Annotated in this window: 49 protein-coding genes (1 of these 49 cut by a window edge); 30 read left to right on the top strand and 19 right to left on the bottom strand. The window is 65.0% G+C overall.

All coding sequences use genetic code 11. The features are described from left to right. Window positions 1-992: the 3' portion of an NnrS family protein gene (locus M2320_RS14270; RefSeq protein WP_264597854.1), read on the top strand. 190 nt of this gene lie to the left of the window's left edge; 992 of the gene's 1182 nt are visible here — the last part of the coding sequence; the start codon falls outside the window, past its left edge; the stop codon is at window positions 990-992. A 61-nt stretch (window positions 993-1053) separates the two neighbouring features. Here the strand turns inward: M2320_RS14270 and M2320_RS14265 are convergent, their stop codons facing one another. Further along, window positions 1054-1299 (bottom strand): hypothetical protein, encoded by a 246-nt coding sequence (locus M2320_RS14265; RefSeq protein WP_155444902.1) that lies wholly within the window; start codon window positions 1297-1299, stop codon window positions 1054-1056. Window positions 1300-1879: 580 nt separating this feature from the next. Here M2320_RS14265 and M2320_RS14260 point away from each other — a divergent pair. The 10 genes from M2320_RS14260 to M2320_RS14215 are packed head-to-tail and all read left to right on the top strand — an operon-like array spanning window position 1880 to window position 14354. Then, window positions 1880-6916: a 2-oxoacid:acceptor oxidoreductase family protein gene (locus tag M2320_RS14260; protein ID WP_264597853.1), complete on the top strand. Its 5037-nt coding sequence runs from the start codon at window positions 1880-1882 to the stop codon at window positions 6914-6916. A gap of 7 nt (window positions 6917-6923) precedes the next feature. Further along, window positions 6924-8273, top strand: coding sequence for an electron transport complex subunit RsxC (gene rsxC / locus M2320_RS14255; RefSeq protein WP_264597852.1), 1350 nt, complete (start codon window positions 6924-6926; stop codon window positions 8271-8273). Beyond that, window positions 8270-9310 carry an RnfABCDGE type electron transport complex subunit D gene (locus M2320_RS14250; protein WP_184427571.1) on the top strand — a complete coding sequence of 347 codons (1041 nt, stop codon included), beginning with the start codon at window positions 8270-8272 and terminating at the stop codon, window positions 9308-9310. Before rsxC ends, M2320_RS14250 begins: the two co-directional genes overlap by 4 nt. Next, on the top strand, window positions 9307-10017 hold the full coding sequence (locus tag M2320_RS14245) for an FMN-binding protein (protein ID WP_210304459.1): 711 nt from the start codon (window positions 9307-9309) through the stop codon (window positions 10015-10017). Before M2320_RS14250 ends, M2320_RS14245 begins: the two co-directional genes overlap by 4 nt. Further along, a complete protein-coding gene (rsxE, locus tag M2320_RS14240; protein WP_184427572.1) occupies window positions 10014-10706 on the top strand; it encodes an electron transport complex subunit RsxE in 693 nt (230 codons plus the stop codon). The genes M2320_RS14245 and rsxE overlap by 4 nt, the downstream gene beginning before the upstream one ends. Continuing rightward, window positions 10696-11277 carry an electron transport complex protein RnfA gene (locus tag M2320_RS14235; protein WP_184427573.1) on the top strand — a complete coding sequence of 194 codons (582 nt, stop codon included), beginning with the start codon at window positions 10696-10698 and terminating at the stop codon, window positions 11275-11277. Before rsxE ends, M2320_RS14235 begins: the two co-directional genes overlap by 11 nt. A gap of 1 nt (window position 11278) precedes the next feature. Beyond that, window positions 11279-11548: a hypothetical protein gene (locus M2320_RS14230; protein ID WP_264597851.1), complete on the top strand. Its 270-nt coding sequence runs from the start codon at window positions 11279-11281 to the stop codon at window positions 11546-11548. A gap of 15 nt (window positions 11549-11563) precedes the next feature. Further along, complete coding sequence (locus tag M2320_RS14225; RefSeq protein ID WP_264597850.1) at window positions 11564-12415, top strand: FAD-binding oxidoreductase; 852 nt, start codon at window positions 11564-11566, stop codon at window positions 12413-12415. Between the two features lie 21 nt (window positions 12416-12436). Further along, entirely contained in the window at window positions 12437-13447 is a 1011-nt protein-coding gene (locus M2320_RS14220; protein ID WP_264597849.1) for an FAD:protein FMN transferase, read from the top strand. A gap of 13 nt (window positions 13448-13460) precedes the next feature. Next, complete coding sequence (locus tag M2320_RS14215) at window positions 13461-14354, top strand: (Fe-S)-binding protein (RefSeq protein ID WP_210304460.1); 894 nt, start codon at window positions 13461-13463, stop codon at window positions 14352-14354. A gap of 102 nt (window positions 14355-14456) precedes the next feature. On the opposite strand, the gene M2320_RS14210 is transcribed toward M2320_RS14215, so the two are convergent. The 6 genes from M2320_RS14210 to M2320_RS14185 form a co-directional block, all read right to left on the bottom strand. Beyond that, the gene (locus tag M2320_RS14210; protein WP_264597848.1) at window positions 14457-16403 is read right to left on the bottom strand and encodes a nitric oxide reductase activation protein NorD; all 1947 of its coding nucleotides are present in this window, start codon (window positions 16401-16403) and stop codon (window positions 14457-14459) included. Window positions 16404-16603: 200 nt separating this feature from the next. Next, entirely contained in the window at window positions 16604-17407 is an 804-nt protein-coding gene (locus tag M2320_RS14205) for a CbbQ/NirQ/NorQ/GpvN family protein (RefSeq protein ID WP_264597847.1), read from the bottom strand. 208 nt (window positions 17408-17615) lie between these two features. Continuing rightward, on the bottom strand, window positions 17616-18971 hold the full coding sequence (locus M2320_RS14200; protein WP_264597846.1) for a cbb3-type cytochrome c oxidase subunit I: 1356 nt from the start codon (window positions 18969-18971) through the stop codon (window positions 17616-17618). 15 nt (window positions 18972-18986) lie between these two features. Further along, window positions 18987-19442, bottom strand: a complete 456-nt coding sequence (locus M2320_RS14195) for a c-type cytochrome (protein ID WP_184427579.1) — start codon at window positions 19440-19442, stop codon at window positions 18987-18989. 19 nt (window positions 19443-19461) lie between these two features. Then, on the bottom strand, window positions 19462-19707 hold the full coding sequence (locus M2320_RS14190; RefSeq protein ID WP_264597845.1) for a hypothetical protein: 246 nt from the start codon (window positions 19705-19707) through the stop codon (window positions 19462-19464). Between the two features lie 63 nt (window positions 19708-19770). Further along, complete coding sequence (locus tag M2320_RS14185; protein WP_264597844.1) at window positions 19771-20352, bottom strand: cytochrome c oxidase subunit 3; 582 nt, start codon at window positions 20350-20352, stop codon at window positions 19771-19773. Window positions 20353-20471: 119 nt separating this feature from the next. Here M2320_RS14185 and M2320_RS14180 point away from each other — a divergent pair, with 119 nt between their 5' ends. From M2320_RS14180 to rpsI, 7 genes are all read left to right on the top strand, one after another. After that, window positions 20472-20978 carry a SixA phosphatase family protein gene (locus tag M2320_RS14180; protein ID WP_264597843.1) on the top strand — a complete coding sequence of 169 codons (507 nt, stop codon included), beginning with the start codon at window positions 20472-20474 and terminating at the stop codon, window positions 20976-20978. Window positions 20979-21065: 87 nt separating this feature from the next. Continuing rightward, the gene (locus M2320_RS14175; RefSeq protein WP_264597842.1) at window positions 21066-21446 is read left to right on the top strand and encodes a hypothetical protein; all 381 of its coding nucleotides are present in this window, start codon (window positions 21066-21068) and stop codon (window positions 21444-21446) included. A gap of 33 nt (window positions 21447-21479) precedes the next feature. After that, window positions 21480-22286, top strand: coding sequence for an RMD1 family protein (locus M2320_RS14170; RefSeq protein WP_264597841.1), 807 nt, complete (start codon window positions 21480-21482; stop codon window positions 22284-22286). Between the two features lie 126 nt (window positions 22287-22412). Beyond that, a complete protein-coding gene (locus M2320_RS14165; RefSeq protein ID WP_264597840.1) occupies window positions 22413-24224 on the top strand; it encodes an ABC transporter ATP-binding protein in 1812 nt (603 codons plus the stop codon). A 145-nt stretch (window positions 24225-24369) separates the two neighbouring features. After that, window positions 24370-24813, top strand: a complete 444-nt coding sequence (locus M2320_RS14160) for a PaaI family thioesterase (RefSeq protein WP_264597839.1) — start codon at window positions 24370-24372, stop codon at window positions 24811-24813. Window positions 24814-24973: 160 nt separating this feature from the next. Beyond that, entirely contained in the window at window positions 24974-25444 is a 471-nt protein-coding gene (gene rplM / locus M2320_RS14155; protein ID WP_264597838.1) for a 50S ribosomal protein L13, read from the top strand. A gap of 2 nt (window positions 25445-25446) precedes the next feature. Beyond that, complete coding sequence (gene rpsI / locus M2320_RS14150) at window positions 25447-25926, top strand: 30S ribosomal protein S9 (RefSeq protein ID WP_184427586.1); 480 nt, start codon at window positions 25447-25449, stop codon at window positions 25924-25926. 200 nt (window positions 25927-26126) lie between these two features. Here rpsI and rsmA read toward each other — a convergent pair whose 3' ends face one another. The 7 genes from rsmA to M2320_RS14115 all read right to left on the bottom strand — a co-directional run bounded on the left by rsmA (window position 26127) and on the right by M2320_RS14115 (window position 35453). Beyond that, window positions 26127-26990 (bottom strand): 16S rRNA (adenine(1518)-N(6)/adenine(1519)-N(6))-dimethyltransferase RsmA, encoded by an 864-nt coding sequence (gene rsmA / locus M2320_RS14145; protein ID WP_264597837.1) that lies wholly within the window; start codon window positions 26988-26990, stop codon window positions 26127-26129. Then, the gene (gene pdxA, locus M2320_RS14140; protein ID WP_264597836.1) at window positions 26987-27997 is read right to left on the bottom strand and encodes a 4-hydroxythreonine-4-phosphate dehydrogenase PdxA; all 1011 of its coding nucleotides are present in this window, start codon (window positions 27995-27997) and stop codon (window positions 26987-26989) included. The genes rsmA and pdxA overlap by 4 nt, the downstream gene beginning before the upstream one ends. Then, complete coding sequence (locus tag M2320_RS14135) at window positions 27994-28884, bottom strand: peptidylprolyl isomerase (protein WP_264597835.1); 891 nt, start codon at window positions 28882-28884, stop codon at window positions 27994-27996. Before M2320_RS14135 ends, pdxA begins: the two co-directional genes overlap by 4 nt. Window positions 28885-28945: 61 nt before the next feature. Then, complete coding sequence (locus M2320_RS14130; RefSeq protein WP_264597834.1) at window positions 28946-31645, bottom strand: LPS-assembly protein LptD; 2700 nt, start codon at window positions 31643-31645, stop codon at window positions 28946-28948. Beyond that, window positions 31645-32727 carry an LPS export ABC transporter permease LptG gene (gene lptG, locus M2320_RS14125; protein WP_264597833.1) on the bottom strand — a complete coding sequence of 361 codons (1083 nt, stop codon included), beginning with the start codon at window positions 32725-32727 and terminating at the stop codon, window positions 31645-31647. The genes M2320_RS14130 and lptG overlap by 1 nt, the downstream gene beginning before the upstream one ends. Then, entirely contained in the window at window positions 32724-33851 is a 1128-nt protein-coding gene (lptF, locus tag M2320_RS14120; RefSeq protein WP_264597832.1) for an LPS export ABC transporter permease LptF, read from the bottom strand. The genes lptG and lptF overlap by 4 nt, the downstream gene beginning before the upstream one ends. Before the next feature lie 183 nt (window positions 33852-34034). Next, window positions 34035-35453 (bottom strand): cryptochrome/photolyase family protein, encoded by a 1419-nt coding sequence (locus M2320_RS14115; RefSeq protein WP_264597831.1) that lies wholly within the window; start codon window positions 35451-35453, stop codon window positions 34035-34037. A gap of 187 nt (window positions 35454-35640) precedes the next feature. Between M2320_RS14115 and tmk the strand changes: the two genes are divergently transcribed. Continuing rightward, window positions 35641-36306, top strand: a complete 666-nt coding sequence (tmk, locus tag M2320_RS14110; protein ID WP_264597830.1) for a dTMP kinase — start codon at window positions 35641-35643, stop codon at window positions 36304-36306. Next, window positions 36303-37361: a DNA polymerase III subunit delta' gene (locus tag M2320_RS14105; protein ID WP_264597829.1), complete on the top strand. Its 1059-nt coding sequence runs from the start codon at window positions 36303-36305 to the stop codon at window positions 37359-37361. The genes tmk and M2320_RS14105 overlap by 4 nt, the downstream gene beginning before the upstream one ends. 84 nt (window positions 37362-37445) lie before the next feature. Here M2320_RS14105 and M2320_RS14100 read toward each other — a convergent pair whose 3' ends face one another. After that, window positions 37446-38765, bottom strand: coding sequence for a hypothetical protein (locus tag M2320_RS14100; protein WP_264597828.1), 1320 nt, complete (start codon window positions 38763-38765; stop codon window positions 37446-37448). A gap of 184 nt (window positions 38766-38949) precedes the next feature. Here M2320_RS14100 and M2320_RS14095 point away from each other — a divergent pair, with 184 nt between their 5' ends. Continuing rightward, entirely contained in the window at window positions 38950-40485 is a 1536-nt protein-coding gene (locus M2320_RS14095; protein ID WP_184427598.1) for an acyl-CoA carboxylase subunit beta, read from the top strand. A gap of 181 nt (window positions 40486-40666) precedes the next feature. Next, window positions 40667-42610 (top strand): putative bifunctional diguanylate cyclase/phosphodiesterase, encoded by a 1944-nt coding sequence (locus tag M2320_RS14090; RefSeq protein ID WP_264597827.1) that lies wholly within the window; start codon window positions 40667-40669, stop codon window positions 42608-42610. Window positions 42611-42616: 6 nt separating this feature from the next. Here the strand turns inward: M2320_RS14090 and M2320_RS14085 are convergent, their stop codons facing one another. After that, window positions 42617-43426 carry a cell envelope integrity EipB family protein gene (locus M2320_RS14085; protein ID WP_264597826.1) on the bottom strand — a complete coding sequence of 270 codons (810 nt, stop codon included), beginning with the start codon at window positions 43424-43426 and terminating at the stop codon, window positions 42617-42619. Between the two features lie 121 nt (window positions 43427-43547). Between M2320_RS14085 and M2320_RS14080 the strand changes: the two genes are divergently transcribed. The 5 genes from M2320_RS14080 (at window position 43548) to ybaK (ending at window position 51202) form a co-directional block, all read left to right on the top strand. Next, window positions 43548-44033, top strand: coding sequence for a RidA family protein (locus M2320_RS14080; RefSeq protein WP_184427601.1), 486 nt, complete (start codon window positions 43548-43550; stop codon window positions 44031-44033). Between the two features lie 42 nt (window positions 44034-44075). Next, complete coding sequence (locus M2320_RS14075) at window positions 44076-44828, top strand: glycerophosphodiester phosphodiesterase family protein (RefSeq protein WP_264597825.1); 753 nt, start codon at window positions 44076-44078, stop codon at window positions 44826-44828. A 708-nt stretch (window positions 44829-45536) separates the two neighbouring features. Next, the gene (locus M2320_RS14070; RefSeq protein ID WP_264597824.1) at window positions 45537-47981 is read left to right on the top strand and encodes a hypothetical protein; all 2445 of its coding nucleotides are present in this window, start codon (window positions 45537-45539) and stop codon (window positions 47979-47981) included. A gap of 735 nt (window positions 47982-48716) precedes the next feature. Then, complete coding sequence (locus M2320_RS14065) at window positions 48717-50729, top strand: putative bifunctional diguanylate cyclase/phosphodiesterase (protein ID WP_264597823.1); 2013 nt, start codon at window positions 48717-48719, stop codon at window positions 50727-50729. Next, window positions 50729-51202: a Cys-tRNA(Pro) deacylase gene (ybaK, locus tag M2320_RS14060; protein WP_264597822.1), complete on the top strand. Its 474-nt coding sequence runs from the start codon at window positions 50729-50731 to the stop codon at window positions 51200-51202. Before M2320_RS14065 ends, ybaK begins: the two co-directional genes overlap by 1 nt. A 53-nt stretch (window positions 51203-51255) precedes the next feature. On the opposite strand, the gene rpmG is transcribed toward ybaK, so the two are convergent. From rpmG to M2320_RS14045, 3 genes are all read right to left on the bottom strand, one after another. Beyond that, a complete protein-coding gene (gene rpmG / locus M2320_RS14055; RefSeq protein WP_104506871.1) occupies window positions 51256-51423 on the bottom strand; it encodes a 50S ribosomal protein L33 in 168 nt (55 codons plus the stop codon). Window positions 51424-51553: 130 nt separating this feature from the next. Continuing rightward, window positions 51554-52708, bottom strand: coding sequence for an MFS transporter (locus M2320_RS14050; RefSeq protein ID WP_184427607.1), 1155 nt, complete (start codon window positions 52706-52708; stop codon window positions 51554-51556). A 27-nt stretch (window positions 52709-52735) separates the two neighbouring features. After that, on the bottom strand, window positions 52736-53497 hold the full coding sequence (locus tag M2320_RS14045; protein WP_264597821.1) for an NUDIX hydrolase: 762 nt from the start codon (window positions 53495-53497) through the stop codon (window positions 52736-52738). A 113-nt stretch (window positions 53498-53610) separates the two neighbouring features. Here M2320_RS14045 and M2320_RS14040 point away from each other — a divergent pair, with 113 nt between their 5' ends. From M2320_RS14040 to M2320_RS14030, 3 genes are all read left to right on the top strand, one after another. Then, window positions 53611-54411, top strand: coding sequence for a segregation and condensation protein A (locus M2320_RS14040; protein WP_264597820.1), 801 nt, complete (start codon window positions 53611-53613; stop codon window positions 54409-54411). 80 nt (window positions 54412-54491) lie between these two features. Then, window positions 54492-55214: an SMC-Scp complex subunit ScpB gene (gene scpB, locus M2320_RS14035; RefSeq protein WP_319801440.1), complete on the top strand. Its 723-nt coding sequence runs from the start codon at window positions 54492-54494 to the stop codon at window positions 55212-55214. Between the two features lie 256 nt (window positions 55215-55470). Continuing rightward, entirely contained in the window at window positions 55471-57195 is a 1725-nt protein-coding gene (locus M2320_RS14030) for a methyl-accepting chemotaxis protein (RefSeq protein ID WP_264597819.1), read from the top strand. Window positions 57196-57319: the final 124 nt, after the last annotated feature.

Here is a 57319-nt window from a genome sequence, read left to right as displayed (position 1 = left end):
TTTTTGGCTATGGCGCCGCCGTCGTCACCGGGTTTTTGCTCACCGCCGTGCCCAACTGGACCGGGCGGCTGCCGATCCAGGGCCGGCCGCTCGCTTTGTTGGCGCTGTTGTGGTGTGCTGGGCGGGCCGCGCTGCTGCTGTCGGGGGCGATTGGGTGGCTGGCCGCCGCTTTGGTCGACTGCGCGTTTTTGTTGACCGTCTGCGCCGTGATCGGGCGCGAGATCGTCGCCAGCGGCAACACCAAGAATCTGAAGGTGCTGGTGTTTGTCGGGCTGCTGGCGGCGGCGAATGTCGCTTTCCATGTCGAGGCGCATTTTTTGGGGAGCGCCAACTATGGCCGCCGGTTCGGCGTCGCCGCGCTGATCGCCCTGGTGATGCTGATCGGCGGGCGCGTGATCCCGAGTTTTACCCACACTTTTGTTGGGCGGTTGGGGGCGGGGCGGCTGCCCAAAACCTTTTCGCGCTTTGATGCGGTGTGTCTGGGCGTTTCGGTGCCGGCGCTTGCTGGGTGGGTGGTTGCGCCTGATCATCGGCTGGTCGGGGTGGCGATGATCGTCGCCGGCCTGCTGAATTTCGGGCGTCTGGCGCGCTGGGCGGGCGAGCGCACGGGGGCGGAGGCGCTGGTCGCCATCCTGCACGTCGCCTTTGTGTTTGTGCCCGTGGGGTTTGTGCTGAACGGGCTGGCCGCTTGGACCAGCGCGATTCCGCTCAGCGCGGGGCTGCACGCCTGGGGCGTGGGGGCGATCGGCGGCATGACGCTGGCGATCATGACGCGCGCCAGTCTGGGGCATACGGGGCGGCCGCTGCATGCGGGGCGGGCGACCCAGGCGATCTACGGGGCGGTGCTGCTGGCGGTTTTGGCGCGGATCGCGGCGGCGTTGGCGCCGGAACACGCCTTCGTCCTGCTGCATGTCGCGGCTTTTGCGTGGCTCGCGGCGTTTGGCGGCTTTGTCGCGGCTTACGCCAGCGCGCTGGTGCGGCCGCGCTTATAAAATTTTGCCCGGAGATCCCTTGGATGTCCGGGCTTGCGTTCGCGAGAGGCGCGGCCTGCGGTCAGTGGTTGTCCCAGTCCCGCAGCATGCAATATTTCGCATAGTCGAGGGAGCCGACGAGGTCGCGATGGCCGCCGGACCAGGCGAGCACGGTGGTCCCGTCCGCCTCGACGCCCACCAGCGCAGCCTGGCGCAGACGTCCGGCCTTGGCGTTCTCGAGCCAGCGGGTCAGCGTGTCGATCACGTCCTCGACGGGCTCCGGCCCAGGAAAGCTTTCGCCGTTCAGCCTGACGACATTGGTGGACATTCGGCGCTCCTGACTGCGTGTAACAATATCGTGAACGTTCGAAGCTTACACCATGTGGTCGCCAAGTGAAACGCTCATTTTGCTGTTTTTGCGTACTGATACGGAGAGCACAGCATAAACAATGAGTAATATGGCTGAGGTCAAGCGCAAGGATCGATCGGGTTTGTTTGCTCAGCCAAATCCGCGCTTTAGCTTCGCCTTTCCCAGGATGGTCCGCAAACGGCCGCGCTTGTGCTTTCTGACTTCCGATGCGTAATGTTGCTGAAGCGCGGCGGACTTGCTTCGGCTCATGCAACGGGCCTTGAGGCGGCAAGCGCGCGCTTGCCGCCCTCGTTCGCGACCCGAGTGCGGCAGCCCCATCGATAAAGCTAAAGTTAACCGGAAAATTGATCGTCGTCATGGCGCCGGGGCGTCAATTCGGCGAACTTGACTCAAAGCTTGGCTCTTCACTACCGGTACGTCCTGACGGCCCGGGCTGCGCCTATTCCGTAGTGCGCCCTTATGTCGCAGATGAATTCGGTCAAACTGTGAATAGTAAAAAATCAACCGCGTGGCGTGCGCGCGTCGAGGACTTGAGATGATGCTGAAGAAGATTATGGACTCTCTGACCGGCGCCAGCCCCGCTCCCGAGGTGAAGGCGGTGAAATACCCGGGTGTCCGTGACGCCGTGGATGGAAACACCGCGATCATCCATGTCGAGCGCGAAGCCTCCGACGCCGCCGGCGCCTATCCGATCACGCCCTCCACGCAAATGGGCGAATATTGGGCCGAGGAAGCCGCGAGCGGCCATCTCAACGTCAGCGACCGTCCCCTGATCTTCGTCGAGCCGGAGAGCGAGCACGCCGCCGCCGCGGTGACCGCCGGTATGGCAATGACCGGCCTGCGCGCCACCAATTTCTCGTCGGGGCAGGGCATCGCCTTCATGCACGAGAGCCTCTACGCCACCGTGGGCAAGCGTCTGCCCTACGTGCTGAACATGGGTTGCCGCGCCATCACCAAGGCGAGCCTCAATGTCCATGCCGGCCATGACGATTACCATTGCGTCGACGACACCGGCTTCATCCAGGTGATGGCCAAGAGCGCTACGGAAGCCGCCGATCTCAACTTGATCGCGCGCAAGCTGGCGGAACTGTCGCTGACCCCGGCCATCGTCGGTCAGGACGGCTTTTTGACCACCCATCTGATCGAATCGGTGACCCTGCCTGAGCGCGAACTCGTCGCCGAATATCTCGGTAAGCCCGACGATTTCATCGACACGCCGACTCAGGCGCAGGCCATGCTCTATGGCCCGAAGCGCCGTCGCGTGCCCGCCATCTGGGACGTGGACGTGCCCATGGCCTCGGGCTCGGTGCAGAATCAGGACGCCTATATGCAGGCGGTCGCCGCGCAGCGTCCTTATTTCTTCGACGAGGTGCAGCCGCTCGCCGACCGCTGCATGGCGGAGTTCGAGGAGCTGACCGGCCGCAAATATGGGCGGGTGAGCGGCTACAAGACCGACGACGCCGACTACATTATCTTCGGCATGGGCAGCATGGTGGTGCAGGCCGAGGCCGTCGCCGACTATCTGCGAGAAACCCGCAAGCTCAAGGTCGGCGTGGTCAACCTCACCATGTTCCGTCCGTTCCCCGGCGATCTCGTGTCAAAAATCCTGCGCGGCAAGAAGGGCGTCGCCGTGCTGGAGCGCACCGACCAGCCGCTGGCCGAAGACTTGCCGTTGATGCGCGAAGTCCGCGCCGCGCTGCACAAGGCGCTGGAAAACGGCTTTGACGCCAACAGCTCCATCGCGCCCTCGCATCCCGGTTATCCCGCGCTGGCCGCGCATGAAATGCCGCGCCTCTATTCGGGCTGCTATGGCCTGGGGTCGCGCGACCTCCAGCCGGAGGGCCTGATCGGCGCAGTCGAAAACATGCTGCCGACCGGCTCCAAACGCTCCTTCTATTATCTGTCGGTGGATGTGGCGCGCGAGCCCGGCCATCCCAAGGACGAGCTGCACCAGCAGACCTTCCAGAGCGCCTATCCGAGCGCGACGAAAATGGTGGTGCGCGGTAGCGAGAACCCCAATCTGATGCCGAAGGGCGCGATCACCGTCCGCATGCATTCGATCGGCGGCTGGGGCGCGATCACCACCGGCAAGAACCTCGCCATGACCCTGTTCGAACTGCTCGGATGGGAGATCAAGGCCAATCCCAAATATGGTTCGGAAAAGAAGGGCCAGCCGACCACTTATTATCTGTCGGCGGCGCCGGAGCCGATCCGGGTCAATTCCGAATATGTCTATGTCGACGTCGTGCTGTCGCCCGATCCGGCGGTGTTCGGTCATTCCAACCCGCTGTCCGGCCTGAAGAAGGGCGGCGTGTTCATCATCCAGAGCAATCTGGGCGAGGACACTTGGGCCTCGTTCCCGCGTTGGGCGCAGCAGCAGATCGTCGACAACGAGCTGCGCGTCTTCTATCTCGACGCCTTCAAGATCGCCCGCGAAGAGGCCGGCAGCGCCGAATTGCAGCTGCGCATGCAGGGCAACGCCTTCCAGGGCGCGTTCTTCCACGCGTCGAGCGTGCAGGAGAACGCGGGCCTCAGCGAAGAGACGCTGTTCGCCGCGATTGAAAGGCAGCTTGAGGCCAAGTTCGGCTCCAAGGGCGCGCGCGTGGTGGCCAACAACCTCACCGTGGTGAAGCGCGGCTATACCGAAATCCACGAGATCACCCACAAGCCCGTGGGCGCGGTCCCCGCCATTGCGGCCAAGGGCGGCAATCTGCCGATCATGCTGAAGAGCTGCCCCGCAGGCGACAGCAGCTTGGCTCCGGTCGCCGACATGCACCGTTTCTGGGAGCAGACCGGCCATTTCTACGCCACCGGCAAGGGCAGCGACAATCTGCTCGACCCCTTCATCGGCGCGTCGCTGATTCCGGCGTCCTCGGGCATTTTCCGCGACATGACCGGCATTCGCTTCGAGCATCCGGTCTGGGACGCCTCCAAATGTTCGGCCTGCGCCAAGTGCTATACGGTCTGTCCGGACAGCGCGATTCCCGGCCTGGTCAACAGCGTCAGCGAAGTGTTCGCCACCGCGCTTGACCGCGTCGAGCGCTCGGGCACGCCGACCAAATATCTGCGCCGCTCGGCGCGCGCCGCCGAGCGCAAGCTGCGCGGCCTGATCGGCCCGAATGGCAATGTCGCGGTGCGTCCGCTGATCGACAAGGCGCTCGACCAGGTGTTGGACGAGGCTCCGCTGGAGGAGCGCGCCGCGATCGAGGCTGAATTCGAACTGCTCAAGGTCGAACTCGGCTCGTTCGATTTCGCCGCGCCGACGCTCTATTGGCGCCAGCGCGAGAAGAAGGCGCCGGGGACCGGCGGCCTGTTCTCGATCACCATCAATCCGCTGACCTGTAAGGCCTGCGGCCTCTGCGTCGACGTCTGCGGCGACGGCGCGTTGAAGATGGAGACCCAGACCGAGGAGTCCGTCGAAAGCCTGCGTCGCGACTGGAATTTCTGGCTCGACTTGCCCTCGACCGGCGCGGAATTCAGCCGCATCGAAAACCTCGACGAAAAGGTCGGCGCGCTCGAAACCCTGCTGCTCGACAAGGCCAACTACAACGCCATGACCTGCGGCGATGGCGCCTGCCTGGGCTGCGGCGAAAAGACGGCGATCCACCTGTTCACCTCCACTGTCGAAGCGCTGATGCAGCCCCGCGTGAAGGCGTTCATCGGCAAGCTGGACAAGCTGATCACCGATCTCGAACAGCATATGCGGCTGGAATTGGCGCAGGCTGTGGATTTGTCGGACACCGGCGCCGTGGTGCGCGCGGTGGACTCGGCCGCGCCGCATGACCTCACCCTGTCGACGCTCGCCGACAAGCTGAATGACGGCAAGCCGTCGCGTCCGCTCGACCCGGCCTGGGTCAAGCGCGCCGCGAAACTGCTGGAAGCCTTGAAGGATTTGCGCTGGCGCTATGTCGAGGGGCCGACCCAGCGCGGCCGCGCCTCGATGGGCATGGTCAATTCCACCGGCTGCACCTCGGTGTGGGGCTCGACCTATCCCTACCACCCCTATCCCTTCCCCTGGACCTCGCACCTGTTCCAGGACTCGCCGTCGGTCGCCATGGGCCTGTTCGAGGGCCACATGGCCAAGATGGCCGAAGGGTTCAAGGCCGTTCGTCAGGCGGAACTGGAGCTCAAAGGCCAGTATGTCGAAGAGCGCGACCGCGACTTCTTCAACCGCTTCAATTACGAGCAGTTCACCGACGAGGAATGGCATTTGTGCCCGCCGGTCGTCAGCCTGGGCGGCGACGGCGCCATGTATGACATCGGCTTCCAAAACCTGTCGCGCATGATGATGGCCGGCAAGCCGATCAAGGTCCTGGTCGTCGACACGCAGGTCTATTCCAACACCGGCGGTCAAGCCTGTACGTCGGGCTTCATCGGCCAGGTGTCGGATATGGCGCCCTATGGCGCGGCCCAGCATGGCAAGAGCGAAATCCGCAAGGAGATCAGCTTGATCGCCATGGCGCACCGCTCCTCCTTCGTGCTGCAGAGCACGATCGCCCATGTCACCCATCTGCTCGAAGGCTATATCGACGGTTTGAACTCGCGCCGTCCGGCCCTGTTCAACATCTATGCCGTGTGCCCGCCCGAACATGGCGTGGGCGACGATCGCAGCATCGCGCAGAGCAAGCTGGCGGTGGAAAGCCGCGCCTATCCGCTGTTCCGCTACGATCCCGACGCGGGCGAGACCTTCTCCTCCGCCGTCAGCCTCAAGGGCAACCCGTCCGTCGATTCCGACTGGCCGTCCTATGTGCTGAAATATATCGACGAGTCCGGCGCCAAGGGCAAAATGCACACCCATGTGACCTTCGCCGATTTCGCGGCGACGGAAGCGCGCTTCGCCAAGCATTTCCGCAAGGCGCCGCCGGAAACCTGGAACGATTCCATGGTTCCGCTGGCCGAGCTGATCTCGCTGCCCGCCGACGAGCGCGAAGGTCTGTTCCCCTATATCTGGGCGACCGACCCCAAGGGCCGTCTGATGCGCCTGATCGTCGCGCAGGAGCTGGTCAAGGCGAGCGAAGAGCGGTTGCAGTTCTGGCGCCAGCTCAAGGATGTCGTGGGCAAGCCGCCGTTCGACGAGGCCGCTGTGGCCGATCGCGTCCGCAACGACCTGACCAAGCGCCTCAACGCCAGCATCAGCGCCGCTTTGGGCGTCAGCCTCGGCGCCTCGGCTCCGGCTCCCGCGGCGCCGGCTCCTGCGGTTCCTGCGCCCGCGGCGGTCCCCGCTTTGGCGGCGCCGGCTCCGGCCCCTGCGCCCGCTCCGGCTCCGGCGGCGGCTCCGGTCGCGGAGGCCCCCGCCGCCGCGCCTGCCGCCAAGGGCCTGCCGGACTACGAGCCCGTCTATGTCGATACGCCCGAATGCACCGCCTGCGGCGAATGCATGGATCAGGCGCCCGGCGTGTTCGCCTATAACGACGCGAAGCTCGCGGTCGTGACCAACCCGAAGGGGGCGAAATACGCCGATATCGTCAAGAGCGCCGAGCGTTGCGCCGCGGGCTGCGTGCATCCCGGCACGCCCTGGGACGCCGGCGAGAAAAATCTCGAAAAACTGATCGCCCGCGCGAAAAAGTTCAATTGAGGCCTCGATGAAACTTTTCACCTTCCTTCGCGGCGAGGCCTTCGCCCGAGGCATCCATCCGCCCGAGCACAAGGGCACGGCGGCCATGCCGATCACGCGCGTGCCTTTCGCGCCGCGCCTGATCGTGCCGCTGTCGCAGAACGTCGGGCGCCCCGCCAAGCCGATCGTCAAGGTCGGCCAGGAGGTGGTGCGCGGCCAACCGCTGGCGCAAGCCGACGGGTTCGTCTCGGTGCCGCATCATGCGCCGGTCAGCGGCGTGGTCGAGGCGATCCGTCTCAACCCGACTTCTGGCGGGCTGTGGACGGAATCGGTGATCATCCGCGCGCTCCCCGGCTCGCCGCAGAGCGTCGAGTGGGAGGAGCCGGTGGACCTCGATCAGGTCGATGACGCCGGACTGATCGCGGCGGTGCAGCGCACCGGCATTGTCGGTCTGGGCGGCGGCGTGTTCCCCACCCACGCCAAGCTGCGGGTGCCGAAAGAGTTTCCGGTGGATATGCTCGTCGTCAACGGCTGCGAATGCGAGCCGTATCTGACCAGCGACCATCGCATCATGGTCGAGCGCGCCAAGGACATTATGAAGGGCATCGCCATGTCGCGGCGCCTGTTGAAAAATCCGCGCGCCATTATCGGGGTCGAGGACAACAAGCCCGACGCTGTCGAGGCTTTGCGCGCCGCGCTGCCGCCCGGCGGCGAAGTCACGGTGGAATCCGTGCCGACCAAATATCCGCAGGGCGCCGGCGAAATGCTGATCAAGACCCTGCTGAACCGCGAGGTGCCGCCGGACGCGCGCTCCTATTCGGTCGGCGCCTATGTGCAGAATGTCGCGACGCTCGCCTATATGGGCGCGCTCGCTCCGCGCGGACGCGGTTTTATTGAGCGCGTCATCACCGTGGCGGGCAATGCGGTCACGCGCCCCGGCAATTATCTGGTGCCTATGGGAACGCCGCTGCGCTTCCTGCTCGACTATGTCGGCGCGCCGGAAGCGGGCGTCGAGGTGATTTTCGGCGGCCCGATGATGGGCCAGGCGGTCGCCTGCCTCGACGCGCCGATCACCAAGGGCGTCTCGGGCATTCTGGTGTTCCGCGCCCGCGACCTCGAGGCTCCGCCATCGAAAAAGAGTTTCCCGTGCATCAAGTGCGGCAAGTGCGTTGAAAGTTGCCCGATGGGATTGAATCCGTCCACGCTCGGCATGCTCGCGGCCAAGCGTCAGTATGACACCATGGCCGACAATTACAGGCTCGGCGCCTGTTTCGAGTGCGGCACCTGCTCCTATGTCTGCCCCGCCAACATTCCGCTGGTGCAGCAGTTCCGCGTCGCCAAACAGGTGTTGCGCGGCAAGCCGGAGAAGGCGGCATGAGCGTCGAAATCCGGTCCGCGCCCCACATCAAGGCTGACTCTGGGGTGGTCAAGATCATGCGCAATGTCGTGTGGTCGTTGCTGCCGATCTGCGCCTTTTACATCTGGCAATACGGCATTTCCGCGCTGGCTTCGCTGGTCGTGGTCACCGCGGCCTGTCTGGCGGCGGAAGAATTCTTCCTGCGGCTCGGCCGGCAGTCCGGCGATCTCGGCGACTGGTCGGCGACCATCACCGGCATCTTGCTGGCGCTCACCCTTCCCGCCGGCTTTCCGCTGTGGATGGGCGCCGTCGCCGGCTTCGTCGCCATTGGCCTGGGCAAGGCGATCTTTGGCGGTATCGGCCACAATCTGTTCAACCCGGCTTTGGTCGGGCGCGCCTTCGCCCAGGCGGCGTTCCCCACGGCCATCGCCACCTACACCCCGTCCTTCATGCCGGGCCGGTTCTTCGAGTTCATCCCGTCGAGCCTCGCGCTGCCGTTCATGACCCCGGCGGATACGACCGCCTGGGCGGCCTCGCATCTCGACGGCGTCAGCAGCGCCACGCCGCTGGCCCGCTGGAAATTCGAAGGCGTGCTCGCCAGCAATTGGGACCTGTTGACCTCGCTGTCGGGCCATCTGGCGGTCGGCCCGTCGCCGCTGCTGATCCTGGCCTGCGGCGCCTATCTGGCGTGGCGCGGCTATCTCGACTGGCGCATTCCCGCCGCTGTTTTGGGCAGCGCCGCGCTGCTCGCGGCCGCGCTCTATCCGCTCAACCCGCAGCATTTCCCCGAGCCCGGCTTCGTGCTGTTCTCCGGCGGCCTGATGCTCGGCGCGGTCTATATGGCCACCGACATGGTGACCTCGCCGGTCACGCCACGGGGCATGTGGCTCTATGGCGCGCTGATCGGCGCGCTGACCGTGATCATCCGCTATTCCGGCGGCCTGCCTGAAGGCGTGATGTACGCGATCCTGATCGGCAATGCGGCGACGCCAATGATCGAGCGCGTCACCCAGCCGCCGGCCTTCGGCACAGCCCCCACCAAGGAGACGAAAGCGTGAGCGCGCCGGACACCACTTCGCAGCCGCAACCGACGGATGCGCTGGCGCATGCGACGCCGACCTTCACCCTGTTGCGCGCGCTGAGCGTCGTTTCGGCGGTTTGCGGCCTGATCATCGTCGCCAGCTATCTGCTGACGCTCGACCGCGCCAAGGACAACCGCCGTCTCGCCTCCGAGCGCGCGGTGGTCAAGGTGCTGCCGAACGCCAAGACGGTCAAACCCTTCCTGGCGCTCGCCAATGGCGACATCGTCCCCGCCGGCGAGGGCGATCCGCCGACCGGCGCGATCCGCTTCTATGCGGCCTATGACGAGAAGGGCCGGCTCGACGGCATTGCGGCGGAAGGCGCGGCCAAGGGCTATGCCGACATCGTCCGCGTGATGTTCGGCTACCGCAAGGAATGCCAGTGCATCGTCGGCATCGGCGTGGTCTCCATGCGCGAAACCCCCGGCATCGGCGACAAGATCCTCACCGACAAGGATTTTCTTGCCAATTTCAAGGCGCTCGACGTGCAGCTGAACGAGGACCTCACCTCGCTCGCCAATGAGGTCAAGGTGGTCAAGCACGGCACCAAGAGCCAACCCTGGCAGATCGACGCGATCTCCGGCACCACCATCACGTCCCGCGCCGTGGGCAAGGGCATTAATGAGGCGGCGCAAGTGCTGCTGCCGCGCCTCGTTCCCAAAATCGACCGATTGGAGAAGCCATGAGCGAGTCCTTTTCGTCCCTGATGGCGCCGCCCAGCACCTGGGAGGAGTTCACCGAAGGTCTGTGGAAGCGCAATCCGGTGTTCGTCATGGTGCTCGGCATGTGCCCGACGCTGGCCGTCACCGTCTCCGCGATCAATTCGCTGTCGATGGGCATAGCGACCACCTTCGTGCTGGCGGCGTCCTGCTTCCTGGTCTCGGTCATGCGCAAGATGATCCCGAAGGAGGTGCGCATCGCCACCTATATCGTGATCATCGCCACCTTCGTCACTGTCACCGATTACGCCATCCAGGCGATCAGCCTCGATCTCTATGAGGCGCTGGGCGCCTATATCCAGCTGATCGTGGCGAACTGCCTGGTGCTCGGCCGCGCCGAGGCCCATGCGGCGCGCACTCCGCCCGTCGCGGCGACGATGAACGCCATCGGCATGGGGCTGGGCTTCACCCTCAGCCTGGTGATGATCGGCGGCGTGCGCGAAATCCTGGGCGCGGGCGCCTTCTTCGGCATTCCGCTGTTCGGCGAGCATTTCCAGCCCTGGGTGGTCATGGTGCTGCCGCCGGGCGGGTTCTTCGTCATGGCCGGCTGGCTGCTGCTGTTCTCCATCCTGCGCCGCCGCGCGCAGATGAAGGCTGACGCTCAATCCGCCGAGGCCGACGCCTTGAAAACTTCGGGAGCCTGTCATGGCGCGTGAGTCCCTCGCCCAGATCCTTCTGACAACCATCCTGTCGGGCAATTTCGTCCTGGCGATGTTTCTGGGCATGTGTCCGTTTCTCGGCGTCACCCACAGCGTCGCCGTGGCGTTCCCGCTGGGTCTCGCCACCACATTCGTCATCATCATCGCCTCGCTCAGCGCCTATCTGCTGAACTGGGTGCTGGGGTTGGCGCATTTGGAGTTCCTGCGGCTGATCTGCTACATCGTGGTGATCGCCTCGGCGGTGCAGCTCGTTGAAATGTATGTCAAAAAGCACTACCCGCCGCTGTTTAGGGCGCTTGGCATCTATCTGCCGCTGATCACCACCAATTGCGCCGTGCTTGGCGTCGCCCTGTTCCAGACGGCGCGCGACTATGACTTCATGCAATCGCTCACCTTCGCCATCGGCGGCGGCGTCGGCTTCACTCTGGCCCTGACGTTGCTCGCCAGCGTGCGCGAGCGCGTCGAACTCGCCGACGTGCCCGAGGCGGTTCAGGGCACCGTGCTGGTGCTGATGCTGGCGGGCGTGCTGTCGCTGGCCTTCATGGGCTTTGCGGGACTGGGGGGCTGACATGCTGATCCAGGTGACCGCCGCCGCGACTCTGCTGCTGGCGCTGCTGCTGGGCTGGATCCAGGTGCAGCGCATGGCGCGCCACGTCGCGGAGCTGCATCCCGAGGCGGGCCCGCTGCGCTTGGTCGGCGGCGGCTGCGGCGGCGTCGGCCATGCGCCCTCGCCGCTGGCCGAAAAGCCGGTGGCGAAAAAGCCCGAGGGCTGCGAAGGGTGTTCGAACACCTCCTGCAAGCCCGGCGCCGCCGTCGAAATCAAACCTCTTGCGAACTGAATTCAGGAGCCGTCCATGACCCTCTCCACCTCGGCCGAGGACTCCCGGCTCTGGCGCGCGACGCTGGTGTCCAACGACCGCATCACCGCGCCGGAATCGCGCGAAGACGTGCGCCGCCTGCGCTTCGCCATCGACGACTCTTTTAATGGTCGCGTCGGCCAATGCCTGCGGGTGCGCGCGCCCGGCCAGTTCGGCCAGCGCTATCACGAGCGCCTCTATTCCATCGCCGATCTGGAGCCGGCGCTGGGCGGACGCATCGGCCTCAATCTGTTGGTGCGCCGCTGCCATGTGATCGACGAATTCAATGGTGAGCGCTACGACGGCGTGGCCTCCAACCATTTGTGCAACCTGCCGCTCGGCGGGGAGATCGAGTTCACGGGACCGATCGGCCATCCCTTCCCGATTCCGGAAGACCGCGAGGCGCCGTTGCTGATGATCGGCATGGGCACCGGCGTCGCCCCGTTCCGCGGCCTCGTGCGCCGCATCTACGACGAGTTGGGCGGCTGGAAGGGCCCGGTGATGCTGTTCCACGGCGCGCGCAGCGGCCTGGAAATGCTCTACCAGAACAAGGAAAACGACGATTTCGGGCTGTATTACGATCAGCCGACCTTCAAGGCCTTCGCCTCCGTGAGCCCGCGTCCCGCCTTCGACGCGCCGCCGGCGCTGGATCTTGCTCTCGTCGCTCATGCCGGCGAGGTCTGGTCCATGGTCCAGGACGCGCGCACAAACGTGTTCCTTGCCGGGCCCGAAGCCTTGTTGCCGCTGGTGGACAAGGCGATGGCGCAGGTCGTAGGGTCCGCCGAGGCTTGGGAGGCGCGCTGCGCGCAGCTCAAGGCGCAGGGCCGCTGGCACGAAGTTTTGTATTGAGCCGGAATCCGGAGTTTTCGAATGTTGAACCGCCGCAAGATGATCTGGTCGTCGCTGGGCCTCGGCTCGGTGGCCGCGCTCGCCGGATTTGGCGCCGTGGCCTCCGTCGCCCATGCCCGCGAACTCAAGCCTTTTAGCCTCTCGGGCCGTGCGCTCGGCACAAAGGTGTCGCTGCTGGTGCTGGACACCGACGAGGCGCGCGCGAAAGCCGCGCTGGCGGACGCCCTCGCGGAAGTGCAGGGCGTCGACAAGGTGATGAGCCTGTATCGCGACGACAGCCAGGTGGTTGCGCTCAACCGCGCCGGCGCGCTTTCGGCGCCCGACCCCCGCTTTGTCGAAGTTCTTCGCTATTCGCAGGATTTGGCCGACCGCACCGGCGGCGGCTTCGACGTCACCGTGCAGCCGCTGTGGGATGCGTTCACCCAGGCCAAGGCGCAAGGCGGGCTTCCGTCCGCCGAGACGGTTCGCGACGCCAACGCCCTGGTGGGCTGGCGCGACCTCGACGTGTCCGACGAGGCCGTGCGGCTGCGTCGCCCCGGCATGGCGCTCACGCTGAACGGCGTGGCGCAGGGCTATGCCGCCGACCGCGCGCTGCTGGCGGTGCGCCGCCACGGGATCGAGCATGCGCTGATCGATGCGGGCGAGTTCGACACGCTCGGCCGCAAGCAGAACGACAAGCCATGGGTGCTCGGCGTGCAGGACCCGCGCGATGCCGAAAAGCTGACGGCGCGGCTCGGCATGGACGGGCGCGCGCTGGCGACCTCGGGCGACTACGAGACCTGGTTCACGCCCGATTTCGTCAACCACCACATTTTCGATCCGAAGACCGGCCATTCGCCGTTGGAGCTGGCGAGCACGTCGGTGCTGGCGCCGACCGCCTTGCAGGCCGACGGCCTGTCCACCGCCTTCATGGTGCTGGGCGCGGAGCGCTCGCTGGCGTTGGCAGCGACCCTGCCGGGCGTGGATGCGCTTCTCATCGGAAAGAACGGCCAGCGTTGGCAGACGCCGGGCCTGCCGGCGCTGAGCGCCTGAGGAGGATGGTTTCGTGGAGCAGTTAGGGCAGTTGGGCGTCGTCGGCATGGCCGGCGTCTTCATGGCCGGGCTCGGCGGTTTGCTGGCGCTGATGCTGGCCTTGGCGAACCGAAAGCTGTTCGTCTACGAGGACCCGCGCATCGAGGAAGTCGACGGGCTGCTGCCCAAGAGCAATTGCGGCGCCTGCGGTCTCGCCGGCTGCCGCGATTTCGCGGAAAAGCTGGTTTTGGGCGAAGTGGTCGCGGCGCGCTGCACCGTGAGCAGCCCGGCGCAGATCGGCGCCATTGCCCACTATCTCGGCGTCGAAGCCGGCGCGGTGGACAAGCGTGTGGCGCGGCTCGCCTGCGCTGGAGGGCGTCACGTCGCCTTTTTGCGCGCGAAATATGTCGGCCTGTCCACCTGCCGCGCGGCGGCGGTGGTCAGCGGCGGCGGCAAGGAATGCGGCTGGGGCTGTCTGGGCCTCGGCGATTGCGCCACGGTCTGTTTGCAGGGCGCGATCACGCTCGACGACCACGGCTTGCCGGTGGTGGACCAGGAAAAGTGCACCGCCTGCAACGATTGCGTCACCGCTTGCCCCAAGGGTTTGTTCGCTCTGGCCCTGGTCAAGGACAAGCTTTGGGTGGCGTGCAAGAGCCGCGCTGAGGGCGACCTCGCCGAGGCCGCTTGCGAAGTGGCCTGCACCGCCTGCGGCAAGTGCGTCGCCGACGCGCCTCCCGGCCTGCTCACCGTGCGCGACAATCTCGTCGAGATCGACATCGCCCGCATCGGCGAAGGCAAGCGCGAGTTCATCGACCGCTGCGCCACCGGCGCCATTGTCTGGTACGACGACAAGGGTATTCCGCAGCGCGGCGCGGCGGCGAAAAAGATTCTCCGCCATGACGACCTGCCGCTGAAGGCCGGGGTTTAGTCGGTCAACTGACAGACGTCATGCCCGGCCTTGTGCCGGGCATCCACGCCAGCCCGCCGGGGGCCATCCTCGGCAGTTCGCATAGTGGCGCCGCGTGTTGGTTCACCCCACGAGATGCCGGTAGATGGCGGGCAGGGCAACGCTGAGTTTTTCCGGCTGCGACACCAGGGAAAATCCCGCGGGGCCGAACAGGTGGGGGAGGCTGGCGCGCATCTGGCTTTCGATGGCCACGCAGAACACGCTTTGCCCGCTCCGCCTCGCCTCCTGCACCGCATGGCGGGTGTCCTCGACGCCGTAGCGGCCCTCATAATGGTCGAGGTCGTTGGGCTTGCCGTCGCTGATCACCAGCAGCAGTTTGCGGGCGTTCGGGCGCTGCGACAGCTTTTTTGACGCGTGGCGTATCGCGGCGCCGATGCGGGTGTAGAAACCGGGTTTCAGCCCCGCGATGCGGGCGTCGACGCGGGGGCCGAACGGTTCGTCGAAATCCTTGCAGATGTCAAAAAACACCTTTTCGCGCTTGAGCGAGGAGAAGGCGTAGAGGGCGAGGTCGTCGCCGCAGGCGTCGAGGCCGCGCGCCAAAGCGACGAGCGCCTCGCGCGCCACCGCGATCACTGCGCGGCCATGCACGGCGCTCTCGGTGGAGCGCGAGGCGTCGAACAGCACGGCGACGGCGAGATCGCGCTCGTCGTTGCGCGCGTCGCGATAGAGCCGGTCGCTGGATACGCCGCCGGCGCGGCGGTCGCTCACGGCGCGAACGACTTCGTCGAGGTCGAGTTCGTTGCCCTCGATCTGCCGGCCCAGCACGCGGCGCCTGGGCCGCAGCGTCTCGAACTGCTTTTTCGCGGCGTTGATGCGCTTTTTCGCGCCGGCGTCGAGCATCAGGCCTTGCGACGCCTCCTCGGCGATGTTTTCAAGGATGCGCGCCTGATCGGGCGCCAAAATCCCCTTTTTCCAATCCCATTCGGGATAGACGAATTTTCCGGAGAATTTTTCCCGGTCTCCGTCCTCGGGCGCGAGGTCGAGATCGAACTTGAGGCGGGTTTTCGGCTTCTTGCCATGTTGCGAGACGTCAATCCGCTCGGCGTCCTGCGCCGCCTTCTTGGCGTTGTCTTCGTCCTCATCCTCGACATGGCGATTGAGGTTCATGAAGTCGCCGAACGACAGCAGCGATTCGAAGCGATAGAGCAGCAGCGAATCTTTTCGCTCGGTTTGGTCGGCCTTCTGGCGCTTGGCTTTTTTTGTTTCCTCCGAGCCTTCCGAGGCGCCGCCGCCGGGCTCGTTCGTTTCCTCGCTTCGGCCTCCGCCGCTCGCGGGTTTTTCGGCGCGCTCGCCCCACATCAGCACCGGGCGACAGGGGCGATATTTCGGTGGGGCGGCGAGCGAGGCGAAGGCGTCGTAATCGCCGGCGAGCGCCCGCTGCAAGGGCGTGTCGATGTGCAGCGGCTGTTGCGCCAGCCGCGCGCGAATCCATTGTTCCAGTTCGGTTTCCAGAGGTGGCGCCATTAATTGCACACGCGCCGAAAGCGTGGCGGCGTAAAGCTCGTCGCGTGTCTTGCGCAGACCGGGGAAGGTGGCGACCGCCTTTTCGCTGTCGCGATGGGCGCAGCGCAGGCGCACGATATCGCGTTGCAGCGGATCATCAAAAAGGTCGCGCGGCGGGGTCGAGACCACCGCCAGCGCAGCCAGCCAGAGATAGAGTTTTCGGTTGAGGTCCGCCTGCGGGAATACGTCGAGTTCGGCCGGCAGGAACAGGGTGGCGCCGTCGAACCGCGCCGATTTTACCCGCTCGGTCTCGCGCGCCAGCCGCCTGAGCCAGGAGCGCCGATGCTCAGACGTCTCGTCGCCGCCCGCCTTGATCTCCACGCCCGCTTCGCCGCCGAGGCCGCGAAACAGCACGCCGAGCGAGCCCTTCACCGAAGCGAGGGCGATCGCGGCCTCGGGGTAGCGCGGCTCGGTGTCGAGCTTTTCGACGGTTCGGTCCCAAAAAGTTCCGACCGCCTCTTCCGGCTCCCAGAATTTCGATTCCTTCAGTGCGCGGAAGAACGACATGGCTTCATCCCCAAAGCGCCTTGGTAGGCTGCTGAAAAATGGGTGTGTTGATCCCCTCGTGCTTCGAGACGGCGAGCGTTGCTCGCCTCCTGAAGCGATGAGGGGATCAATGGATCAACAGAGTCGCCCTCACCCTGAGGAGCCCGCCTTGGCGGGCGTCTCGAAGGGCGGGGGCGGTCCACGGCTTCTTCAGCAGTCCGTTATCCCAAAGTCACCTGAACCAGATCGCGCAAGCCGGCGCGGACGTCGATGTCGTCGGTGAGCGGTTCGATCAGCGCGGCCTCGATGGCTTCCTCGCGCTTCATGCCGTCGGCCATTAGGCTAGCGCAGGCGACCAGCAGGCGGGTGGACGCGCCTTCTTCAAGATCCTGGCCTTTTAGCGCACGCAAACGGCCAGCCAATCGCACCAGTTGCGCGCACTGGCCCGACGCCAGCCCCGTCTCACGGGCGACGATCTCAGTCTCGGCTTCGGCGTTGGGATAGTCGAAGGAAATGGCGACGAAACGTTGGCGGGTGGACGGTTTCAGCGTCTTCAGCACCGACTGATAGCCGGGGTTGTAGGAGATCACGAGCATGAAATCGTCGGGCGCGTGAAGGGTTTCGCCGGTGCGGTCGAGCGGCAGGATGCGGCGGTCGTCGGTGAGCGGATGCAGGACGACGGTGACGTCCTTGCGCGCCTCCACGACTTCGTCGAGGTAGCAAATTCCACCTCGACGCACCGCCCGGGTCAGCGGGCCATCGCACCACACTGTCTCGTCGTTCTTGATGAGATAGCGGCCGGTGAGGTCGGCGGCGGCGAGATCGTCGTGGCAGGCGATGGTGTCCAGCGTCAGGTTCAGTTTCGCCGCCATATGGGCGACGAAGCGGGTCTTGCCGCAACCAGTCGGGCCCTTGAGAAGTACGGGGAGGCGGCGGCGGAAGGCGGCTTCAAAGATTTCGCATTCGCGGCCCTGCGGCTGGTAAAACGGGATTTCGCGATGTGCGGCGACAGCGGCGAGATGCATGGATTTGCTCCGTTTGGGGAAGAGAAGGGCGCCGGTGGTTGGCGCCCTTCTCCCCTTGCGGGAGAAGGTGGCCCCGAAGGGGCCGGATGAGGGGTTCGTTCTTGGCGACGGGCGCTCCCTCATCCGTCTCGCGCCCTTGGGCGCGAGCCACCTTCTCCCGCAAGGGGAGAAGGGGCTCCCCCTGCTGGCGCAGGGAGAGGCGATTTCGTTATTCCGCAGCCGCAGGGATCGCGCCGGTCACGACCGTCTTCGTGCGCGGCATCAGCAGCAGCGAGGAAATGAACAGCAGGGCGCCCAAAACCGTCACCACGCCGCCGCCGAAGCGCAGCAGGTAGAACAGGCCGATCTGGTCCTGCGCGTCCATGTAGCTCATGCCCTGCACGCGCTCGAGGTGCGTGCCGAGAGCGCCCGCGAAGGTGAGCGACACCGTCATGAACACCACGCCGGCGCTGGTGATCCAGAACGAGGCGATATTCAAGACCTGGTTGTAGGGCGCGCGGTTGAACAGATACGGGAAGGCGTAGGTCATGATGGCGAGGTTCAGGCAGACATAGGCGCCGTAGAAGGCGAGATGTCCGTGAGCCGCCGTCACCTGCGTGCCGTGGGTGTAGAAGTTGATGCCGTGCAGCGTGTGCAGGAAGCCCCACACGCCAGCGCCGAAGAAGGCGAGCACCGAGCAACCCAGCGACCAGATCATCGCGGCCTTGTTCGGATGGTCGCGGCGACCCTTCCACACCATGGCGAAGCAGAAGATCATCATGCCGAAGAACGGGACGACTTCGAGCGAGGAGAAGATCGAGCCGATCCACTGCCAGTAGCCGGGAGCGCCGATCCAGTAATAGTGGTGGCCGGTTCCCAGAATGCCGGAGAACAAAGCGGTGGCGATGATGATGTAGAGCCACTTTTCGATGACTTCACGATCGACGCCGGTGATCTTCAGCATCAGGAAGGCCAGAACCGAGGCCATCACCAGTTCCCACGTGCCTTCCACCCAGAGATGGACGACATACCACCAGAACATCTTGTCTTCGGAGGTGTTGGCGGGATTGTAGAGCGAGAACAGGAAGAAGATCGCGATACCCCACAGGCCCAGCAGCAGGACGTTGGTGATCGCGGTCTTGCGGCCCTGCAGCACGGTCATGCTGATGTTGAGCAGGAAGATCAGCGCCGCGACGATGATGCCGAGCTTGATCCACACCGGCTGCTCCAGATAGGAGCGGGCGTTGTCCGCATAGATGTGGAAGAGGTAGCCGACAACAGCCGAGAGGCCGCCGAGGAAGAAGATCGCAAACTGGACATAGGCCAGCTTGGGCGACCAGATCTCACGCTCGGATTCCTCCGGAATGAGATAATAGGCGGCGCCGAAGAAGCCCAGCAGCAGCCAGACGATCAGGGCGTTGGTGTGGATCATGCGCACCATGTTGAACGGGAAATATTCAACCGGCAGCAGATTGGGCGCGATGTAGATGAGGCCGCCGACCAGGCCGAACGAGACTTGTACGGCGAAGATCAATAATGCCCCTAGCCAATAGGTCTTGGCTATATTCTGTGTCTGATATTGCATCAATACCCTCCTGATTCAGTTGGCCTTGGGGCGCGGCGGCCACCCCTGCGTGTTGGTGCGGGAAACCCAGGCGAGGTAGTCGGCGAGATCGTCGAGCTGGGCTTCGGTCAGATTGAATTGCGGCATCTGGCGGCGACCCTGCGCGCCCGAGGGCTGGGCCTTCATCCAGTCCTTGATCATCTGATGCGCGCCGGCCGGGTCCTTCTCGCCGCCCCAGCGGCGGAACACGTCGCCGACCTCTGGCGCGAAACGGGCGCCTTCGCCGTGCAGCGTGTGGCAGTCGAAGCAGGCGTTGCGCTCCCAGACGCGCTTGCCGCGCTCGACGGATTCCGTCAGCCCCGCGTTATCCGTGCCTTTTGTCAGAATGTAATGGCGGCTGTGCGCCGTCAGTCCGACAAAAATCACGAAGAAGAACAGGGACCCGCCATAAAAAATATTTCGGGCTGTTGATTTGGTCAGGACTTCACTCATTCATTTGCTCCCGGTGCTCCTAATGTTGCGACGAGCTGTGGTTTTCCGCGCGCAGCGGCTGTTGCGGCGTCGGAAAGACGAGGATCGAACCGGCGACCAGGGCCAGCACGAGAAAGGTCACGGCGAAGAAGCCGGTCAGAGCCGCAGGCGCGGCGTCGAGGCCGAGATAGCGGGCGAGCACGATGCGGGTTTTCAGCGCGGCGGCGAGGACGACCACGACGAGCCAGAAGGCGCTCGCATGCGCATCCGCCGCGACGGCGAGCACTAAAGAGAGCGTTATCAATAGGATAAAGGCTCGGGTGAGGCGGGAAGTTGTCACGCTCATGGCTCACCGCATCAGGTAGAAGACGGGGAAGACCACCAGCCAGATCAGGTCGACCATGTGCCAGAAGGCGGTTCCGGTCTCGACGGCGGTTTTGGTGGCGAGGCGGCCGACGATGCCGAGAATGATCAGGCCGAGCACGACATGCAGGGCGTGAAAGCCGGTCACCAGGAAGTAGAGAGTAAAGAAGGGCGAGGAGTCGATGTCGTGCCCGGCCGCAAATTCGCCGGCGTACTCAAAACCCTTGACGACCAAAAAGCCGAGGCCGAGCGCGCTGGCGGCCGCGAGCCACAAGCGGGTTCGGGTGGCGTCTCCCGCATGCGCGGCCTGGTTGGCGCGCGCGGCGAAATAGCCGCTGGTGAGCAAAAGCGCCGTATTGGCGACGCCGGCGAGTCGGTTCAGCGAATCCTGCTCCAGCGCGAAGGCCAGCGGGTTTTGTGCGCGCGCGCCGGCATAGCCGAGCAGGGCGAGGCCGAACACGGCGAGTTCCGAGGCGATCAGCACCCACATCAGCGGGTGGCCGGGCAGGGCGGACAGCGGCCCCCATTCGGCGGGCGCGTCGGCGGTTTGGGTGGTGGCGGCGTTCATGCCGCCTGTGATGCGGCAGACGGTCGCAGCGAACGTTGCCCACGCGCAAGTTGCGGCGGGAAAGTGGAATTTTTGGCGCGGTTCCCCTTGCTGGGGCCATGGCGCATAATGGGCGCGCCATGACCCGACAGCTCTATTTGCTCCGCCACGCCAAATCGTCGTGGGACGAGCCGGATCTCTCCGACCACGATCGCCCGCTGGCCAAGCGCGGGCGCAAGGCCGGCGCGCTCTTGCGCAAATTCTTCAAGGCGCGGTCGATCCGATTCGACGCCATCCTGGTCTCCAGCGCCAAGCGCGCACAGGAGACGCTGGCGGCTCTTGAGCTGGACGCGCCGGCGGAAACCCTGCCGGCGCTGTACCACGCCGCGCCGGATGCGATTCTGGACATTCTCCGCGCAGCGCCAGAGCAAGCCGAGCGCCTGCTGGTGATTGGCCACAATCCCGGACTTCACGATTTCGCGCTGCTGCTTTGCGCGACTCGCGGCGACGAACCGGCCCGCCGCATGGCGGAGAGCTATCCAACCGGGGCGCTCGCGCAATTCGAGGTGGACCGCCCCTGGACGCGATTGGAGCTGGGCTGCGGAAAACTGACGGGCTTCGTCACGCCGCGGGAGCTGAAAGATTAGACCGCGAGGGCCTGTGCCAGGCCCTTGCAGCGCGCGCGTTTCAGGCCTTTACTGCCGGCTTGAAGGTCGGAATGGAAACCGCCGCTGATGCGCGTCGCCGTGTCGCTCGCTTTGCTTTGCTTGAATGGGCCCGCATCCGCCGAGCCGGCCGGGACGCTGCGCGCGCTGGGCGAGCAGCTCCGCGCCTGCCTGGCGCAGCCGGCCGCGGCGGGGGCCGGGACGGCTCTGACGGGCGAGATCACATTGCGGTTCAGCCTGCGGCGCGATGGCGCTCCCATCGGCCGGCCGCACATTACATTCTCGCGGCTGCCGGCGGGAGAAGCCGACAAGCAGATGGCGCTCGACGCCTTCGCGGCGCAGCTCAACCGCTGCCTGCCCTTGCGCATCACCGAGTCCCTGGGCGGCGCGATCGCCGGCCGGCCCTTGACGCTGCGCCTGAGCTTCGGCGCGCGCGAGCGTGGGATTTAGCGGATTGTCACACTCTGGCGTTACAGACCTGTCATGAACCAGCCGCCGCCTCTCCCCCCGACCAAACTGACCGCGCGTGCGCTGCTTCTCGGCGACCGCATCGACCTCGCGGGCCTGGAGCGGACCGACACCATTTCTCTGACCCCGCTCGCCTTCCATGTTGGCCCGTCCGGCCGGGTGTCGCTGTATCGTTATGGCGTCGCCGTCCTCGTCGGCCTGAGCCCGCTGGAGGAAGACGACGTCATCGCCAAGCTGAGGGATCGGATCGTCGGCGCCCGCCTGCTGAAGGAGGACGAAACCGCGCAGCTCGTGCTCGATGGCGCGGAGGATCGCATCGCCCCGGGCGGAGCCATCGGCTTAAAAGACCTCTCGGACGCGCGGTTTCTCGTCTTTGCCGACGCCCTGGCCAAGAGCGTCGCGCTGGGCCGTGACGAGCGCGAGGTGAGCGGCGTGTTCGATGAGATCGAGCCGCTGGCCCACAGCCTGGCCCGGCATGGGCGGCCGGGACGCGGGCGGCGCGACCTGCTCCGGCTGATCGGCAAGGCGCTCGGCGTCCAGCACCGCGTCTCCGGGCGCGTTGCGGTGGAGGAAAAGCCTGACGTGCTCTGGGACCGGCCCGACCTGGAGCGCCTCTATGCGCGCCTCGAGGACGAATATGAGCTGAAGGAGCGCGCCCAAACGCTGCAACGCAAGCTGGACGTGATCGTCGAAACCGCCCGAGCCCTGGCCGACCTGATCGACGCCGACCGCTCCAGCCTCATGGAGGCGGCGATCGTCGTGCTGATCGTTCTGGAGCTGGCCGCCTCGGTTTTCCAGATCGTCTTTCGGTCAGGTCATTGAAGTCAAAAGGGAAAAATCCCCCGCATTGACAGCGCCGCCGTTAAAGCTCACAAGGCGAGCCGATTTTTCCCCGCGCCCGCGGCCGGAGCGTGGAGGAGATGGTCCAAGGCCTCCGGAAAAAGTTAATTGTCCTGGCTCTCTGAGAAATTGGCGAAGAAGTGGTTCACCGCCGGTCAGTTGCATCTGATCGAACGGCTGTTGCGCGAACAAGGCCGTAAGCACGTCAAGGCCTATGTGATCGCCTTCGCCATGATGGGTGTGATCGCCGCCTGCACCACGCTCTCCGCCTATATCATGAAGGACATCATCGACCGGATTTTCGTCGACCGGTCGATCGAGGCCATGTGGGCGATCGGCGGCGCCATTGTCGCCATCTACGTGACCAAGGGATTCGCCACCTATGGACAGGCGGTGGTGCTGACCAAGGTCGCCAACAATATTGTCGCGGAAATCCAGTCGCGCATTTTCGACAAGATGCTGGCGCTGGACATTTCCTTTTACAACCGCAGCCACTCCACCGAATTCATCGCGCGCCAGGCCTTTATATCCAATGCGGCGAGCGGCACGCTCAACATGCTGATCACGGCGCTGGGCCGCGACATTCTCACCACGGTCGGCCTGACCTTCGCCATGCTCCAGCAGGACCCGGTGCTGGCGCTGCTGGCGATCGTGATCATGCCCGGCGCCATTATCGGCGTCCGCAAACTTGGCGCCAAGGCCAAGAAGGTCATGATGACGGAATTCTCAGGCTTCCAGGCGATCCTGGAAAGCCTGCAGGAGACCTCGCAGGGCATTCGCGTGGTCAAGTCCTACACGCTCGAGCCTTTCATGCGCGAGCGCCAGCAGACGTCGATCCGCAGTTTCGAGGCCGCCGCCAACAAGCTGGCGCGCGTGCAGTCGCGCTCCAGCCCGCTAATGGAGACTTTTGCCGGCATGGCCATCGCCGCCGTCGTTGTTTACGGCGGCTATCGCGTGATCTATTCCGGCTCGGAGCCAGGCAATTTCTTCGCCTTCATCACCGCGCTGCTGCTTGCGACCGAACCGGCCAAGCGCATCGCCCGCCTCCAGGTCGACCTCGCGACCTCGCTGATGGGCGTGCAGATGCTTTACGAATTCCTCGATCTGAAGGAGCCAGAGAAGGAAGAGCCGGGCACGCCCGAGCTGACCGTGACGCAGGGCAGGGTCGAGTTCCAGGATGTGGAGTTCGCCTATCGCGCCGGCGAAATGGTTCTGAACAAGATCAACTTTATCGCCGAGCCCGGGGAAACCACCGCCCTGGTCGGCCGCTCCGGCGGCGGCAAGACCACCACCATGGCCATGCTGCTGCGCTTCTACGAGCCGACAGCGGGACGGATCCTGATCGACGGTCAGGACATTTGCCAGCACACCCGCCATTCGCTGCGCAGCCAGATCAGCTACGTCGGCCAGGACACGTTTTTGTTCAAGGGCTCGGTGTTCGAAAACATCGCCTATGGCCGGCCGGGCGCCAGCCGGGAAGAGGTCGAGGCCGCCGCCAAGGCCGCCTTCGCCCATGACTTCATTGTCGGCTTCGAACGTGGCTACGATTCGCCGGTCGGCGAACACGGCATGCAATTGTCGGGCGGCCAGCGCCAGCGCATTTCCATTGCCCGCGCCTTCCTCAAAAACGCCCCGCTGATCCTGCTCGACGAGGCGACCTCGGCGCTCGACACCGAATCCGAGCGCGCGGTTCAGGAGGCGCTCAGGCGCCTGTGCGCGGGCCGCACCACTTTGGTCATCGCCCATCGTCTCAGCACCGTCGCCAATGCCGAGCGCATCTGCGTGATCGAGGGCGGCCGGGTGATCGAGACCGGTCGTCAGGATGACCTTCTGGCGAAAGGCGGGGTTTATGCCCTGCTGTACAAAACCCAGTTCGAAAGCGCGGCGCTCGCCAGCATCGCCGAGGCCGCGGCGGAGTGACGCCAAGCCGTCACGTCTAGTCGCTGCAGCCCGGCCACGAACAATGGTCGGGCTTTTTCTGTTCGGGGCGGCGCTTGTCCGCCCTGGTTGTTTTCGCGGCCGCGCCGGCGCCCTATCCTGTCTCGCGTTCAACCTGGATAGTGAGATGCGCGCCGATCCAAAAATGTCGCTGGCCGAAGTCGAGGCCTTTCTTGAAGCCGAATTCCCGCAATTGCGCCACGGCGGGCGCATGGTCAGCGTCGAATCGGTCGGGCCGATGAGCGCGCGGCTGCGGCTGCATTCGGACGAGCGCCATCTGCGGCCGGGCGGCACCGTGTCGGGGCCGGCGATGTTCATGCTCGCCGACGTCGGAATTTACGTGGCGATTCTCGCGCAAATCGGACCCGTGGCCTTGGCGGTGACCACCAATCTCAACATCAACTTTCTCAGAAAGCCGCCGCATGGCGATGTTTTAGCTGAGATTTCCTTGTTAAAGCTCGGCAAGAGGCTGGCGGTCGGCGAGGCGACCTTGTTCGCCCAAGGTCCTGACGGCTTCGATGACGAGCCGGTCGCCCATGCCGTTGGGACCTACTCGATCCCACCGCGATGAGAACGAGGGCATGATAGCGGTATTATGATACCATTCTCGTGAAACGCCTGCTTTTTCGTGTATTCCCGCGCGAAACGCGTTGACAACGGGGCGATGCGTCCCTAAAAACCCGCATCCTCCCGCCGGGTTTTTTTGACCCGCGCTGCAACGGAAAAGAGACATGTACGGCAAGACCTATTCGGCCAAGGCCGCCGAAATCGAGAAGAAATGGGTGCTGATCGACGCCAAGGGGCTCGTTGTCGGCCGCCTCGCCTCGATCATCGCGCTGCGCCTTCGCGGCAAGCACAAGGCGACCTTCACCCCCCACATGGATGACGGCGACAACATCATCGTCATCAACGCCGACAAGGTGGTCCTGACTGGCCGCAAGCGCGACCAGAAGGTTTATCACCACCACACCGGTTTTCCGGGCGGCATCAAGGAGCGCTCCGCCAAGTTCATTCTTGAGGGTCGTTTCCCTGAGCGCATCGTCGAGAAGGCCGTGCAGCGCATGCTCCCCGAGGGTCCGCTCGGCCGCAAGCAGCTCGGCAACCTGCGCGTCTACAAGGGCGCTGAACACCCCCATGCGGCCCAGAACCCGACGGTTCTCGACGTCGCCGCCATGAACACCAAGAACAGCCGGAAAGACTGACCATGAGCGAGACCCTCTCCTCCCTGCAGGACCTGAAGGCCGCGACTTCCGCTCCCGCGCCGGAAGCGCCCGTCCATGTGCAGAAGCTGGACAAGCTCGGCCGCGCCTATGCCACCGGCAAGCGCAAGAACGCCGTCGCCCGCGTCTGGGTCAAGCCCGGCTCCGGCAAGATCACCGTCAACGGCCGCGAACTCGGCGTGTATTTCGCCCGCCCGGTGCTGCAGATGATCGTGCGCCAGCCGCTCGGCGTCTCCGCGCGTGACGGCCAGTTCGACATTCTGGTGACGGTCGCCGGCGGCGGCCTGTCCGGTCAGGCGGGCGCGGTGCGCCACGGCCTGTCCAAGGCGCTGACCCATTACGAGCCCGGTCTGCGTCCGGCGCTGAAGAAGGCCGGTTTCCTCACCCGCGACTCCCGCGTCGTCGAGCGCAAGAAGTACGGCAAGCGCAAGGCGCGCAGAAGCTTCCAGTTCTCGAAGCGCTGAGTTTTCTCAACCCTTCTGGAGTTTTGGCGGCGGGCCTCTGGCCCGCCGTTTTCGTTTGGTAGCCGATCAGGGCTCGACCGCGATCTGAGATACAGCGTCTCCGCTGGACAGTTGGGCTGCTGACAAATTCGTGGCCCGCCTTCGTCCTTCGATGCTTCGACAAGCTCAGCAGCCGCTTCGCGGCTTCCTCAGGATGAGGGCTACTGGATGGCGAGCGAAGCGGACAGGGCGCACGCCAGGGCAACAAAACCTTCCACCGAAATCTCTTCGGCGCGGCGGGTCGGTTCGATGCCGGCGGCTTCCAAAAGCGCGAGCGGATCTACGCCCAACCCCTTGAGCGCTTGTCGCAGCATTTTGCGGCGCTGCCCGAAGGCGGCGGCGGTCACCCGCTCCAGCGCCGCCGCATCGCATTCCAGCAGTTTTGCGCGAGGTCGCAGCTCCACCACCGACGACGTCACCTTTGGCGGCGGGGTGAAGGCGGCCGGCGGCACATCGAACAAAATCTTGGTTTCGCAGCGCCAATTGGCGAGCACGCCCAGGCGGCCGTAATCGGCCCGCTTTTGCGGGCCGGCGACGATGCGCTCCGCCACTTCGCGCTGGAACATCAGGACCATGCGGTCATAGAACGGCGGCCACTGCTTCTGCGTGAGCCAGCCGACCAGCAATTGCGTGCCAATATTGTAGGGCAGGTTGGCGCAGATGCGCGCCGGGCCTGTCACCCCCTGTTCCGCGAGAAAGGCGGGATAATCGAGCGCCAGCGCGTCGCCAGGAACAAGTTTGAGGCGGCCGGGATAGGCGGCGGCGACTTCTTCCAGCGCGGCGAGACAACGGTCGTCGCGCTCCACGGCGATCACTTTTTTCGCACCATGAGCGAGCAAGGCGCGCGTCAAACCGCCCGGTCCGGGTCCGATCTCTAGAAAAGTCGCCTCGTCCGATGCGCCGGCGGCGCGGGCGATGCGGCCGGTGAGGTTGAGGTCGAAAAGAAAATTCTGGCCGAGCGATTTTTTGGCGTTCAGCTCGTATTTCGCGACGACCTCGCGCAGGGGCGGCAGGCCGTCGCTCATTTGTTTGCCGTCCGCGCGATCGCCATGCGGTCCGCCAACAAAATCGCCTCGGCGAGGCTGGAGGTATTGGCGCGGCCGGTTCCAGCGAGGGAAAAGGCCGTGCCGTGATCGGGCGAGGTGCGGATGAACGGCAGGCCCAGCGTGACATTGACGCCGGTGTCGAACGCCAGGGTTTTTGCGGGGATCAGAACCTGATCGTGGTACATGCCGATGGCGACGTCATAGGTTTGCCGCGCTTCGGCGTGGAACATCGTGTCGGCGGGCAGCGGGCCGATCGCGCCAAAACCCTCGGCGGCAAGGCGCGATACGGCCGGGGCGACGATCAACGAGTCTTCGCTGCCCATGGCGCCATCCTCGCCGGCATGCGGATTGAGGCCACAGAAGGCGAGGCGCGGGTTCGAAACGCCGAAATCGCGGCTGAGCGCCGAGGCCACGATCCGGCCGATTTCGACAAGATCGTCTTCGCGCAGGGCGATGGGGACGGCGCTCAGCGGAATGTGGATGGTTGCGGGGACCACGGCCAGCTCCCGCGACCAGATCATCATCACGGGACGCGCGGCCTCGCCGAATTTCTGCGCCGCCAGCTCGCCCAAAAATTCGGTGTGGCCGGGATGCGAAAATCCGGCGGCGTAGAGCACGGATTTGGCGATCGGATTGGTCACCATGGCGCGGGCGCGGCCCTCGCGCAGAAAGTCGACGGCGTGCTCAATCGCTTCGACGGTCGCGGGGGCGTCAGCGGGATCGGGCTGGCCCGGCGTCCCGCGCGCCCGATTGCGAAGGGGAACGACGGGCAGTGCGGCTTGGAAAATTTCCCCGGCCTGCTCCGGCGCGCATTCGGCAATGGCGACATCAAGCCCGAGCAGCGCGGCGCGGCGTCGCAAACAGTCTGGGTCAGCGAGCAGGAAAAACGGTGGCAGACCGGCTTCGCGTGCGTAAAGCGTCAGGGCGATGTCGGGACCGATTCCCGAAGCGTCGCCCTGGGTGACGCAGAGCGGCGCGGCGCTCACTTCTTGACGACGACCGCCGTGGCGCGCAGCTCCTTGTAGAGCTTTTCCGCGTCCTCCGAGATTCTGCGCGACAGCACGCGCTGGGCGGCCTGGTCGCGGGCAGAGTCTCCCTTCGCCTTGCTCTTGTCGCAAACCGCGATCGCCACCAGGCCGGTGGAATCGCGGCTCGGCGCGGTGAGGTGGCCCACCGGCGTCTTGTTGAGCAGGTCGGCGAGTTGCTCTCCCAGTGCGGAACTGGTCCGGGTGATCGGTTCGCGCACCACCACATTGGGGGAGGCGCTGGCCATTTTGACGCCCGAATCGCAGTCGGTGAAGCGCGCCTTCAGGTCCTGCATTTCCTTGGCGGCAGCTTGCAGTCCGGCGGCGCCCGAGGAGGGCGGCGCGGCGACCACCACCTGGCGGAGGGTGTAGGTCATCTCGTTCGACAGTTTCGGCGAGCGGGCGATTTCGGCGTCGATGTCCTTCTCGCTGACTTCCACGGCGCGGTTGCGGGCGCGGGCGTAAATGGTGAAGGCCTGGTGGATCTGGAGGAAATTTTCCAGATGCTTGCTGTCGGCGCCGGATTGTGCGAGCCGCTGCTGCAGCGCCTGCGGCGTGGTGTGGAGGCGTTCGGCGAAATAGTAGAGGGTCGGGCCGATCTCGTCATTCTTGACGCGGATGCCGTATTTGTTCACTTCGCCCGCCTCGACGCGCGATTTGACCAGGCTTTCCAGCGCATCCGACGCCGACGACGGCATGCCGAGCGCCCGCAAAACCTTCTCGCGGTTGGCGATGTCCTGGGTGGTCACGGGATCGCCGTTGATGGTGGCCACGATGGATTGGGCGTGGGCCCCCGAGCAAGCCATCAAGGCGAGCATCGCGCCGGCAAAGACTGTTGAACGCGCCATTATCATTCCGTCGAAAACCCCTCCGGTGTCAGCCCGACCGTTCGCGCAGCCGGGCGTCAGGTCAGTTGGAGTAATTGTACATTGCGCCGTTGGTGCGGGTGCCGTCCTGAACGACCGTGGGCGTCAACGACAGCGGCGCCTTGATGTCGCCGAGCGTGCGCAGTTCGAGATTGAACACGATCGACTTGTTGCGGGAGTAATTCGGCGGATAGCCATAACCGTCGGTGATGGAGTCGCGATAGGTCACGCCGAGCTTGAGGCATTCGTCCTGGTAGCCGATCCCGGCGCCCCAGGTGGCGATGGCGAACAGCGGCGCGGCCGGCGCGAACTGGAACTGCGCCTGTCCCGCACTGTTGTAGCCGACCAGATATTCAACGTTGTTGTAATTGTGCCGACCCAGATCCCAGGCGATGTCGCCCTGAAGGTAGTAATTCTTGAACACGTCGTAGCGCGTGTTCACGCTCAAGCCCTCGCGACGCTCATTGTAGCCGATGATCGGCTGCGCCGCGTAATTGGCGTAGTTCACGCCGAAGGTCAGCGGGCCGTAATAGGCGCGACCGCCGAGGTCGAGACGACGCAGAGCCCAGTCGGCCTGATCGAACCGCGCCTTGGCGATGAACGAATAGTTGGCCGACGGCGCATAGGTCAGGCGCGTCACATAGTCGGACACCGGCTTGTCCAGGCCAGAGCTGAGGCCGATATTGGCGGCGTCGGGGGTGGCGTAGGAATTGATGCCGGCGACTTGCACGGATTGGCCGACCAGCGCGCTGGCATAACCGTATTCGTGCATGTCATAGGTGAACTGGGCGCCGTAATTGGAGCGCACGCCGGTCTCGAAGCGGTCGTAGCCCGAATATTTGTTCCATTCGAACACGTTGGTGTCGTCGAACACCAGGCTCTGCGAGTCGAGGTTGACCATGCTTCGGGTCGGCTGACCGTTGGGCCGCGCGATGATCTGCGCGATCGGCTCAATCACCATCTCGCCGATGGGGGTCTTGGACAGCAGCGGATAGCGCCATTCCAAGCCGGCGCCCGGCGTGACAAAGCCGCCGAACTGGTCGTTATGGTTGATGAAATTGGACTGATAGGTGTTGGCGATCGGGTCCGTGATCGTCGTATAGCCTGTCGGGGTCGCCGGATCGGCGTAGGTGCGCGAGAAGATCGCCGAGCCGTTCACGCTGGCGTTGAGATAATTCAGATTCGCGCGCGCAAAGGTGAAGGGCGTCCAGACTTCGCCGAGCGGATCGATGAACTTGCGCTTCCACGACACTTGCAGGGTGCCGCTGTCATATTCGCCGCCAATGCCGCGCAACAGACAGTTCTGCTTGGTGTACAGCGCCGTCATCGTCGAGGGATTGCGGCAGACCGCATACATGCCGTACTGCACGTCGAACTGGTATGAGCCGATCTGCTGGTAGGAGGCGAGCCCGGCGGTCGAGCGGGTGAAATTGGCGTCGATCTCGATCTCGCCGCCGATGCCCCAGGTGTTCGCCGGGTCGAGCGAAATCATCTTGTTATAGTCGAGGATCGGCCAGACTGCCGCGAGTTGCGGCTGGAGGTCGCTGTTGGCCAGGCCCTGGAACGAATAGCCGCGCAGGTCGAGATAGCCGCGGTCGCCCTGGCCGGTGATATAGGCCGTCGACGAGTTCTCGCGGAAGAAATTGCCGCTGAGCGTGTTGTTGCCGACCTGGTAGTCGTTGTTGAAATATTTGTCGGTGGCGCGGACGACGTCCCAGCCGAACTTCCAGTTCTGGCTCAGCCAGATCGCGCCCTGGGACACGACCATGCCGCGGTTGGGGCGGCTGCCGACGCCATAGACATTCGGATCGTTCTCGTGAACGCCGATGAGGTTGAGCGTGTAATAGCCGTTGTCGAGGCGCTGCCGGAATTCGAGATCGCCGCGGAACCCCTGGGTCGAGTAATAATAGGGGGTCACCGTGACATCCATGTCCGGCGAGATCTTGTAGAAATAGGGCTGGCCGTAGCCGAAGCCGTTGGTGTCCTTGTAGGACAGGCGCGGCGCGAGGAAGCCCGACTTGGCGGTCACGCTCGGATCGGGCGTCGACAGATAGGGGATCCAGGCAATCGGCACGCCGAACAGATCGAAGGTGGCGTTCTCGTAGTAGAGAGTCTGCTCGCTGTTCTTGTGGATGATCCTTTGCGCGCGCAAGCGCCAGACGGGCGCGCGGTCGGGGTGTTCGGCGCAGCTTTCGCAGGCGGTATAGGCGCCTTTCTCGAAGACGGTGGTCTCCTCGTCGAGCCTTTCCGACCGAGTCGCCGTCATATGGGTGCGGTCTTTTTCGCTGCCGGAATCGGAGCGCGCCGCATCGACGAAGCCGCGCTTGAAATCGCCGGACAGCTCCATCCGGTCGGCATGGGTGACCGAACCGTCGGCGTCCGTGAGCTTGACCGAGCCTTCGGCGAGCACCCGACCGGTGTCGCGGTAATAGGTGACCTTGTCGGCCTCGAGCGTCTTCTTCTTGTAATAGATCTGCACGTCGCCGGTGGCGACCACAGTGTGGTCGCGGTCGTTGTAGGTCACCTTGTCGGCGTCGACGTTCATCGGCGCCTTGTTGTCGCTGCCGGCGGCGCCGGAGAACCTGTCGGCCAGAGTCTGCGCATGTGCGACCGCGGGAAGCGCGGCCAGCGCCGCGCCCAAGGCGAGCGTCATGGCGATCCAGGACACGCGCGCACGCGAGGGACGCGCGAAACCGGCCCGGTCTGCGGCGGACATCGTGGTCATGGGGGCGAGATGGGCCATCAGCCGTCCTCGCGGTTCAGTAGAGTCAAGCCGCCCAACAGGTTCGCAATAATCGCTGGCGACCAGGCGGCGACAGGCGCGCTCAACATGCCCGCTCCGCCCAGATCGGATACAAGTTTAGAGGACACATAAAGCACGAAGCCGGCCCCGACGCCACCCAGAACCATCAGGCCGACGCCGCCCATGCGCGACAGCTTCAGCGAGAAGCAGGCCGCGATCAGCACCATGGCCGCGAGCAAGGTCGGCAGGGCGAGAAGCTGTTGAAAACGCAAACGATAACCCACTGCATCCAGCCCTGCTGCTTCCGTGTCCGACGCCAGCCGCGGAAGCGACCAGAATGGCACGGTCTCGGGCGCCACGAAACTCTGCGCCACCTGAGTGGGCTGCAGATTAGTCCCAAGATGGTAAATTTCCATTTGCTTCGGATCGGTCGCCGGAGCGGTCACCAAAGCATCCCTCATCTCCCATTCGCCCTCGCGCAGCCGACTCTCGACCGCATCGACTCTTTCGACGAATCGTCCCTTCAGGTCAAAGACATAAGCGGTGACGCCGGTGAGGCGCAAGCCGGCCTCGGTGGAGAAGTCGGCGCGCAGGATCGATTGCTGGTCACGGCCGCGCTGGCGAAGCCACTTGTTGGAGTCCTGCGCCGAAAGCTGAGTCTTGAAAATCCCGGCTTCGATGCTGTCGGCCTTGTCCTTCATCAGCGCCGCGCCGGGGCTCAGCGTCGTCATCACCACGACGCCCAGGCCGAGCGCGGCCAGAACCGGAGGCGTGAGGAATTGCCACACGGAGACGCCGGCTGCGCGGGCCACCACCAGCTCCAGCTTTCGGGTCAAATTGATGAAAGCCGCCATGGCGCCGAACAAAGTGGCGAAGGGCAGCGCCTGTTCCGCGATCATCGGCGTGCGCATCAGGCACAAAAGCAGCACGAGAGACAGCGGCGTGTTGGGCACGTCGCCGGCGCGGCGCAGCATTTCGACGAAATCGGCCATGAAGATCAGGCCGAAAATGGTGAGGAAGATCACCCCAAGGCTCTGCAGGAAGCGCAGTGCGAAATAGAGTCCGAGCGTCCGGCCAATCATCGCGCCTCCGCGGGAAGGAGACGCGAGGGGCGGATCAACGGAATCAGAGCGTAGCGGAAGGCGTAGAGGGCGGCGGCGACCATGGCGGCGATGGGCAGGGCGTAGGCGAAGGGCACCGCCTGCGGGCCGCGCACCACGGCGCCGGCGAGGCCGAAGCCGGCGACGCGCAACCCTACGGCGGCGACGGTCGCCGCCGCCAGAGCGAGGCCGCGCGTCTGCCGTGTGGTGCGCGGCGCGCCCAGCGCCGCAAAGCCGATCATGCCCATGGCCATGGCGTAGAGCGGCGAAACGAAGCGTTCGTGCAGGTCGGCGCGGAAGCGCCCCTCGTTCTCGCGCGTATAGGGATCGGAGACGTCATAGTTGAGCAGCTCGGGGGTGGAGCGCTCGCGCGGCTTGAGCGGGCCCATCAGGGTTTTCGGACCGAAATTCGAAAGATCGAGCGCATAGGAATCAAACGTCACCATGGCGGGGATGGCGCCCTTGTCCTGCTTCTGGATCGTGCCGGTTTGCAGCACGATGAAGGACTTGCCGTCGATTTTCGTGACAATGCCGTTCTCGGCGAGATAGACGCTCAACTGGCCGGTCTCGCGCCGGTCGAGCATGAACACGCCGAGCAGTTCGCCGCCCGGTCCGCGATCCCGGTAATGGAAGACCAGGCCGCTGTCGAGCGAGCTGAACTGGCCGGGCCTCACGATTTTGGTCAAAAAATCCGAGCGCACCTCCACCCAGGCGTCGCGCATCAGGACGAAGCTCGCCGGCATGATCCACAGCGACACCAGCGCGCAGAAGCCCGACACCAGCACGATCAGCAGCGCATAGGGACGCAGCAGGCCGAGCGGCGACAGGCCGGAGGCCGCGGTCACCACCAGCTCGCTGTCGCTGTTGAGCTTGTTGAGGGAGAACAGGACGGCGATGAACAGCGCGATCGGCGCGATGACCATGACCAGAGAGGGAATCCACATGCCGGTGATGGTGAGGAATTTGAAGATCGACTGGCTCTTGGAGGTGATGAGGTCGAGGTCATGCAGCGCCTGCTGCAGCCAGATGACGGCCGTCAGCGCTCCGAGCGTGGCCAGGAAGGCCATGCCGGCGACTCGGAAGATGTAGCGCTCGATCAGGGTCATGCACACCGTTTCCGCCGCAACGTCCAAAAGGGCGGACGACGGCGCATAGCTTATGTAGCAGCAATTTGAGCCAAACAATGGCCGGGCGGGGGCGGCCGCGCATGAAAACGGCGATCTGTGGCGCGCAAGGCACAGATCAAGCCAAGGCCAGAAAAGCCAATCGCGTTCTACGGTTAACGGACGTTATGCGCCCGCCGCAGCGGTGGCCGCGAAGGCGTCCAGCGCCCGTCGGCGCGCGAAATCGTGTTCGACGATCGGGGCCGGCCAGTTGCCGCCGATCTTTACGCCGGCGGCCTCCAGGATGTCGCGGGGCGCAGCGAACGGCCGGTGGATCCATTTCGCCGGCAGCCCGGCGAGTTCCGGGCACCAGCTGCGCACGAAATCGCCGTCGGGATCGAATTTTTCGCCTTGGAGCACCGGATTGAAGATGCGGAAATAGGGCGCGGCGTCGGGGCCGCTGCCCGCGACCCATTGCCAGGACACCGCATTGTTGGCGGCGTCGGCGTCGGTGAGCGTGTCCCAGAACCAGGATTCGCCTTCCCGCCAGTCGATGAGCAGGTGCTTGACCAGGAAGGAGGCGGCGATCATCCGGGCGCGATTGGCCATGAAGCCGGTGCGCCAGACCTGCCGCATGGCGGCGTCGACCACGGGATAGCCGGTGCGCCCGCCCTTCCAGGCGTCGAGACCATGGGGGTCGTTGCGGTAGGGAAAGCGGTCGAACCGGGCGTTGAAATTTTCCCAGGGCAAATCGGGACGCGCGTAGAGCAGGTGGGTGGAAAACTCCCGCCAGCACAATTCGATCAGGAATTTCTCCGCCGGGCGCCCGCGCACCGCCGCCACGATCTGGCGCGGCGAAATCTCGCCGAAATGCAGATTCGCCGAGAGTTTCGAGGCGCCGTCGCAATCGATGCGGTCGCGCATGGTCTCGTAACCATCGAGCTTTTCGTCGATGAAATGGCGCAACCGTCGTTCCGCGCCGTCCGGACCCGCGTGAGGCTCGGGGAAATCCCGGGCCCAATCGGGTCGGCTGGGCGAGAGCGCCAGCGCCGCGCGGTCGAGCTGGGGAAAATCCGGGGGCCATTCGGTGAAAGCGAGGTGGTCCGGCGCGGGGTGGGGCTCGGCGTGGGCGAGCTTGTCGCGGATGGCCCGCCAGAACGGGGTGAACACCTTGTAATGGCCGCCTGGTCGCGGCGAAAGCTGCGCGGGCTCGGCCAGCAGCGCGCCGTTGAAACTCTCGACCCGCCCGGCGAAGGCGGCGGCGACGCGCGCGTCGATCGCGCGCTCGGCCCCGCCATAGCGCCGATTGAAGAACAGTTTTTGCGCGCCGGCGGCCTGGGCAAGCTGCGGCAGCAGCGATTCGGCGGCGCCGCGCAAAAAATGCAGCCGGCCGCCGAACCTGGCGAGATCGCCTTCAAAGGCTTGCAGCGCCCGGTCGAGCCGCCAGCGCGCCGCCCCGCCGATCGGCCGCAGGCCTTCGTCCTCAAGGATGAAGACGCAGAGCAGCGGCAGGCCCGAGGCCGCCGCCGCGGCCAGCGCCGGATTGTCCTCCAGCCGGAAATCTTCGCGAAACCAGACGAGAGCGCACGGGGAGGGGTTCGACATGAAAAAATCGCGCGAGAACGGAAGGTTGTGCGGCATTAACCTGCTGCGGGCGGAAAGGTCTCACCCGCCCGACTACCCCGGGCGGTTTTTTCGCGTTATGGAGATTGATCGGTTTAGAGCATGATCCCAAAGGCGGGGAAACCCCGCTTTCGGAAATTCAGCTTTGGCAAGGCGCAGGGCGTTCGGTTTGGGCAAGGGGCTTTTCATCACCTTCGAAGGCGGCGAGGGCGCGGGCAAATCGACCCAGATCCGCCTGCTCGCCGGGCGTCTGCGCGATTACGCGCGCGAACTGGTGACGACCCGCGAGCCCGGCGGCACCGAACTCGCCGAGCGCCTGCGCGATGTCATCCTGAGCGGGCGGGCGAAGAAATTCGGCCCGCTCGGCGAGGCCGTGCTGTTTTCCGCCGCCCGCATCGACCATATCGACCGGCTCATCGCCCCGGCGCTGGCGCGCGGCGCCGTCGTGCTCTGCGACCGGTTCGCCGATTCGACCCGCGCCTATCAGGGCGCGCGCGGCGACGTCGACGAGAAGGTCATGGCCGCGCTGGAAAACGCGGCCGTCGCCAATTGCCGGCCCGACCTGACCTTCATTCTCGACATTCCTCCTGAAATCGGTTTGGAGCGCGCGCGGGCGCGGCGCGGCGCGGACAATGCCGATCGGTTCGAGGGCGAAAACCTCGCTTTCCATTGGCTGCTGCGCGAACGATTTCTGACCATCGCCCGGGCCGATCCCGAGCGGTGCCGCGTGATCGACGCCGACCGCCCTCAGGACGCCGTGGCGGCTTCGATCTGGGAGGCCATGGCCGAAAAATTCCGCCGGCGTGAGCACGAGGCTGTCGAGGGCGTTTCGTGAAGGGGGATTCGGCGCCGGAAAGCGATCGGTTCGAGCCGGCGCCGCACCCGCGCGACACCCACGTTTTGTTCGGGCATCGCAAGGTCGAAGCCGATTTCCTCGAAGCCTTTCGCGCCAACCGGATGCCGCAGGCGTTCATTCTCGGCGGCCCCCTGGGCATTGGCAAGGCGACGCTGGCCTGGCGCATGGCGCGCTTCCTCGCCGCCTATCCCGACCCCACAACCCCCGAGGTTTTGTCCGCCCAAGACCTTTCGGTCGATCCTGCGCATCCGGTCGCGCGCAAAATCTCGTCGATGGCGTTTGGCGACCTCGCGCTGCTGCGGCGTGGGTTCAACGAGAAGACCAAGAAGTTCTTCACCCGCATCGCCGTCGAGGATGTTCGCAAAATGCTGCATCTGTTCGAGCAGGCGGCGGGCGGGGGCGGCTGGCGCATGGCGATCGTCGATTCCGCCGACGACCTCAACGCCGCCAGCGCCAATGCGCTGCTCAAGATGATCGAGGAGCCGCCGCCGCGCAGCCTGTTCCTGCTGGTCGCCCACCAGCCCGGCCGCATCCTGCCGACGATTCGCTCGCGCTGCCGTAGGGTGATGCTGCAACCGCTCGCCGACGCCGATCTGCGGGCCGCTGCTCGCGCGGCTTTGGCTGCGGCCGGGCTCAACCCCGAGGACTCCGCGCTTGACGCCGCCTGCGCCCGAGCCGAAGGCGCGCCGCGCGAAGCTTTGCGGCTGTTGTCCGCCGTGGACGCGAAATTCGACGCCCAGGTCAACCGGGCGCTCGCCATGCTTCCGCAGATCAACTGGCCTTTGATCCACGGCATCGCCGACAGCGCCGCCGGCGACGAGACGGCGCTCGACGCCCTGCTCGCCGCCTGTTTCGGCTGGCTCAGCGCCGGTCTGCGCCAAAAACGCGATCTTGGGCCGCGCGCCGTCGCGCCCTATGCCCAGGCCTGGGAGCAACTCGAACGCGAAGCGCGGGACCTCGCCGTGTTCAATTTGGACAAGCGGGCGTTCACGTTGCTGGCCTTCGATCTGCTGGCGCAGACCGCGCGGGCGTGAGCAGGCGAGGGGACTGGATCACGTTGCGCGCGAGCTGACCCCTGAGAGGATCGTTTTAGGGGCGCAATGCGTTCCTGTTCCCGGCTAGGCTCGCGATTCCCGCAGCAAGATCAGCGCCGTGACCACCGTCAGGATGCTCGTGGCCATGAGCGTCGGCGACACGGTCCAACCCGGCGGCGCCAGCATGACCGCGGCGAACAGCCCGGCGAGCGCGCCCGCATAGGCGAGCCAGGTCCACCAAACCCAGCGGAAACCGCGCGCGCCCGGCGTCAGATCGGCTGCCAAAAAGCCGATCAGCAGCAGATTGCAGAGCGCCGCTGGCAACAGGCCCATCACATGGTCGCCGGCGACGAAGCCGAGCAGCGCCAGCACGCCATTGGCCTGCGCCATGACCGCGACCGCGAGATAGCGCGGGTTGAGCCCGGCCAGCGCGATCGACCCCAGTTCGAAGGCGTAGAAATAACGGTCATGCATCTTCGGCAGCAGAAAGGGCATGAGCAGCAGCGACAGGCAGGCGGCGAGCAGCAGGAATTCCGGCGCGTCGCGGTCCGCGCGGGCGATGAAGATCGATAGGGCCAGTCCCGCCAGGGCGGCCAGCGCCAGCCCGATGGCGACTCCAAGCCCGTAGGGGGTGTTGCTGGCGAATAGCCAGAGGTTTGCGGCGTTCATGGTGAGCAGGTCGAACAGCCCGGCCTGTCCCCGATAGACTGAAAACACCGAGGCGAGCGGCCGTCCGGCGACCAGGACGGGCAGGGCCAGCAGCAGGTATGCGGCCGGGAGCGCGGCCAGCCAGCCCCAATGCACCCGCCGGCGCAGCATCAGGCCGAAGACGAATGGCCCGAGAAAGACGCCTTGCAGCTTGGCCGCAACCGCCACCGCGAACAGCGGCGTCCCGTTGCGTCCGCGCAGGAACAGCGCGATCGCGGCGAGGATGAAGAAAGTCCAGAGCGAATCGATCTGGCCGATCACCGCGCCGTTGACGAGCACGGTGGGAGCCAGCCAAGCGGCGCAAAAGGTGGCCGCCGCCCGCATCGGCTTGCCCGTCGCGTCCCAGACGATCCGCGCCAGAACCGCCGCGCAGCCGAGTTCGAACACCGCCGAAATGCTCTTGATCAGGGTGAGCGGCTGCGCGAGGGCGTCGAATTGGGCCGCGATCAGCAGGAGATAGCTGTAGAATGGCGCGTAATCGGTGAAGGCCTCGCGCAGGCCGGCGAACCCATGCTCGCGCGCGAAGGCGTACCAGGAGAGATAGGCGGCGGCGTCGGAGGTGACATGGGCGCGCGCCGCAAAGCGCAGCCCCAGGCCGATCAGCAGCGCGCCGACCGCCAAAGCCGCAGGCAGGCGCCAAAGGCTTGCGGCCGGAGCGGACGATGGCGAGGCGGGCGGTGGGCTTCGATCGGTCAAGGAAGGCGTCATCGCGCCAGGCTAGCGCGGATTTCTCGCCAAAGCCTGAAAAAGGGCGCGGCATTAGCCAAAAGGCTTTCATCCAAGCGTCATCTTGCCTGTTCCGGCGCCCGGCGACCCGTGCTAAACCCCCGCTCGATTTTCTCCTTCTGCGGCAGGATGTCGCCAAGACCGGAATGGCCTCATGAAACACATTCTCGAAATCCTCGACGAACGCCGTCAGGCGGCCCGCCTCGGCGGCGGCCAGCGACGCATCGACGCGCAGCACAAGCGCGGCAAGCTCACCGCCCGCGAGCGCATCGAACTGCTCCTCGATCACGGCTCTTTCGAGGAATTCGACATGTTCGTGCAGCACCGCTGCGTGGACTTCGGCATGGACCAGGGCGAAAAAATCCCCGGCGACGGCGTCGTCGTCGGCTGGGGCACGATCAATGGCCGCGTCGTCTATGTCTTCGCCAAGGATTTCACCGTGCTCGGCGGCTCGCTGTCCGAGACGCATGCGCAAAAGATCACCAAGATCCAGGACATGGCGCTGCGCAACCGCGCCCCGATCATCGGCCTGTTCGACGCCGGCGGCGCCCGCATCCAGGAAGGCGTGGCGGCGCTCGGCGGCTATGGCGAGGTGTTCCAGCGCAATGTGCTGGCCTCCGGCGTGATCCCGCAGATTTCGGTGATCATGGGGCCGTGCGCGGGCGGCGACGTCTATTCGCCGGCGATGACCGACTTCATCTTCATGGTCAAGGACACGTCCTACATGTTCGTGACCGGCCCGGATGTGGTCAAGACCGTCACCAACGAGACGGTGACGGCTGAGGAGTTGGGCGGCGCCTCGGTGCACGCCACCAAATCCTCGATCGCCGACAAGGCCTATGACAACGATCTCCAGGCGCTGCTGCAGATGCGCCGCCTGATCGACTTCCTGCCGGCGTCCAACACCGACGAAGTCCCGGAATGGCCGACCTTCGACGATTGCGACCGCTACGACATGTCGCTGAACACGATCATCCCGGACAATCCGAACAAGCCCTATGACATGAAGGAGTTGATCACCAAGGTGGTCGACGAGGGCGATTTCTTCGAAATCCAGGAAGCCCACGCCAAAAACATCGTGGTCGGCTTCGGCCGCCTCGATGGCCGCACGGTCGGCATCGTCGGCAACCAGCCGATGGTTTTGGCGGGCGTGCTTGATTCCGACGCTTCGCGCAAGGCCGCGCGTTTCGTGCGCTTCTGCGACGCCTTCAACATTCCGATCGTCACTTTCGTCGACGTGCCCGGCTTCCTGCCCGGCACCGCGCAGGAATATGGCGGCCTGATCAAGCACGGCGCCAAACTGCTGTTCGCCTATGCCGAGGCCACCGTTCCCAAGGTCACGGTCATCACCAGAAAAGCGTTCGGCGGCGCCTATGACGTCATGGCGTCCAAGCATTTGCGCGGCGACATCAACTATGCCTGGCCGACCGCGCAGATCGCGGTGATGGGCGCCAAGGGCGCGGTCGAGATCATTTTCCGCCAGGAAATGGGCGATCCCGAAAAGATCGCCGAGCGCACCAAGGAATATGAGGACCGCTTCCTCTCGCCCTTCGTCGCGGCCGAACGCGGCTATATCGACGAGGTGATCCAGCCGTTCGGCACGCGCAAGCGCGTCGCCCGCGCGCTCGCCATGCTGCGCCACAAGAAGCTGGAGAACCCCTGGAAGAAGCACGACAACATTCCGCTCTGAGCCAAGACGCGGCTCCAAGCGCGCAGGAACAGCAGACCTCCCGCCCCCGGCGGGAGGTTTTATTGTTTCGGCCAAGCTGTGGTCGCCCATGATTACCTAGCGTAACTTGTACTTAACGAGTTTTGGCTAAAAATTTTAACGATCGTCGGCGGAATGCGCTTGGCGAGGGATTGGGGCTTTCATGCCGTTGGTGTTTTCCCTGCATGCCGGCGCCGGTTGCGGCTCGTCTTCGCCGTGCGCGGAACGCGATTGCGCCCGCCTCGCCGCCCTGGTTCGACAAATGCCGCTGATCGCGCTGGCGATCGCCGGCAACGTCTTGACGCTTGCCGCGATTTTCCTCTCTTCCGCGCCGCTGGCGCTCACCGTCTCCGCGCCGCTGGCGCTCGCTTGTCTCGGCCTGTGCCTCGTCATCGCCTGGCGTCGCCTGATCCGACAGCCGATCGTCGAGGCCGAGGCCGGCCGCATACTGTACCGTGTCAAGTTGGCCGCCGCGCCGCTGGCCTTTCTCTACATCGCCTGGGCCATGGCGCTCTACATCCACGCCGGGCCGGGGCAGGGGGAGGCGCTGATCTATTCGGTCGCGCTCACCGGCATGTTCACGATTTTCGCCCTGTCGCAATTGCCCAAGGCGGCGCTGCTGGTCGGCGGCCTGACCCTGCCGGGTTTCGCCTGGCTGCTGATCACCGGCGGCGACGCCAGCGCCATCCTGGCCGGCGTGAACATCTTTGTCGTCGTGCTGGCGCTGTTCCTGTCGGTGAATGGGTCGTCACGCGATTTCGACGACCTGGTGGCGGCCCGGGCCTGCGCCGCGCAATTCGCCGAGGACAATAGGCGGATCGCCAACACCGACAGCCTGACCGGCCTCGCCAACCGCCGCGCCTTCTTCGCCCAGATGTCCCGAGAAATCGCCGGGGGCGAGCAGGTGTTCATGGGCATTGTCGATCTCGACGGCTTCAAGCCGGTCAACGATCTCTACGGCCACGCCGTGGGCGACAAGGTCCTGTGCGAATGCGCCATGCGGCTGCGCCGGTTCGAGTCCGATAGCGTCTCGGTGGCGCGCCTGGGCGGCGACGAATTCGGCGTCGTCGTCAACGCCCGCATGACGCAGACCGAAATCCTCGCCTTCGGCGCCCGCATCTGCGCGGCGTTCAAGGCGCCGGTGCGGATCGCCGGCGCTGAGGCCCGCATGTCCTGCTCGATCGGCTTCGCGCGCTTCCCCCAGGATGCGGCGGACGCCGAGCAGCTCTACGAGCGCGCCGATTTCGCCCTCTACCACGGCAAGCAGCATCATCGCGGCGAGGCCGTGCTGTTCACCTCCGAGCACGAGACCAAGATGCGGCTGAAGGCGCGCATCGAGCAGGGCCTGCGCCGCGCCGATCTCGAAGAGGAGATCACGCTCGAATTCCAGCCGCTGTTCGACGCCGCCGACCAGTCCATCGTCTCCTTCGAGGCGCTGGCGCGCTGGATGTCGCCAGAACTGGGCGCGGTGCCGCCGAGCCAGTTCGTTCCCGTGGCCGAGCGCAGCGAAACCATCCACGCCCTGACCCGCACCGTGCTGCGCAAGGCGCTGAAGGCCGCGAAAAACTGGCCCGAGACGGTCGGGGTGAGCCTCAACCTGTCGGTGCGCGACCTGCTGTCGCCGATCGCCCTCAGCCAGATCGTCGCCATCATCGAGACCAGCGGCGTCGCCCCCGCGCGGATCGACATCGAAGTCACCGAAACCTCGCTGCTCACCGATTTCGAGCGCGCCCAGGCGGCGCTGACCACGCTGAAGCGGCTCGGCGTCAAAATCTCGCTCGACGATTTCGGCACCGGCTATTCAAGCCTCGCCTATGTGCACCGCCTGCCGCTCGACAAGATCAAGATCGACCGCAGTTTCGTCCAGGAAATGCAGGGCAATGGCGTCGCCCGCGACATCATCAAGAGCATGATCGCCCTGATCGGCAGCCTCAACCTGCATTGCGTGACCGAAGGCGTCGAAACCTCCGAGCAATTCGACCTGCTGCGCAAGTTCGGCTGCAATGTCGTGCAGGGCTATCTGTTCAGCCGCCCGATCCCGCAGGACGAGGTCGCGGCCTTCATCGCCGACGCCGGCTGCGGCCGCGCCTGGGCCGCGTCGGCGTGACGTCTTTTACTTGCGGCAGCGCGTCGGCGTGGGGAATTCGATCCGCGTGAGCTCGCCGACCAGCGAATAATCGCCATAGTCGAGCCGCAGATGGGTCGACACGCCATTCTCGTAGAGATCGTAGTTCAGCACGTAATCCGGCGCGCCGTCGTGGCGGTCTTCGGGGAAATAGGCCAGCGACACCGGCCAGCGGCGCAGGCCCCGCAGCTTTTCCGCCTTGGCGGCGCTGTCGGCGTCGGGCGTCGTGCGCGCCGGGCCGATGATCGCGGTGACGTCAAAAATCTTGCGCCCGTCGGCGGAGCCGTCGAACACCCGCGCCAGCAGGATTTTCTGCCCCTTTTCCGCGGCGTCGATCAGTTTGGCGACATGCTGGGTCGGAAACAGCACGGCGGAATCGGCGTTGATTTTCTGCGGCCGCGGCGAACTCAGGGCGATGGCGAGCGCGCCGTCGCTGGCGCGCTGGGCGCGGCCCTCGACCTCCTCGCCCCGCGCGCCGGATTCATTGGTGGTGAAGCGGAAATCCTGGCCGCGCCCATCCTCATAGGTGCTGACGCGGCTCTCGCTGAGCTGGGGGTTGCCCTCCTGCGGCTGCATGGCCACCACCTGGCGCAGCGATTGGGCGTAGAAATCGCAATCCGACGAGAATTGATAGGCGATCATGCCTTCGGCATTGGCGGGCGCTTTGCCGCCGGTCGCCTCGCCCAGGCGCAAATCGTAGAGCGCGCGATGGCTGGCGAGCGGGATTCGGGCTTCGGCGGCGAGGGCGGGCGCGCCGCAGGCAAGGACAGTCAGCAGCAGGCTGGCGGTCAAACGCATAAACTTCTCCCTGAGAGCTTCATGATCTTTGTATTGGCTCGGATGCGAAAGTCATTGCCGTCCATCTTTGGCGAAATTACGCTCAAGTCCAATCACAAATGGAATCACAGGAAAGTCTCCCATGGGCCAGATCGCTTCCGAAGTCGAACGCCGCCTCGCCAATCTCGGATTCGTCCTGCCGACCCCGGCGGCGCCCGTGGCGAATTATGTCCCCACCGTGCGCAGCGGCGCGCTGCTATTCGTCTCCGGGCAATTGCCGTTCGGCGCGGACGGCGCCCTGAGCGACGCTCATATCGGCCGCGTCGGCGCCGAGGTCGAGGAGACGGTCGCCAAACAGGCGGCGGCGCTCTGCGCGGTCAACGTGCTGGCGCAGGTCCGCGCCGCCATCGAAGACCTCGACCGCATCGGCCATTGCGTGCGTCTCGGCGGCTTTATTCGCGGCGCCGAGGAATACACCCGGCTCGCCCAGGTGATGAACGGGGCCTCCGACCTGATCGGCGGCGCGCTCGGCGAAAAGGGCCAGCACGCCCGCTCCACCATCGGCGTGGCGCAATTGCCGCTCGGCGCCTGCGTCGAGGTCGAGGCGATTTTCGAGATTTTGCCGTGAGCGCATATTCCCGGAAAGTGTGCGCGGTTTCCGGCCAAGAATATGCGCACAACTGAACGCAACGCCCCGGGCTGGCTGACGGCGCGGCCGATCGCCCATCGCGGGCTGCACGACGCCCAAAGACCGGAGAACACGACTTTTGCCCTGCGCGCCGCCATGGCCCGGGGTTTTGCCGTCGAGGCCGATGTCCGGCTGTCGCGCGACGGCGGCGTTTTTGTTTTCCATGACGACGAACTCGACCGCCTCACCCGCGAAACCGGGTTTTTCCGCGACCTGGACACCGCGCAGGCCCAGGCCTTGCGGCTGCGCGGCGGCGAGCGCATCCCGACCCTCGCGGAGTTTTTGCGCGAGGGCGCCGACTGCCCGCTGATCCTCGAACTCAAGAGCGATTTTGACGGCGACGTCTCGCTGGCCCACGCCATGGCCGCCGCGCTCGCGGACCATCGCGGCCCCGTCGCGCTCAAAAGTTTTGACCCGGCGCTGATCGCCGTCTTGCGGGCGCAAAAAGATGCGCCATGGCCGCTCGGCATTGTGGCGCAGGCCGATTACGACGACGGCGATTTCGAAAATCTGACGGCGGCGGAAAAGGACCGCCTCGCCCGCTTCGTCCACGCCCGCGAAACCCGGCCGGACTTTTTGTCCTGGCGCAGTTCCGACCTGCCCAACCCGACCTGCGAACTCGCCCGCGCCTGCGCCAAAATGCCGGTGATGAGCTGGACGGTGCGCAGCGCCGAACAGGCAAAGGAGGTTTTGAGGCGCGCCGACCAGATCGTTTTTGAGGGTTTTATCCCGTAAGGCGCCCGCGCCCGTTCAAACACCAGCGTCATGACCGTCCCCGGGCTTGACCCGGGGATTGTCCATCCACGCCGAGCCGAAGGCGAAACGCCAAAGATTTTGCGCGCAGCGCCGTTTGGCGCGCGTTTTTTCCAAAAGTGAAAACCGTGAAACGCGCCAAATCGGTCAATGTGTCGAAAGAATGTTCACGTTTTGTTTTCACGTGAAACATCGGCGGCGCCCAGGCCTGCGTGACAAGTCCAGGAAAAACAACGAGTCCGCGTCATTCGGCCGAAAAAGCCGAAGCTTTAAACTATGTCCACGCTTCACCGCCGCCGCCACAACCCACAAGCTGCAGCTACGAAAACCACGCGCTTTTCATCAAAAAACGCGCGTTTGTTTCACAAATGAAGCTGTTTTGCGCGATTTTGCGCGGCGAAAATTCAACCAGAAATAGAAATTTCCCAAAAATCCACTCTCGCGGGCGTTCGAGGAGGCGCCAAAAAAAACACAGAAGTTCTGCGGGCTCCGTGTCGGCAAACGGCGGATTGCGGTCGCTGGCCGAACGGGAGGGATAGGGTGAAAAGCAGACGGTAGTGGCGGCTGCAATGGTGTGGCGTCCTCCTCCAGCATTCCAACGATGATTGCGCAAGGAAAAGGTAAAACGATTGAATGTAAAAGGCCGCTTTAGAAAAGGCAGGGCAGACCGCGCGCGCGGAGTTTTTCGAGATGACTTTCCTGATCCGCCCCATTGACGGCAACATCGGCAGCGCGGTCGCCATTCGTGACGATTTCGGTGACGAAAAGAAACTCGCCGTCTTCGCGGACGCCGGGATCATGGATTGCGCCAAGGTCGGCGGCAACCAATGCCTCCTCATCTCCCGCAAGCAGGGCATTGCGCTGGTCGACCTCGCCGCTCGCAATGTAATCAGGCGCGGACGGCTGAGCATCCAGGCAGATTACATTGCGATCGCCTACACCTGTAGGCCTGGCCTGATAGCGACCGTGGACCTGACGACGCTCAAACAAACCGATCGATACAACCTGATCCAGACCTGCCCCGACGGCTCGTTCCAACTCATCTACCGGGACAGCGACGCTTTGAGAAAAGCCGGCGCCTTTTGGGATTCTATTCCCTATTCAGACGGCCCGCTGCATGGGGAGGTCGGGGAAGACCATTTCAGTCTGAAATATGCGTCTGAGGAACCGAGCGGCCTTCGGCGCATGCAGTTCACCCGCGGCGCGCGGGCGACATTCCGGGCGGACGGTAAGGTTGTGATCCCCTTCGAGTTCAGCACCAACGGTCCACGATGGGTTCATGACAAGAGCTTCGAAAAGCCGCTCATGTCCTCTGCTCCGGATTTCCGCGTCGGCGTGGCTGTGATCGACGTCGAGGCGGAGCGACTCGACATGCACGTGATCCGCAAGCAGATCGAGCCGAGCGTCTATACGTCGTTTCCCGTGCGGGCCATCAGCCCGGACGGGCGCCACGCCGTCCTGCAAGGGTATGATCCGATCGTCGTTCCAGAAAAGCAGGCGAAGGGGCTGGTCGGCGGACTGCGAAGCTTGCTGGGCTGCAAGCCGACACTTGACCTCGCCTTCGGCCTGGAGGCCTGGAACATAAGTCGCGAGCCCAAGCTCGCAGGCGATTTTCCGTTTCGGCGGCTGGAGGGCGCAACGCTGCCTCCGGTCACCACGCTCACCTTCGACGATGCCGAACTCGCCCGGATTCGCAGGGAGATCGAACTGGTCTTTCCGGGCGTCGAGGCGGGCTTCGCGGGCCGCGACGAGGCTTGGCGCGCCAGTTGGGACAAGCGAAAGGAAGACGCTTATTACGCTCCGCTCGAAACGCGGAAGTTTCCGGCCTACACGCCCGCGTTCCATGTCCAGTTTCCGCCTATGTTCGCCGAAGTGGCGCAGCGCCTAGCGCGCCTGCGCCAAAATCCTTTCACCACCATGCCCTGGGATCGACTGGACGACCGGCAACGCGCCTTCGTCGCCGGCGTCTTGCGCGTGTGGAGCGAGCAAGCTGCTCTTGCTGCGGACTCGATGGCCTGGATCGCGCGCGACCGGTTTGCTGTTCTGTCGCGCGACGGAACTGTTCGCGAATGCTCTCTGGAGGGCGGCGTCGGCCAGACGTTCCAACTGGTCGATCCCGAAACGCGCGTCTGGCCCTTTTCCAAACGGTATGTCCCTTCGCCCGGCCTTGCCGAACTTGAGCTGATTCATTTGCAGGACCGCGCCTTCGCTGTCGACCTCTATGAATTCCGGCTGGAATTCGAGCTGCCTTCAACTGACGTGTCAGCCGGTGGCGATCCTTGCGCCCCGGTCCCCGTGGCCTATCGCATCGTGAGGGATGCCGAAGGCTGGGACAGGGAGGTCAAGCAGGTGAACCGCCTCGCCGAGAAGATCAGGCGGGGCTATGTCACGATCGGCTCAAAAGAGCCGGCGCGCATCATCGCCGGCTTGCGCGAGCTGGCGCGCGAAGTGCGGGATCACTTCGACGAGATCGTGGTGGACGACCGCTGGCTGCCGTCGCTCCATCATCGCGGCAGTGCGATCACCGAACCGGAGTTTTGTGACATCCTGATCGCGGACGGGTCGGACGAAGCGGTGCGAGCGCTCGATGAGCTGTTGACGGCTTTTCTCGGCGCGGCCGGGGATCCGCGCCGCAGCATCTGGCATCTCGACGACTGCACGCCGGCGATGGGCCCCACCGCCCTGGCGCTCATCAGGCTCTGCGATCCCTTGGCGCCTTCGATCGCTCGCTACTATGCCCGGCGCGACATCTATCACGATACGGCGAACAGCGAGGCCTTCGCGCGCGTCGAACTCCCACAAAGCCGCTTCCTGTCGCCGGACCTCGTGACGCTGCAAATCCGCCTCGCATTGCAGGATATCTGTTCGCGCAATGTGGAAGCGGACATTTTCGCGCTCTACCGACTGCCGCTTGTGCGCGAGGCGCTTCGCGCCGGTTCGCCCCCCGCTCTCGACCTGGCTGAAGTGATCGTCAGCCAACTCGAAGAGCAGACCGCCAATCCTGATCTTTCGGGCGCCGCCAGGGTCGCCGACGTTCTGGAGGCGATTGCTTCAGCGCTCGACGTTGGCGCTCCCGCCGAGGCGGCTCTAGCGACCGAGCTTCGTCGCCGCGCCGAAGTCCAGCACGACCGGTAGAACCGTCAAAGGCAAGGGATCGCGAGGCCGCCGGTTTCGGGCTGGCGCGAAGGGCGGCGATCAAGCGCCAAGCCGTCGTTCATAATCGATTGCGAATGACGCATTCGAGCCGGACCCGGCCATAGAACCGTGACCATTTCGACATTTCCGCCAAGCCCCAGGCTCTTCCCGGCGGATTTCCGTCCTTCAGCGACGCACAGGTTTGGCGAAAAAAAGCGACCCAGCTGCCCCAGCGCTGCCCCAACTGTCCTCGCCATTCCGGCGGCGACGGCAACCGCGCGCGCCGCACAAGACGCCGCCGAAACCGCTCCCGGAAAAACATAAATTAATCAATCCGGTGATACAACCCGAGGTGGTGCGTGGCGAAGCCGTGTCGCGTTTGGATGTCGACCGAGCGGAGAGACGATCGATGAAGCCTGAGGTTCAGAGTCACGTTGAGGCCTGCTGTGATCTCGAGCAAACCGGAGGCGGCGTCGAATCCTGTCGTCATGGCCGGGCTCGTCTGCGTCCTCCATGCGGCGATGCAAGGCGAACTGCCGGAAAGTTAGCCCCCGCGGAGCGGCGCGAACGCCCGGAACAATCGCGCGCCAGGGGCACGGCATGACGCGCGCGAGTGTTCGCCGTCGCCGTCATCCATGGACGCCATCGGCCGCGCTCCGCCTGGCCGCAAGCCAGATCCCGTCAAGCTTTCGCGCCTTCGCCAGGCGTACTGCGCCAAGGCCGATATGCGCCATAATGTCTGAGATAACAACGCGCTTGTCGCTCAAGGCTGTCGAGGCCGAGGCGAGAGCGGACCCATTCATCTATCGACGTGCGCTAAAAGCGTTCATCGAGCGCGAAAAGACCAACACCTATCTGGCGAAACTCGCATTCGGCCTTGCCGCCGTGGTGAGCGCATCGCTTGATATGACGAGTATATTTCTTGTCACCGTCGCTCATCTTGTCGCCGACTTCGCGGCGTCGCGCTCCGTCGCCAGACTGGCGTCGAGCTGCGAGTCCGGCGCGCCGGATCAAGGGCTGCTGCGCCGCGTTGAAGCGATCTATTACGGCGTCGGCTTTTCCCTGGCGATGGCGACATGGCCCTTGGCCGAAGCGCTGGATGGATTTCGCCTGCTGCTGACGGTCGTGTCCGTCGCCGGACTGCTCGCGGCCGCCAACACCACCTGCTTTGCGCCGCGAATCTTCCGCTCCATGGTGACGGGTTTTGCGCTGGCGATTGCGACGGCGATGCCGTTCATGACGACAATGCCGTGGTTTGCTTTCGGCGGCGCCTTCGCCGTCTTCATCACCGCCATTGTCGCAACCGGCGTCGGCACGGCGCGGCAATTCGTGCAAATGCTTCGTTTGCAGAACGAAAGGGACAAAGCCATCCAGGGCCAGCGGCGCACGATCGCCGCTTTGGAATCCGCGCGCAAAAATGCGACCGAACTGGCCCGAACCGATGGCTTGACCGGCCTTCCCAACCGCTCCGCCATCATGAAAAAGCTCGATGAACTCATCAGCTCGAAGGCCGAATTCTCCCTCACGCTGCTCGATGTCGACTTGTTCAAGAACATCAATGACGCGCTGGGGCACAATGTCGGCGACGCGGTTCTGGCGTCCGTGGGACGCGCATTGGCGATATTGGCGAGTGAAAACTGCTTCTCCGCGCGGCTGGGCGGCGACGAGTTCGCTTTGATCTCCGTTCAAGCGCACCGCCACCCCAGCGCCAACCAGGTGTTTTCCGCCGTGAAGGCGGCGCTGCGAAACATCCAGCGCAGGAATTCGGACCTTCCGCTCATTTCGATCACCGGCGGCAGCGCCAGTTTTCCCAGGGACGCCGCGGACAGATCGGGCCTGCTCGCCGCCGCCGACCTGGCCCAGCGCGAGGCGAAGAAGACCCGGCGCGGCGGGCATAGGCCTTATGACGTCAGCTTTGCCGACGCCTTCGAGAGAGAAACGCAGATCGTCCGCGCGCTCGGCGAGGCGATCGCCTCGGGCGAACTTTCCTTGTCCTTCCAGCCGAAAATCGACCTGCGCAGCGGCCGGGTCGCGGGCGCCGAGGCGCTGACACGGTTTTCCGGAAAAATTCTGGCCAGCTACGGCCTGGACGAGATTTTTGCCGCGGCGGGGAATCGCGGTTTCGGCATGAGCCTCGATGAACTGGTTCTCGACCGCTACCGCGAGGCCTTGCTCGAGCTGAGGGACCGCTTCGCCCTTTCGCTACCGACGTCAGTCAACCTGTCCGGCGCCATTCTCAAGGCGCCGGAAAGGCTGCTGGCCAAACTGAAGCTGATGATTGGCGAGGGCCTGGAGCCGAGCCTCATCCGCCTGGAAATCACCGAGGATGCGATTTATGGTCGAGGTCAGATCGGCGTCATAGAACTGCTGGATGAAATCGCGCGGCTTGGCTTCAGCCTGTCGCTCGACGATTTTGGCACGGGGAGCGGAGCGCTCAGTCATCTCACCACCATCTCCGTCGCCGAAATCAAGATCGACCGGTCTTTTGTCTGTGGCATGGATGCGGATCTCACCCATCGCGCGCTGGTGAGCGGCCTGATCGTCATCGGGCGCGAAATGGGCGTCGATATTGTCGCTGAAGGCGTGGAAACGGAGGCGGAGGCGGAACAGCTTCGCGCGATGGGCGCGCAGTTTGGACAGGGGTTTTTGTGGTCGAGAGCTCTGCCCGTGTCCCAGTTCGTGGAATTCGTCCGAATGTTCGGTCCGGGGCGCGCGCCGGCCGTGGGTCAGGAAAGAAAGAGGTCGTGATGTCCCAGGAAACGCCCGCCACGCATTACCTCAAATCCCTCGGCGTCGCCTTCTCGCGTCACAGCTATGACTATGATCCCGCCGCCGAGCGCATCGGGCTCCAGGCGGCCGAAGCGCTGGCCGAACCGCCGAGCCGCGTGCTGAAAACCCTGATCGTCAAGGTCGACGGCAAAGCCGCGTGCCTCGTCCTGCCCTCCGAGAAAGAGGCCAGCATGAAGAAGGTCGCGGCGGCGCTGGGCGGCAAGAGCGCGGCGATGATGCCGATCCCCGACGCCGAGCGACTGACCGGCTATAAGGTCGGCGGCATCAGCCCTTTCGGGCAAAAGCGCAAATTGCCGACCCTTGTCGAAGCCTCGGTGACGGCGGAGGATTATGTCTATGTCAATGGCGGCCAGCGCGGCCTCCAGCTCAAGCTCGCGCCGGCCGCGGTCCTGCAGGCGACCGACGCGCGCGCGGCGGCGATCGTCGCCTGAGCCGAAAACAAAAAAGCCGCCCCAAGGGCGGCTTTGGCGTTCGGAAAACCCGATTACTTAATCTTGGTTTCCTTGAACTCGACGTGCTTGCGCGCGACGGGATCGTATTTCTTGAACGCCAGCTTGTCGGTCTTGGTGCGGGCGTTCTTCTTGGTGACGTAAAAGAAACCGGTGTCGGCGGTCGACAGCAGCTTGATCTTGATCGTGGCGGCCTTGGCCATGTTTTCAACCCTGCAAACCGGCGCAGCATACGATCCTGCGAAGCGGATCGGACGAGGCCATTGGAAACAAAGGGGCCGGATTGCTCCGGCCCGAATTCGTGACGGCACCATAGCGGCCGTCTTCATCTTGTCAAGTTTTTCGGGCGAACGGCCCATGGAAAAACAGGATCAATCCGAGATAGGCGACGAAACAGACGCCCAGCGCGTCGAACAGGCCGCGCGGGGCGAAATCGAGACCCACGCCCAGCAGCGGCGGCCCCAGAATCATGCCCAGCGCATACATCATGATATAAGCGGCATTGGCGGCGGCGAGCCTCTCGCCATGGAATCGCTCGGCCAGCGCCGCAAGCCCCACCGTGTACAACCCGCCCACGACGCCGCCCCAGAGGAACAGGCCGAAAGCGTAAACCGCGCGATTGTCGGCGAGTCCCGGCAGCATCAGCGCGCCGAACAGGCCGATCAGGCTGAACCAGACGAGCAGACGGATTTTGCCGGTGCGGTCGGCGAGCATGCCGATCGGCACGGGAAACACCACATTGCCCAGGGCGAACAGAGTGAGCTGGAAGGTCGCCCAAGCCTGGGAAAAGCCGGAGCGCAGGCCGAACACCGGCAGCAGCCCATTCAACCCGGTCTCGATGCAGCCAAACAGCAGCGCAGTGGTCACCGCGACCGGCGCGGCCTTGAAGATCGGCCCGAGCCTGGGCCGGCCGGGCGAGTCGAAACCGGTTTCGGGTTCGCCCGCCCAGACCACGGGCAGCCCGGCGGCGGCGGTGATCGCGGCGGCGACGGCGAAGGGAAGCGCGCCTTCCGCGCCGGTGACGCTGAGCAGGGCGGGGCCGGCGGCAAAGCCCAGGGCCAGAAAGGTGGCGTAAATGCCCAGCACCAGCCCGCGCTGCCCGCGCGGCGCGGCGGCGCTGATCCAGAATTCGCTGAGCACGAAGACGACGGTCAAGGCGAGCCCGAAGGCGAAGCGGATCGCCAGCCAGGCGCGATAATCGAAGGTCAGCGCAAAAGCGGCGAGCGAAGCGACGGCGAGCGCGATGGCCGCGCCGAGCAGGACGCGCAGCCCGAATCGGCGGGCGAGCAGCGGCGCGAGCGGCGCGCCGATCAGCGTGGCGAGGCCGGAGACGGCGATTTGCGCGCCATTGTCATGGGCGGCGAAACCGGCGGCCTCCAGCCGCAGCGCCAGCAGGGGAATCACCAGGGAGAGGCCGATGCCGACAATGGAAATGCAGGCGATGGCGGCGGCGAGCGACTTTTTTGTATGAGCGTCGAAGGCGGACATGGCGGGCTTTATGCCCGTTGAAGATGACTACAGCAAATCACGCCGCCACACGCCACGACTGTGATGGAAATGCGGAACCGGCGCAAACCGGCTCAAGCCGGCGTCCAATCTGGCCCGAACCTCCTTCAGCACCATGCGGGTCACGTCAGGCATGTCATAAGCGTCGGCCTTGTCGAGCGGCGCCCAGACCAGTTCGGTCAGCTCCGCATCCGCATGGCACACGCCCTCGACGCGCGCCGCAATCTGTTTGGCGTCGGCGATAAAGAACCGCGTATCAAACCGGCGCGGCAAAAATGGCGGCGTGACCGCGCGCGCGGCAAAATGCAGCTCCTGCAAATCGGGCAGCAATTCTTGCGCGGCATAGGCGCGCCAGCAGGCGGGCGGGCGCGCCGGCCCGCCATAGCCCGACACGCCCAGCGCCAGCCCGGTCTCCTCAAAACATTCGCGAATGGCGGCCAAAGCCAAGGCGCGGGCAAAATCCTCGCCCTTGCCGGCCACCTTCATCAAGCGGCTCTCGTCGCGCGAATCCAGCGGCCCCGCGATGGTCATGGCGCGGTCGCCGCGCTCCAGCCGGCCGCCGGGAAAGACATATTTGCCCGGCATGAATTTCAGCGCGGGATGGCGCTTGCCGAGCAGCACGCGGGCTTTGGCGCCCTTGCCGTCGATCAGGACGAGAGCGGCGGCGTCGTGTGGGCGGGCAGGGCGTTTTTGGGGGCGGGGAGGGCGTTTCTGGGTCACAGCGCGACCATAATCGTCTTTTTCACGCAGCGACAGCGCCGCTTGCGTCATTCGAAAAGGTTTTGCTGTGGACTTTGCTTGCCAAAACTTTTCCGCGCTTGCGGCTTGCATTCAATTCGCCCACCCTCGACTTGAATGATTCGCGGCCATGGAGCGCAAAAACGTTGGACGGCGGGCAGGTCGACAGTTTCGAGGACAGGCGCGAGGAGGAAGCCTTCCGCGTCGATCTCGACGGCTATGAAGGTCCGCTCGACCTGCTGTTGGAGCTCGCCCGCCGCCAAAAAGTCGATCTGGCGCGCATTTCCGTGCTGGCGCTCGCCGAGCAATATCTGAAATTCGTCGAGGAGGCGCGGCGGGTGCGGCTGGAGCTGGCCGCCGATTATCTGGTGATGGCCGCCTGGCTCGCCTACCTGAAGTCGCGGCTGCTGCTGCCGGCGCCGCCCAAGGCGGCGGAGCCCGACGCCGCCTCTTTGGCCGCGAGCCTCGCCCATAGGCTGCAACGCCTGCAAAAGATTCGCGCCGCCGCCGAACTCTTGGGCGAGCGCCCGCATATGGGCCGCGACATTTTTCCGCGCGGAAATCCGGAAGGCGTGGATGTGGTCAACGCGCCGGTCTACCAGGCCAGCCTCTACGATCTGCTCTCGGCTTACGCCCGGCAGCGGCAGAAGCAGGCGCTGTCAAACGTGTCGCTGCTCAAAACCCGAACGGTCTGGTCGCTGGCCGAGGCGCGCGAGGCGCTGGAGCGCATTCTGGGCATGGCGCTGGAATGGACCGCGCTCGACGATTATCTGATCCAATGGGTGGCGAATCCGGCGCAGGCCCGCACCGTGCGCGCCTCGACCTTTTCCGCGACTTTGGAGCTGGTGAAGGAGGGCCGCATCGACCTGCGCCAGGACCATACGTTCGGGCCGCTGTGGCTGCGGCGCAAGGGCGAGCCGCCGCCGCCCGCGATCGCGGCGGAATGATCCAGTTTCGTGGACCGCCCCCGCCCTTCGAGACGCCCGCTGCCGCGGGCTCCTCAGGGTGAGGGCTACTTTTGAGTGACATGGCCGACCAGGACCCCGTCTTCGACCTTCGCGCCGCCGACGCCGCCTCGCATCTCGTGCGTGAGGCGCCGACCGAGGAGCAGCGCGCCCATATGCGGCTGTGCGAGGCGCTGATTTTTGCGGCGCAGGAGCCGCTCGGCGAGGAGGAAATGGCCAAGCGCCTGCCCCAGACCGCCGACCTCCCAAAGATTCTGGCCTATCTCAAGGCCGAATATTTTGGACGCGGGGTGAATCTGGTTCGCGTCGGCAAAAAATGGTTTTTCCGCACCGCGCCGGACCTCGCCTGGGCGCTGCAACGCGAGCAGATCGAGCCGAAAAAGCTTTCGCGCGCGGCGATGGAGACTTTGGCCATCATCGCCTATCACCAGCCCGCCACCCGCGCGGAAATCGAAGATATCAGGGGCGTGGCGCTCTCAAAGGGCACGATGGACGTGCTGCTCGAAACCGGCTGGGTGCGGCTGCGCGGCCGCCGCAAGTCGCCGGGGCGCCCGGTCACCTATGGGACGACGGAAAAATTCCTGCTGCATTTCGGCCTGGAGCAGATTTCGGACCTGCCCGGCCTCGACGATCTCAAGGCCGCCGGCCTGTTCGACGGGCGCCTGCCCAAAGGCTTTGGCGTGCCGCAGCCGCGCGACGACGCCGGCCTGATGGACGACGAGGAGCCGCTCGGCGACGAGCCGCTGACCGACGCCTTCGCCTCCGATCTGCCGGAAGAGGGGTAGCGCGAAGGCGTCGAGCAGGCGCTGACCCGTGGCCGCGCCGCCCTTTAAGACGCCCGCCAAGGCAGGCTCAAGCACTACTTTACATATAAAGAAATCCATCATGGTGAGGAGGCTGCGCAGCAGCCGTCTCGAACCATGGCCATCGGAACGGTCCTTTTTCAGCAGAAACGAAGTAAAAGCCAACAGGTTCGGGCAAGAGAACGCGTTTAAGCAGGGCTGGGTCCTTGTTTCATGAGCGTCTTTCCGAAAGCCTGACATGAAGAAATTTGCGATCAATCTGTCGCTCGCCGCCAAGATTGTCATGGGCGTGATGCTCTTGGGCTGCGGCCTGAACGCTTTGGCCAGCTTTTACAGCCTCAGCGCGCTGAAAGTCGGCGGCCCCGTCTACCAAAAAGTGATCCAGGGCAAGGACCTGGTCGCCGACATCCTGCCGCCGCCCGAATATCTCATCGAGGCCTTTCTCGAGGTCAATCTGGCGCGCGACGATGTCGCCGGGCTCGACGGCCACAAGCAGCGGCTGATCCAGTTGCGCAAGGATTACGACGAGCGTCACGACTATTGGGTCGGCCAGGACCTCGACCCCTCGGTGCGCGACATGCTGCTGCGAGAGTCCGACACGCCGGCGCGGCGGTTCTGGACTCTCGCCTTCGACTCCTACATTCCCGCGCTCGCGCGCGGCGACAGGGCGGAGGCGGACGCGGCGTTCCAGCAGTTGAAGGCCGCCTATGGCGAACATCGCGCCGCCGTCGACAAACTGGTGACGGCCACCAATCGCCTGACCGAGGAGGTCGAGGCGCAGGCGGCGCGCAGCGACCGACTGTTCACCGGCATCATGGCCTTTTTCGGCCTTCTCGCCATAGGCGGAACGCTGGCCGCCTATTTCGGCGTGGCCCGGTTGATCGTGCGGCCCATCGTGTCCCTCGGCGACGCCATGACCCGCATGGCGAGGGGCGACCTGATCGACCACGCGCCGTTCCGTACACGCAAGGACGAAATCGGCGAAATGGCCCGCTCCGTCGAAGTGTTCCTCGCCAACGAGCATGACCGCCGCCGCCTCGCCCAATCCGAACGCGCGACGCGTGAACGGGAAATCCAGCGCCAGGACGATTTGCAGGCCAAGGTCAAAGAATTTTCGAGCGCCATCGCCGGTTCGGTGAGCGAACTCAGCCGGCAGACCGGCGCGCTGCGGTCGGCTTCGACCACTCTGGCGGCCGGCGCGGCCAGCGTGCGCGGCGACGCCGACAACGCCGCCGCCGCCACGACCGGCGCCGCCGCCAATTCCCAGGCCGTGGCCGCCGCCACCGCGCAGCTCGAAGCCTCGATCCGCGAAATCGCCGGGCAGGCGGAGCGCGCCAGGCTGGTGGTCGAATCCGCCGCCAGCGCCGCCGAAGGCGCCACCGGAAACATGGAAGGCCTGGCGGACTCCTCGCGGCAGATCGACGCCATCCTCGACCTGATCCGCAACATATCGGGACGCACCAACCTCCTCGCCCTCAACGCCACCATCGAGGCGGCGCGGGCTGGCGAGGCCGGGCGCGGTTTCGCCGTGGTCGCCAACGAGGTCAAGGGCCTGTCCGAGCAGACCGGGCGCGCCGTGGACGACATTGTCGTCCAGATCGGCGAGATGCACGCCGTCACCGGCGCGGCGGTCGACGCCATCCGCGAAATCAACGGCAAGGTGGCGGAGATCCGCGACATGACCCTGGGGATCGCCGGCTCCGTGTCGCAACAGGACGAGGCGACCCGCGAGATCGCCCAGAACGTCACTTTGGCCGCGGCGCGCAGCCAGCAGGCGGCGCAGAACGTCCATGCGGTGACGGTGACGGCGGAGCGGACCGACGCGGAAGCCGGTCAGCTCGCCAATGCGTCCGCGGCGGTGGCGGGGGCGGCGGACCGCATCACGGCGGCGATGGAGAGTTTTGTCGCCATGGTGCAAGCCGATCTCACCGAGCGCCGCGCCGCCATGCGCCAAGCCGCCTGATTGCGGCTGATAACTAATTCTCAGCCTAAAACAATAAAGTAGCCCTCACCCTGAGAGTCTGTGACTTTTTCGATTGCTGACGCTCATGACAGCTGATTCATTGGCTTGTGAGGCCGGGAGCAGT

The organism is Rhodoblastus acidophilus, from assembly GCF_025961575.1.
GTDB lineage: Bacteria > Pseudomonadota > Alphaproteobacteria > Rhizobiales > Beijerinckiaceae > Rhodoblastus > Rhodoblastus acidophilus_C.
Note: the sequence above shows the minus strand (reverse complement) of the source record. Positions and strands in the feature narration are given on the sequence as shown.

Excerpts from the sequence above, each read along its gene's own strand:
- M2320_RS14095 (WP_184427598.1), top strand. The coding sequence starts at position 38,950 with ATGAAACACATTCTCGAAATCCTCGACGAACGCCGTCAGGCGGCCCGC.
- M2320_RS14250 (WP_184427571.1), top strand. The coding sequence starts at position 8,270 with ATGAGCGTCGAAATCCGGTCCGCGCCCCACATCAAGGCTGACTCTGGG.
- M2320_RS14225 (WP_264597850.1), top strand. The coding sequence starts at position 11,564 with ATGACCCTCTCCACCTCGGCCGAGGACTCCCGGCTCTGGCGCGCGACG.
- rplM (WP_264597838.1), top strand. The coding sequence starts at position 24,974 with ATGTACGGCAAGACCTATTCGGCCAAGGCCGCCGAAATCGAGAAGAAA.
- rpsI (WP_184427586.1), top strand. The coding sequence starts at position 25,447 with ATGAGCGAGACCCTCTCCTCCCTGCAGGACCTGAAGGCCGCGACTTCC.
- scpB (WP_319801440.1), top strand. The coding sequence starts at position 54,492 with ATGGCCGACCAGGACCCCGTCTTCGACCTTCGCGCCGCCGACGCCGCC.
- M2320_RS14230 (WP_264597851.1), top strand. The coding sequence starts at position 11,279 with ATGCTGATCCAGGTGACCGCCGCCGCGACTCTGCTGCTGGCGCTGCTG.
- M2320_RS14130 (WP_264597834.1), bottom strand. The coding sequence starts at position 31,645 with ATGGCCCATCTCGCCCCCATGACCACGATGTCCGCCGCAGACCGGGCC.
- M2320_RS14265 (WP_155444902.1), bottom strand. The coding sequence starts at position 1,299 with ATGTCCACCAATGTCGTCAGGCTGAACGGCGAAAGCTTTCCTGGGCCG.
- M2320_RS14160 (WP_264597839.1), top strand. The coding sequence starts at position 24,370 with ATGCGCGCCGATCCAAAAATGTCGCTGGCCGAAGTCGAGGCCTTTCTT.
- rpmG (WP_104506871.1), bottom strand. The coding sequence starts at position 51,423 with ATGGCCAAGGCCGCCACGATCAAGATCAAGCTGCTGTCGACCGCCGAC.
- M2320_RS14180 (WP_264597843.1), top strand. The coding sequence starts at position 20,472 with ATGACCCGACAGCTCTATTTGCTCCGCCACGCCAAATCGTCGTGGGAC.
- M2320_RS14050 (WP_184427607.1), bottom strand. The coding sequence starts at position 52,708 with ATGTCCGCCTTCGACGCTCATACAAAAAAGTCGCTCGCCGCCGCCATC.
- M2320_RS14075 (WP_264597825.1), top strand. The coding sequence starts at position 44,076 with ATGCGCACAACTGAACGCAACGCCCCGGGCTGGCTGACGGCGCGGCCG.
- M2320_RS14085 (WP_264597826.1), bottom strand. The coding sequence starts at position 43,426 with ATGCGTTTGACCGCCAGCCTGCTGCTGACTGTCCTTGCCTGCGGCGCG.
- M2320_RS14030 (WP_264597819.1), top strand. The coding sequence starts at position 55,471 with ATGAAGAAATTTGCGATCAATCTGTCGCTCGCCGCCAAGATTGTCATG.
- M2320_RS14185 (WP_264597844.1), bottom strand. The coding sequence starts at position 20,352 with ATGAACGCCGCCACCACCCAAACCGCCGACGCGCCCGCCGAATGGGGG.
- M2320_RS14235 (WP_184427573.1), top strand. The coding sequence starts at position 10,696 with ATGGCGCGTGAGTCCCTCGCCCAGATCCTTCTGACAACCATCCTGTCG.
- rsxE (WP_184427572.1), top strand. The coding sequence starts at position 10,014 with ATGAGCGAGTCCTTTTCGTCCCTGATGGCGCCGCCCAGCACCTGGGAG.
- lptF (WP_264597832.1), bottom strand. The coding sequence starts at position 33,851 with ATGACCCTGATCGAGCGCTACATCTTCCGAGTCGCCGGCATGGCCTTC.
- M2320_RS14175 (WP_264597842.1), top strand. The coding sequence starts at position 21,066 with ATGCGCGTCGCCGTGTCGCTCGCTTTGCTTTGCTTGAATGGGCCCGCA.
- M2320_RS14210 (WP_264597848.1), bottom strand. The coding sequence starts at position 16,403 with ATGTCGTTCTTCCGCGCACTGAAGGAATCGAAATTCTGGGAGCCGGAA.
- M2320_RS14045 (WP_264597821.1), bottom strand. The coding sequence starts at position 53,497 with ATGACGCAAGCGGCGCTGTCGCTGCGTGAAAAAGACGATTATGGTCGC.
- M2320_RS14200 (WP_264597846.1), bottom strand. The coding sequence starts at position 18,971 with ATGCAATATCAGACACAGAATATAGCCAAGACCTATTGGCTAGGGGCA.
- M2320_RS14170 (WP_264597841.1), top strand. The coding sequence starts at position 21,480 with ATGAACCAGCCGCCGCCTCTCCCCCCGACCAAACTGACCGCGCGTGCG.
- M2320_RS14195 (WP_184427579.1), bottom strand. The coding sequence starts at position 19,442 with ATGAGTGAAGTCCTGACCAAATCAACAGCCCGAAATATTTTTTATGGC.
- rsmA (WP_264597837.1), bottom strand. The coding sequence starts at position 26,990 with ATGAGCGACGGCCTGCCGCCCCTGCGCGAGGTCGTCGCGAAATACGAG.
- M2320_RS14065 (WP_264597823.1), top strand. The coding sequence starts at position 48,717 with ATGTCTGAGATAACAACGCGCTTGTCGCTCAAGGCTGTCGAGGCCGAG.
- M2320_RS14115 (WP_264597831.1), bottom strand. The coding sequence starts at position 35,453 with ATGTCGAACCCCTCCCCGTGCGCTCTCGTCTGGTTTCGCGAAGATTTC.
- rsxC (WP_264597852.1), top strand. The coding sequence starts at position 6,924 with ATGAAACTTTTCACCTTCCTTCGCGGCGAGGCCTTCGCCCGAGGCATC.
- lptG (WP_264597833.1), bottom strand. The coding sequence starts at position 32,727 with ATGATTGGCCGGACGCTCGGACTCTATTTCGCACTGCGCTTCCTGCAG.
- M2320_RS14080 (WP_184427601.1), top strand. The coding sequence starts at position 43,548 with ATGGGCCAGATCGCTTCCGAAGTCGAACGCCGCCTCGCCAATCTCGGA.
- M2320_RS14070 (WP_264597824.1), top strand. The coding sequence starts at position 45,537 with ATGACTTTCCTGATCCGCCCCATTGACGGCAACATCGGCAGCGCGGTC.
- M2320_RS14220 (WP_264597849.1), top strand. The coding sequence starts at position 12,437 with ATGTTGAACCGCCGCAAGATGATCTGGTCGTCGCTGGGCCTCGGCTCG.
- M2320_RS14090 (WP_264597827.1), top strand. The coding sequence starts at position 40,667 with ATGCCGTTGGTGTTTTCCCTGCATGCCGGCGCCGGTTGCGGCTCGTCT.
- ybaK (WP_264597822.1), top strand. The coding sequence starts at position 50,729 with ATGTCCCAGGAAACGCCCGCCACGCATTACCTCAAATCCCTCGGCGTC.
- M2320_RS14135 (WP_264597835.1), bottom strand. The coding sequence starts at position 28,884 with ATGGCGCGTTCAACAGTCTTTGCCGGCGCGATGCTCGCCTTGATGGCT.
- M2320_RS14260 (WP_264597853.1), top strand. The coding sequence starts at position 1,880 with ATGCTGAAGAAGATTATGGACTCTCTGACCGGCGCCAGCCCCGCTCCC.
- M2320_RS14205 (WP_264597847.1), bottom strand. The coding sequence starts at position 17,407 with ATGCATCTCGCCGCTGTCGCCGCACATCGCGAAATCCCGTTTTACCAG.